General features: G+C 57.1%; 61 protein-coding genes and 4 tRNA genes (2 of these 65 only partly in view). 16 read left to right on the forward strand and 49 right to left on the reverse strand.

What is annotated here, in order from left to right; all coding sequences use genetic code 11:
- The 45 genes from LL947_RS12820 to LL947_RS13040 form a co-directional block, all read right to left on the reverse strand.
- A protein-coding gene (locus tag LL947_RS12820) for a DNA-directed RNA polymerase subunit alpha (RefSeq protein ID WP_100820751.1) crosses the window boundary here: on the reverse strand, positions 1-981 show its 5' portion. 15 nt of this gene lie to the left of the window's left edge; 981 of the gene's 996 nt are visible here — the first part of the coding sequence; the start codon lies at positions 979-981; the stop codon falls past the left edge of the window.
- Positions 982-1,098: 117 nt separating this feature from the next.
- Positions 1,099-1,719 carry a 30S ribosomal protein S4 gene (rpsD, locus tag LL947_RS12825; protein WP_290822980.1) on the reverse strand — a complete coding sequence of 207 codons (621 nt, stop codon included), beginning with the start codon at positions 1,717-1,719 and terminating at the stop codon, positions 1,099-1,101.
- A 12-nt stretch (positions 1,720-1,731) separates the two neighbouring features.
- Positions 1,732-2,118 carry a 30S ribosomal protein S11 gene (rpsK, locus tag LL947_RS12830; protein WP_290822979.1) on the reverse strand — a complete coding sequence of 129 codons (387 nt, stop codon included), beginning with the start codon at positions 2,116-2,118 and terminating at the stop codon, positions 1,732-1,734.
- Positions 2,119-2,157: 39 nt separating this feature from the next.
- Entirely contained in the window at positions 2,158-2,514 is a 357-nt protein-coding gene (rpsM, locus tag LL947_RS12835; RefSeq protein ID WP_290822978.1) for a 30S ribosomal protein S13, read from the reverse strand.
- A 141-nt stretch (positions 2,515-2,655) separates the two neighbouring features.
- Positions 2,656-2,769: a 50S ribosomal protein L36 gene (gene rpmJ / locus LL947_RS12840; protein WP_008959154.1), complete on the reverse strand. Its 114-nt coding sequence runs from the start codon at positions 2,767-2,769 to the stop codon at positions 2,656-2,658.
- A gap of 91 nt (positions 2,770-2,860) precedes the next feature.
- The gene (gene secY / locus LL947_RS12845) at positions 2,861-4,192 is read right to left on the reverse strand and encodes a preprotein translocase subunit SecY (protein ID WP_404414425.1); all 1,332 of its coding nucleotides are present in this window, start codon (positions 4,190-4,192) and stop codon (positions 2,861-2,863) included.
- Positions 4,193-4,627: a 50S ribosomal protein L15 gene (rplO, locus tag LL947_RS12850; RefSeq protein WP_499833424.1), complete on the reverse strand. Its 435-nt coding sequence runs from the start codon at positions 4,625-4,627 to the stop codon at positions 4,193-4,195.
- Positions 4,628-4,630: 3 nt separating this feature from the next.
- Entirely contained in the window at positions 4,631-4,813 is a 183-nt protein-coding gene (gene rpmD, locus LL947_RS12855) for a 50S ribosomal protein L30 (RefSeq protein ID WP_171701708.1), read from the reverse strand.
- A 5-nt stretch (positions 4,814-4,818) separates the two neighbouring features.
- Positions 4,819-5,319, reverse strand: a complete 501-nt coding sequence (gene rpsE / locus LL947_RS12860) for a 30S ribosomal protein S5 (protein ID WP_171701707.1) — start codon at positions 5,317-5,319, stop codon at positions 4,819-4,821.
- An 11-nt stretch (positions 5,320-5,330) separates the two neighbouring features.
- The gene (rplR, locus tag LL947_RS12865) at positions 5,331-5,681 is read right to left on the reverse strand and encodes a 50S ribosomal protein L18 (RefSeq protein ID WP_404414429.1); all 351 of its coding nucleotides are present in this window, start codon (positions 5,679-5,681) and stop codon (positions 5,331-5,333) included.
- A gap of 9 nt (positions 5,682-5,690) precedes the next feature.
- Positions 5,691-6,221: a 50S ribosomal protein L6 gene (gene rplF / locus LL947_RS12870; RefSeq protein ID WP_290822974.1), complete on the reverse strand. Its 531-nt coding sequence runs from the start codon at positions 6,219-6,221 to the stop codon at positions 5,691-5,693.
- Between the two features lie 9 nt (positions 6,222-6,230).
- Positions 6,231-6,623, reverse strand: a complete 393-nt coding sequence (gene rpsH / locus LL947_RS12875; RefSeq protein ID WP_404414431.1) for a 30S ribosomal protein S8 — start codon at positions 6,621-6,623, stop codon at positions 6,231-6,233.
- A gap of 33 nt (positions 6,624-6,656) precedes the next feature.
- Positions 6,657-6,962, reverse strand: a complete 306-nt coding sequence (rpsN, locus tag LL947_RS12880; protein ID WP_100820741.1) for a 30S ribosomal protein S14 — start codon at positions 6,960-6,962, stop codon at positions 6,657-6,659.
- Between the two features lie 10 nt (positions 6,963-6,972).
- Complete coding sequence (gene rplE / locus LL947_RS12885; RefSeq protein ID WP_290822972.1) at positions 6,973-7,512, reverse strand: 50S ribosomal protein L5; 540 nt, start codon at positions 7,510-7,512, stop codon at positions 6,973-6,975.
- A gap of 18 nt (positions 7,513-7,530) precedes the next feature.
- Positions 7,531-7,845: a 50S ribosomal protein L24 gene (gene rplX, locus LL947_RS12890; protein ID WP_171701705.1), complete on the reverse strand. Its 315-nt coding sequence runs from the start codon at positions 7,843-7,845 to the stop codon at positions 7,531-7,533.
- A gap of 14 nt (positions 7,846-7,859) precedes the next feature.
- On the reverse strand, positions 7,860-8,231 hold the full coding sequence (gene rplN, locus LL947_RS12895; protein WP_100820738.1) for a 50S ribosomal protein L14: 372 nt from the start codon (positions 8,229-8,231) through the stop codon (positions 7,860-7,862).
- A 51-nt stretch (positions 8,232-8,282) separates the two neighbouring features.
- A complete protein-coding gene (gene rpsQ / locus LL947_RS12900; RefSeq protein ID WP_290822971.1) occupies positions 8,283-8,543 on the reverse strand; it encodes a 30S ribosomal protein S17 in 261 nt (86 codons plus the stop codon).
- A 1-nt stretch (position 8,544) separates the two neighbouring features.
- A complete protein-coding gene (gene rpmC / locus LL947_RS12905) occupies positions 8,545-8,736 on the reverse strand; it encodes a 50S ribosomal protein L29 (protein ID WP_016915779.1) in 192 nt (63 codons plus the stop codon).
- Complete coding sequence (rplP, locus tag LL947_RS12910; RefSeq protein ID WP_290822970.1) at positions 8,736-9,149, reverse strand: 50S ribosomal protein L16; 414 nt, start codon at positions 9,147-9,149, stop codon at positions 8,736-8,738. The genes rpmC and rplP overlap by 1 nt, the downstream gene beginning before the upstream one ends.
- Before the next feature lie 15 nt (positions 9,150-9,164).
- Positions 9,165-9,866: a 30S ribosomal protein S3 gene (gene rpsC, locus LL947_RS12915; protein WP_171701702.1), complete on the reverse strand. Its 702-nt coding sequence runs from the start codon at positions 9,864-9,866 to the stop codon at positions 9,165-9,167.
- An 11-nt stretch (positions 9,867-9,877) separates the two neighbouring features.
- Positions 9,878-10,210 (reverse strand): 50S ribosomal protein L22, encoded by a 333-nt coding sequence (rplV, locus tag LL947_RS12920; RefSeq protein WP_010626471.1) that lies wholly within the window; start codon positions 10,208-10,210, stop codon positions 9,878-9,880.
- 18 nt (positions 10,211-10,228) lie between these two features.
- A complete protein-coding gene (gene rpsS, locus LL947_RS12925; RefSeq protein ID WP_100820735.1) occupies positions 10,229-10,504 on the reverse strand; it encodes a 30S ribosomal protein S19 in 276 nt (91 codons plus the stop codon).
- A 33-nt stretch (positions 10,505-10,537) separates the two neighbouring features.
- Complete coding sequence (gene rplB / locus LL947_RS12930) at positions 10,538-11,365, reverse strand: 50S ribosomal protein L2 (RefSeq protein WP_290822969.1); 828 nt, start codon at positions 11,363-11,365, stop codon at positions 10,538-10,540.
- Positions 11,366-11,382: 17 nt separating this feature from the next.
- A complete protein-coding gene (gene rplW, locus LL947_RS12935; RefSeq protein WP_290822968.1) occupies positions 11,383-11,679 on the reverse strand; it encodes a 50S ribosomal protein L23 in 297 nt (98 codons plus the stop codon).
- Positions 11,676-12,281: a 50S ribosomal protein L4 gene (gene rplD / locus LL947_RS12940; RefSeq protein WP_290822967.1), complete on the reverse strand. Its 606-nt coding sequence runs from the start codon at positions 12,279-12,281 to the stop codon at positions 11,676-11,678. The genes rplW and rplD overlap by 4 nt, the downstream gene beginning before the upstream one ends.
- A 14-nt stretch (positions 12,282-12,295) precedes the next feature.
- The gene (gene rplC, locus LL947_RS12945) at positions 12,296-12,934 is read right to left on the reverse strand and encodes a 50S ribosomal protein L3 (protein WP_404414437.1); all 639 of its coding nucleotides are present in this window, start codon (positions 12,932-12,934) and stop codon (positions 12,296-12,298) included.
- Between the two features lie 174 nt (positions 12,935-13,108).
- Positions 13,109-13,420: a 30S ribosomal protein S10 gene (gene rpsJ / locus LL947_RS12950; RefSeq protein ID WP_171701699.1), complete on the reverse strand. Its 312-nt coding sequence runs from the start codon at positions 13,418-13,420 to the stop codon at positions 13,109-13,111.
- A 158-nt stretch (positions 13,421-13,578) separates the two neighbouring features.
- Positions 13,579-14,772, reverse strand: a complete 1,194-nt coding sequence (gene tuf, locus LL947_RS12955) for an elongation factor Tu (protein ID WP_404414438.1) — start codon at positions 14,770-14,772, stop codon at positions 13,579-13,581.
- Positions 14,773-14,799: 27 nt separating this feature from the next.
- Entirely contained in the window at positions 14,800-16,923 is a 2,124-nt protein-coding gene (gene fusA, locus LL947_RS12960; RefSeq protein ID WP_290822964.1) for an elongation factor G, read from the reverse strand.
- Positions 16,924-17,052: 129 nt separating this feature from the next.
- Entirely contained in the window at positions 17,053-17,523 is a 471-nt protein-coding gene (gene rpsG, locus LL947_RS12965; protein WP_290822963.1) for a 30S ribosomal protein S7, read from the reverse strand.
- A gap of 154 nt (positions 17,524-17,677) precedes the next feature.
- Complete coding sequence (gene rpsL, locus LL947_RS12970; RefSeq protein ID WP_290822962.1) at positions 17,678-18,052, reverse strand: 30S ribosomal protein S12; 375 nt, start codon at positions 18,050-18,052, stop codon at positions 17,678-17,680.
- Between the two features lie 140 nt (positions 18,053-18,192).
- Positions 18,193-22,407 (reverse strand): DNA-directed RNA polymerase subunit beta', encoded by a 4,215-nt coding sequence (rpoC, locus tag LL947_RS12975; RefSeq protein WP_404414441.1) that lies wholly within the window; start codon positions 22,405-22,407, stop codon positions 18,193-18,195.
- Positions 22,408-22,417: 10 nt separating this feature from the next.
- The gene (gene rpoB, locus LL947_RS12980) at positions 22,418-26,494 is read right to left on the reverse strand and encodes a DNA-directed RNA polymerase subunit beta (RefSeq protein WP_499833425.1); all 4,077 of its coding nucleotides are present in this window, start codon (positions 26,492-26,494) and stop codon (positions 22,418-22,420) included.
- Positions 26,495-26,774: 280 nt separating this feature from the next.
- A complete protein-coding gene (gene rplL / locus LL947_RS12985; RefSeq protein WP_171701696.1) occupies positions 26,775-27,146 on the reverse strand; it encodes a 50S ribosomal protein L7/L12 in 372 nt (123 codons plus the stop codon).
- Between the two features lie 97 nt (positions 27,147-27,243).
- Complete coding sequence (rplJ, locus tag LL947_RS12990; protein ID WP_290821507.1) at positions 27,244-27,747, reverse strand: 50S ribosomal protein L10; 504 nt, start codon at positions 27,745-27,747, stop codon at positions 27,244-27,246.
- 324 nt (positions 27,748-28,071) lie between these two features.
- Positions 28,072-28,764 carry a 50S ribosomal protein L1 gene (rplA, locus tag LL947_RS12995; protein ID WP_404414445.1) on the reverse strand — a complete coding sequence of 231 codons (693 nt, stop codon included), beginning with the start codon at positions 28,762-28,764 and terminating at the stop codon, positions 28,072-28,074.
- Between the two features lie 2 nt (positions 28,765-28,766).
- The gene (gene rplK / locus LL947_RS13000) at positions 28,767-29,198 is read right to left on the reverse strand and encodes a 50S ribosomal protein L11 (protein WP_404414446.1); all 432 of its coding nucleotides are present in this window, start codon (positions 29,196-29,198) and stop codon (positions 28,767-28,769) included.
- A 149-nt stretch (positions 29,199-29,347) separates the two neighbouring features.
- Entirely contained in the window at positions 29,348-29,881 is a 534-nt protein-coding gene (gene nusG, locus LL947_RS13005) for a transcription termination/antitermination protein NusG (protein ID WP_171701692.1), read from the reverse strand.
- An 8-nt stretch (positions 29,882-29,889) separates the two neighbouring features.
- Positions 29,890-30,273, reverse strand: a complete 384-nt coding sequence (gene secE, locus LL947_RS13010; protein WP_290821502.1) for a preprotein translocase subunit SecE — start codon at positions 30,271-30,273, stop codon at positions 29,890-29,892.
- 70 nt (positions 30,274-30,343) lie between these two features.
- Positions 30,344-30,419 (reverse strand) — tRNA-Trp (locus LL947_RS13015).
- 167 nt (positions 30,420-30,586) lie between these two features.
- Positions 30,587-30,661 (reverse strand) — tRNA-Thr (locus LL947_RS13020).
- 64 nt (positions 30,662-30,725) lie between these two features.
- Positions 30,726-30,799 (reverse strand) — tRNA-Gly (locus tag LL947_RS13025).
- 58 nt (positions 30,800-30,857) lie between these two features.
- Positions 30,858-30,941, reverse strand: a tRNA-Tyr gene (locus LL947_RS13030).
- A gap of 133 nt (positions 30,942-31,074) precedes the next feature.
- Positions 31,075-31,914: a type III pantothenate kinase gene (locus tag LL947_RS13035; RefSeq protein ID WP_499833426.1), complete on the reverse strand. Its 840-nt coding sequence runs from the start codon at positions 31,912-31,914 to the stop codon at positions 31,075-31,077.
- Entirely contained in the window at positions 31,911-32,897 is a 987-nt protein-coding gene (locus tag LL947_RS13040; protein ID WP_499833427.1) for a biotin--[acetyl-CoA-carboxylase] ligase, read from the reverse strand. Before LL947_RS13040 ends, LL947_RS13035 begins: the two co-directional genes overlap by 4 nt.
- Before the next feature lie 223 nt (positions 32,898-33,120).
- Here LL947_RS13040 and typA point away from each other — a divergent pair, with 223 nt between their 5' ends.
- The 6 genes from typA (at position 33,121) to LL947_RS13070 (ending at position 40,642) form a co-directional block, all read left to right on the forward strand.
- Complete coding sequence (gene typA, locus LL947_RS13045; protein WP_290821499.1) at positions 33,121-34,947, forward strand: translational GTPase TypA; 1,827 nt, start codon at positions 33,121-33,123, stop codon at positions 34,945-34,947.
- Between the two features lie 290 nt (positions 34,948-35,237).
- On the forward strand, positions 35,238-36,683 hold the full coding sequence (locus tag LL947_RS13050) for a sodium-dependent transporter (protein ID WP_404414453.1): 1,446 nt from the start codon (positions 35,238-35,240) through the stop codon (positions 36,681-36,683).
- A gap of 68 nt (positions 36,684-36,751) precedes the next feature.
- Positions 36,752-37,525, forward strand: a complete 774-nt coding sequence (locus LL947_RS13055) for an ABC transporter ATP-binding protein (RefSeq protein ID WP_290821494.1) — start codon at positions 36,752-36,754, stop codon at positions 37,523-37,525.
- A gap of 60 nt (positions 37,526-37,585) precedes the next feature.
- Positions 37,586-38,290: an ABC transporter ATP-binding protein gene (locus LL947_RS13060; protein WP_404414457.1), complete on the forward strand. Its 705-nt coding sequence runs from the start codon at positions 37,586-37,588 to the stop codon at positions 38,288-38,290.
- 16 nt (positions 38,291-38,306) lie between these two features.
- Complete coding sequence (locus tag LL947_RS13065; protein WP_404414459.1) at positions 38,307-39,311, forward strand: branched-chain amino acid ABC transporter permease; 1,005 nt, start codon at positions 38,307-38,309, stop codon at positions 39,309-39,311.
- Complete coding sequence (locus LL947_RS13070; RefSeq protein WP_290821490.1) at positions 39,311-40,642, forward strand: branched-chain amino acid ABC transporter permease; 1,332 nt, start codon at positions 39,311-39,313, stop codon at positions 40,640-40,642. Before LL947_RS13065 ends, LL947_RS13070 begins: the two co-directional genes overlap by 1 nt.
- Positions 40,643-40,791: 149 nt before the next feature.
- Here LL947_RS13070 and LL947_RS13075 read toward each other — a convergent pair whose 3' ends face one another.
- The 3 genes from LL947_RS13075 to LL947_RS13085 all read right to left on the reverse strand — a co-directional run bounded on the left by LL947_RS13075 (position 40,792) and on the right by LL947_RS13085 (position 43,890).
- Positions 40,792-42,000, reverse strand: coding sequence for an ABC transporter substrate-binding protein (locus LL947_RS13075; RefSeq protein ID WP_290821489.1), 1,209 nt, complete (start codon positions 41,998-42,000; stop codon positions 40,792-40,794).
- 199 nt (positions 42,001-42,199) lie between these two features.
- Positions 42,200-43,663, reverse strand: coding sequence for an SLC13 family permease (locus tag LL947_RS13080; protein WP_499833428.1), 1,464 nt, complete (start codon positions 43,661-43,663; stop codon positions 42,200-42,202).
- Positions 43,660-43,890 (reverse strand): hypothetical protein, encoded by a 231-nt coding sequence (locus LL947_RS13085; protein ID WP_290821486.1) that lies wholly within the window; start codon positions 43,888-43,890, stop codon positions 43,660-43,662. The genes LL947_RS13080 and LL947_RS13085 overlap by 4 nt, the downstream gene beginning before the upstream one ends.
- 77 nt (positions 43,891-43,967) lie before the next feature.
- Between LL947_RS13085 and LL947_RS13090 the strand changes: the two genes are divergently transcribed.
- Positions 43,968-44,771, forward strand: coding sequence for a redoxin family protein (locus LL947_RS13090; protein WP_290821484.1), 804 nt, complete (start codon positions 43,968-43,970; stop codon positions 44,769-44,771).
- A 168-nt stretch (positions 44,772-44,939) separates the two neighbouring features.
- Positions 44,940-47,885: an RNA polymerase-associated protein RapA gene (gene rapA, locus LL947_RS13095; protein WP_499833429.1), complete on the forward strand. Its 2,946-nt coding sequence runs from the start codon at positions 44,940-44,942 to the stop codon at positions 47,883-47,885.
- 162 nt (positions 47,886-48,047) lie between these two features.
- Here rapA and LL947_RS13100 read toward each other — a convergent pair whose 3' ends face one another.
- A complete protein-coding gene (locus LL947_RS13100) occupies positions 48,048-48,956 on the reverse strand; it encodes a TIGR01777 family oxidoreductase (protein ID WP_499833430.1) in 909 nt (302 codons plus the stop codon).
- A 164-nt stretch (positions 48,957-49,120) separates the two neighbouring features.
- Here LL947_RS13100 and LL947_RS13105 point away from each other — a divergent pair, with 164 nt between their 5' ends.
- The 8 genes from LL947_RS13105 to LL947_RS13140 form a co-directional block, all read left to right on the forward strand.
- Positions 49,121-50,230: an NAD(P)/FAD-dependent oxidoreductase gene (locus LL947_RS13105; RefSeq protein WP_499833431.1), complete on the forward strand. Its 1,110-nt coding sequence runs from the start codon at positions 49,121-49,123 to the stop codon at positions 50,228-50,230.
- 174 nt (positions 50,231-50,404) lie between these two features.
- Complete coding sequence (locus tag LL947_RS13110; RefSeq protein WP_499833432.1) at positions 50,405-51,325, forward strand: MerR family transcriptional regulator; 921 nt, start codon at positions 50,405-50,407, stop codon at positions 51,323-51,325.
- Between the two features lie 33 nt (positions 51,326-51,358).
- Entirely contained in the window at positions 51,359-52,768 is a 1,410-nt protein-coding gene (gene phrB, locus LL947_RS13115; RefSeq protein ID WP_499833433.1) for a deoxyribodipyrimidine photo-lyase, read from the forward strand.
- 40 nt (positions 52,769-52,808) lie between these two features.
- A complete protein-coding gene (locus tag LL947_RS13120) occupies positions 52,809-53,240 on the forward strand; it encodes a nuclear transport factor 2 family protein (RefSeq protein WP_499833434.1) in 432 nt (143 codons plus the stop codon).
- A 23-nt stretch (positions 53,241-53,263) separates the two neighbouring features.
- Positions 53,264-54,046, forward strand: a complete 783-nt coding sequence (locus tag LL947_RS13125) for an SDR family NAD(P)-dependent oxidoreductase (RefSeq protein WP_290821470.1) — start codon at positions 53,264-53,266, stop codon at positions 54,044-54,046.
- Entirely contained in the window at positions 54,046-55,434 is a 1,389-nt protein-coding gene (locus LL947_RS13130) for an NAD(P)/FAD-dependent oxidoreductase (protein ID WP_499834430.1), read from the forward strand. Before LL947_RS13125 ends, LL947_RS13130 begins: the two co-directional genes overlap by 1 nt.
- Positions 55,431-56,216 (forward strand): DUF1365 domain-containing protein, encoded by a 786-nt coding sequence (locus LL947_RS13135; RefSeq protein WP_290821466.1) that lies wholly within the window; start codon positions 55,431-55,433, stop codon positions 56,214-56,216. Before LL947_RS13130 ends, LL947_RS13135 begins: the two co-directional genes overlap by 4 nt.
- Positions 56,217-56,389: 173 nt before the next feature.
- On the forward strand, positions 56,390-56,818 hold the 5' portion of the coding sequence (locus LL947_RS13140; protein WP_499834431.1) for a class I SAM-dependent methyltransferase. The gene runs 741 nt beyond the window's last position; 429 of the gene's 1,170 nt are visible here — the first part of the coding sequence; its start codon is at positions 56,390-56,392; its stop codon lies beyond the right edge, outside the window.

Here is a 56,818-nt window from a genome sequence, read left to right on the forward strand (position 1 = left end):
GTCGTCCTTCAGGCTTGCTGGCGGCCAATTCTCCAACCGCATGCCAAGGGACAAGCCACGTGCTGCCAGAACATCCTTGATTTCATTCAGGGACTTCTTGCCAAGATTGGGTGTCTTCAGCAACTCAACTTCAGTGCGCTGAATCAGATCACCAATGTAATAGATATTCTCGGCTTTCAGGCAGTTCGCGCTGCGAACAGTCAACTCAAGATCGTCTACGGGGCGCAGTAGAATCGGATCAACGTGATCCTCTTCTTCTTCGACTTCCTGCTCTTTATCAGCTTCAAGGTCGACGAAGGCGGCCAACTGCTCTTGCAGGATGGTCGCACTGCGGCGGATAGCCTCTTCTGGATCCAGGGTGCCATCTGTTTCCAGATCGATAATCAGCTTATCGAGGTCAGTACGCTGCTCGACACGGGCTGCTTCAACGGCATAAGAAACACGACGCACAGGGCTGAAAGTAGCATCCAGCTGCAGGCGGCCGATCGCCCGTGATTCATCATCTGAACCACGTACGTCAGCTGGCTCGTAGCCGCGCCCCAGTGCCACTTTAAGCTGGATTTTCAGCTCGGCACCTTCGTTTACGTGCGCAATGACGTGATCCGGGTTGACGATTTCAACGCTGTGATCAAGTGCAATGTCGCCAGCAGTGACGACGGCAGGGCCCTGCTTGTTCAGCGAGAGCACCGCCTCGTCGCGGCTGTGCATCTTGATCGCAACATCTTTAAGGTTCAGAAGGATTTCGATGACATCCTCCTGCACTCCTTCGATGGCACTGTATTCATGCTCGACACCTGCGATTTCAGCCTCGACCACGGCAGCGCCGGGCATTGACGAAAGCAGAATGCGACGCAGTGCATTTCCAAGAGTGTGGCCAAAGCCGCGCTCGAACGGTTCGAGTACGATCTTGGCATGATGTGCGCTAATTTCTTCGACCTTGATGTCGCGGGGACGGAGAAACTCTGTCACTGAACGCTGCATAAAAACACCTTTCAGGCTGCCAAACGGGTTCTGAGCACTCTGGAAAGCCGATGGGACAATCCAGAATAACCGGGCGGGTCAGGCACCGCGCCCGGACATGAAGAAGCCAGTCAAGACTTACTTCGAGTACAGCTCGACGATCAGATTTTCGTTGATGTCAGCAGTCAGGTCACCGCGTTCAGGCAGAGCCTTGAAAGTGCCTTCCATCTTCTTGGCATCTGTTTCGATCCAGGACACATCGCCACGGTTGGCCGCCAGGGCCATGGCGCTTTGAATGCGAGCCTGATTCTTCGCCTTTTCGCGAACGGAAACAACGTCACCTGGCTTGACCTGATAGGACGCCACGTTGACGGTTTTGCCGTTCACAGCAATTGCCTTGTGGCTGACCAGCTGACGTGCTTCTGAGCGGGTCGAGCCAAAGCCCATGCGGTAGACGACGTTATCCAGTCGGGATTCGAGCAACTGCAACAATACTTCACCGGTGGCGCCTTTCAGGCGGGCGGCTTCTTTGTAGTAGTTACGGAACTGCTTTTCGAGTACGCCATACATACGACGTACTTTCTGCTTCTCGCGAAGCTGCAAGCCGTAGTCGGAAAGACGCTGACGACGCTGGCCGTGTACACCCGGAATCTGTTCGGATTTACACTTTTTCTCGAAGGGAGTCACACCACTCTTCAAAAAGAGGTCTGTGCCTTCACGACGAGACAGTTTGCACTTCGGTCCAATATAACGAGCCATGAATCTGTCTCCTTAAACGCGGCGTTTCTTAGGCGGACGGCAGCCATTATGGGGAATGGGCGTCGCGTCAGTGATGCTTTGCACGCGGAAGCCGGCGGCGTTGAGCGCGCGCACGGCGGATTCACGACCGGGACCTGGGCCTTTGACCAGCACGTCGACGTTTTTCACACCATACTCGGCTGCAGCAGTTGCTGCACGTTCGCTTGCTACTTGAGCAGCGAACGGGGTGCTCTTGCGAGAACCACGAAAACCCGAACCACCGGCAGTTGCCCATGACAGAGCATTGCCCTGGCGGTCTGTGATCGTCACGATCGTGTTGTTAAAAGAGGCATGGATATGCGCTACGGCGTCCACTACCTGCTTTTTAACCTTTTTACGGTTATTACGCGGGTTAGCCATGTTGATGTCTATTCCTGTCTTTACGCCAGAACGTGCGTGTTATTTGCGGATCGGCTTACGCGGGCCCTTACGGGTACGCGCGTTAGTCTTGGTCCGCTGACCACGCAGCGGAAGACTACGACGATGACGCAGACCACGGTAGCAACCCAGATCCATGAGACGCTTGATATTCAGCGTGACATCACGGCGTAGGTCGCCTTCTACGGTATACTTACCAACTTCAGAACGAACGGTATCCAGTTCTTCACTGGACAGGTCCTGAATCTTGGTAGTCGGTACGATACCGGCTGCAGCACAAATGTGCTCAGCACGGGTACGACCGATCCCGAAGATGTAGGTCAGCGAGATCGCCGCATGCTTGTTGTCCGGGATATTGACGCCTGCAATACGGGCCATCAGCTTACTCCGAAGTTTGAGCGGCTTGCTCGTTTGTTCATCTTTAAAAGGCGCAACAGAATACCTCTACCTGAGCAGAATTGCAAGTAATGCATCCAGCTCGGCAGCAGGCACCCTGACGCCAGCATGTTCAGCTCAGGATTAACCCTGACGCTGCTTGTGCCGAGGCTCCGAGCAAATAACGCGGACAGCGCCATTGCGACGGATGATCTTGCAGTTACGGCACATTTTCTTTACGGAAGCTCGAACTTTCATCGATCTTTCTCCAAAAACCGTCTCGCGGTGCGCCCTCGACAACGGTTGCCGAGGGGCTTCCCTCACGGGTATTAAAGCGTTGGACATCGCCTCAGCGCATGATGCCGCCGCTGCCGTAGCCTTTCAGGTTGGACTTCTTCATTACTGAATCGTACTGATTGGACATCAAGTGCGATTGCACCTGCGCCATGAAGTCCATGATAACCACCACGACAATCAACAGGGATGTACCGCCAAAGAAGAAGGGGACATTCCAGGCCACAATCAAAAACTGGGGCATCAGAGAAACTGCGGTGATGTACAGTGCACCGAACAAGGTCAGACGTGTCATGACCTTATCTATGTAGCGAGCAGTCTGCTCACCTGGACGTATACCCGGCAAAAAGGCACCTGACTTTTTAAGATTGTCAGCTACATCTTTGGGGTTGAAGACCAGCGCTGTGTAAAAGAAGCAGAAGAATACCACTGCCGCCGCGAAAAGCAAGATATATAGCGGTTGCCCCGGGCCTAGCGCCTGCGATGCGCGCTGTAGCCATTCCATGCCATCACCCGCCCCCATCCACTGACCGATCGATGCCGGAAACAGCAGGATACTGGAAGCAAAAATAGCCGGAATGACCCCGGCCATGTTGACCTTCAAAGGCAGATAGCTGCTTTGGCCTGCATACATCTTGTTTCCCACCTGACGACGTGGGTAATTCACCTTGAGGCGGCGTTGGCCGCGCTCGATGAACACCACGAACGCCACAGTGGCGATACCTAGTGCAGACAAAGCCAACAGCGGCAGTACATTCCAGGCGCCTTCATTACGGGCAAGCTCGAAAGCCTGGCCGATACCACCAGGAAGCCCGGCGACGATACCGGCAAAGATCAGCAGCGAAATACCATTGCCGATGCCTTTTTCGGTGATCTGCTCGCCCAGCCACATCATGAACACCGCCCCGGAAACAAAGGTTACCACGGCGGTGAAATAGAAGCTGAAGTCAGCGCTGTAGGCAATTCCCTGACTAGCCAGGCCCACCGACATACCGGTGGCCTGGATAAATGCCAGTACCACCGTACCGTAGCGGGTGTACTGGCTAATCTTGCGGCGGCCGGCTTCCCCTTCTTTCTTGAGCTGTTCAAGATGAGGGGAAACCGCAGACATTAGCTGCATGATGATCGACGCGGAAATGTAGGGCATGATACCCAGCGCGAGAACACTCATGCGCTCCAGTGCACCCCCCGAGAACATGTTGAACATGCCCAGGATGGTACCCTGTTGCTCCCTGAACAAGGCAGCAAGCTGGTCAGGATTGATACCGGGCACGGGAATGTGGGCACCGATACGGTAGACCACAATGGCGAGGAGCACGAAGCGCAGACGCGCCCATAGTTCACTCAGACCGCTGCCCATCGCCGGCATATTTCCTGACTTGGCCATTTAGTCCTCTACCTTTCCGCCGGCGGCTTCGATAGCAGCCCGCGCACCCTTGGTGCACTTGATGCCGCGAACGGTAACCGCCTTGTTGAGATCGCCTGACAGGATGATCTTCGCATGCAGCGTAGAATCCTTCAGCACGTTGGCATCTTTCAGAGTGTCCAGCGTGACGTCATCACCGGCTACTTTTGCCAGCTCGGCCACACGGACTTCTTCAGAAACCAGTGACTTGGCAGAGGTAAAGCCAAATTTTGGCAGACGACGCTGCAACGGCATCTGACCGCCTTCAAAACCTGGCTTGACGCTGCCGCCACTGCGTGATTTCTGGCCTTTGTGACCACGGCCGCCGGTCTTGCCCAGACCGGAGCCGATACCACGGCCAACACGCTTTTCAGCCTGCTTTGAGCCCGGTGCCGGGCTCAGAGTATTGAGTTTCATGGATTACTCTCCCTCAACGCGCACAAGGTAGGTTACCTTGTGGATCATGCCGCGTACGGCAGGGGTGTCTTCCAGTTCAACCGTATGCCCGATGCGACGCAGACCCAAGCCCATGATAGTGGCTTTGTGCTTGGGCAGAATGCCGATGGTGCTGCGGACCTGGGTAACCTTGATCGTTGCTGCCATGGTGTTCACCCCGTGATCGCTTCGACAGACAGGCCACGCTTGGCAGCCACGTCTTCCGGTGCCTGCATTGACGCGAGACCATTGACGGTAGCACGTACAACGTTGACCGGGTTGGTAGAACCGTAGCACTTGGCCAGTACATCATGGACGCCAGCCAGCTCAAGCACTGAGCGCATGGCACCGCCTGCGATGATACCGGTACCTTCGGAAGCCGGCTGCATGTAGACCTTGGAAGCACCGTGACGGGCTTTTACCGGGTACTGCAGCGTGTGGCCTGCAAGGTTAACCTTGACCATGTTGCGACGCGCTTGTTCCATCGCCTTTTGAATGGCAACCGGCACTTCACGTGCCTTACCACGACCAAAGCCGACACGACCTTTACCATCGCCTACAACGGTCAGAGCGGTAAAGCCGAAAATACGACCCCCCTTGACCACCTTGGCGACGCGGTTGACCTGCACGAGCTTTTCCTGCAGATCACCGTTTTGCTGTTCGTTCTTCGCCATCGTAAAACCCTTTAGAATTCCAGGCCGCCTTCACGTGCGGCGTCGGCCAGAGCCTTGACGCGACCGTGATAAACAAAGCCAGCACGATCGAAGGCCACCTGGGTGATGCCTGCTTCTTTTGCGCGTTCGGCAATCAGGGCGCCGACTTTCGTCGCGGCCTCTGTATTACCGGTTGCACCCTCGCGAAGCGCCTTGTCCAGCGTAGATGCACTGGCCAGCACTTTGCCACCATCCGGCGAGATAATCTGCGCATAGATGTGACGCGGAGTACGGTTGACGCACAGGCGGAACGCGCCTAGCTCGCGGATCTTGGCGCGAGCACGGCGGGCACGACGGAGACGAGATTCTTTCTTCGCGTTCATAACCCTGCCTTACTTCTTCTTGGCTTCTTTGCGACGCACCTGCTCGTCGGCGTACCGAACACCCTTGCCTTTATACGGCTCAGGGGGACGGAAGGCGCGGATTTCCGCGGCGCACTGACCGAGCTTCTGCTTGTCCGCGCTTTTCAGCACGATCACGGTGTTTTTCGGCGTTTCCGCTGAGACACCTTCAGGCAGTTGGTAGTCGACCGGGTGCGAGAAGCCCAGTGAAAGATTGAGCGTCTGGCCCTTTACCTGGGCACGATAACCGACGCCAACAATTTCGAGGGATTTTGTAAAGCCCTCGGATACGCCCGTGACCAGGTTCTGAACCAAGGCGCGGGTAGTACCGGCCATTGCCCAGCTTTTCGCCGATTCGCTCGGCGCGAAGGTCAGCTGGCCGTCTTCCTGTGCGATCACGACATCATCGTGAACCGGCATGGAAAGCGTACCTTGACCACCTTTGACAGTCACTGTGCCTGCGTCAAGCTTGATATCAACGCCGGCGGGCAGTTTAACCGGATATTTCGCTATGCGGGACATTCCAGCCTCCTAGAATACGGTGCAGATGACTTCGCCACCGACACCCGCCTGGCGCGCAGCACGATCGGTCATCACACCATTTGAGGTGGTGACAATCGCGATACCCAGACCATCGGCGACCTTGGGCAAGTTGTCCTTGCCCTTGTACTGGCGCAGAGACGGCTTGGAAACCCGCTGGATGTGGTCGATAACCGGCTTGCCCTCAAAATACTTGAGAGTCACGGTCAATTCGGGCTTGCTGCTCTCAGCCACTGAATAATCAGTGATATAGCCCTCTTCTTTCAGCACGCGGGCCACTTCCACTTTCAGGTTGGAGGACGGCATGGTTGCCGTCTCCTTGGTGGCCATCTGCGCATTGCGGATACGGGTAAACATATCCGCCAGAGTGTCTTGCATGCTCATTTAATGTGCGCTCCTGATGATTCTACGTGGCACTTACCAGCTGGACTTTTTAAGACCAGGGACGTCGCCACGCATGGCGGCTTCACGCAGCTTGTTACGGCCAAGGCCGAACTTGTTATAGAAACCGTGCGGACGGCCGGTAACGCGGCAGCGATTACGCTGACGTACCGGGCTTGAATCGCGCGGCAGTTGCTGCAGCTTGAGCTGCGCGTCGAAGCGCTCTTCGTCGGAAGCGTTAACGTCCTGGATGATTGCTTTGAGTTCAGCGCGCTTGGCAGCGTATTTGGCTACCAGGTTCGTGCGCTTGAGCTCACGCTCTACCATGCTTTTCTTTGCCATGATCCAACCCTTATTTTTTGAAGGGGAAGTTCAGCGCACGCAATAGTGCACGACCTTCCTCATCGGTGTTGGCGGTAGTGGTGATGGTGACATCCAACCCCCGGATACGATCGATCTTATCATATTCGATCTCCGGGAAGATGATCTGCTCACGCACACCCATCGAGTAATTGCCACGACCGTCAAAAGACTTCGGGTTCAGACCACGGAAGTCACGCACGCGTGGAATCGCGATGTTGACCAGACGGTTCAGGAAGTCCCACATACGCTCATTGCGCAGTGTAACCTTGACACCGATCGGCCAGCCTTCACGCACCTTGAAGCCCGCGATGGACTTGCGTGCCTTGGTCACCAGCGGTTTTTGACCGGAAAGCTTCTCCAGGTCGCCGATGGCATTATCGATCAGTTTTTTATCGCTGACCGCTTCGCCGATACCCATATTGAGGGTCACTTTCGTGATCCGGGGTACCTGCATTACGTTGGCATAGCTGAACTCTTCTTTCAGTTTAGCTACAACCTCGTTTTGATAACGTTCTTTCAAGTTCGCCATTTTGCTACCCGACTCACGTTAGGCGTCGATCTGCGTCTGCGTCGACTTGTAGATACGTACCTTGGTACCGTCTTCCTGGACTTGGAACCCGACGCGATCCGCCTTACCGGTCTCCGAATTGAAGATGGCTACGTTGGACGCGTGAATCGGAGCCTCACGCTCAACGATACCGCCCTGATTTCCCGCCATGGGATTTGGCTTGGTGTGACGCTTGATCATATTCACACCGGACACCACAAAGCGGTTTTCTAATACCCGCTTGACGGTGCCACGCTTGCCTTTATCCTTCCCGGCGATGACGATGACTTCATCGTCACGTTTGATCTTTTGCATATCCGCCTCGCTCCTTACAGCACTTCAGGCGCCAAGGAAATGATCTTCATGAACTTTTCATTACGAAGCTCACGAGTGACCGGCCCGAAAATACGGGTCCCGACCGGCTGTTCGTTGGTGTTATTCAACAGAACCGCCGCATTCCCGTCGAAACGGATCAGCGAACCGTCAGGACGACGGACGCCGCTCTTGGTACGGACGACAACCGCTTTCATGACCTGGCCTTTCTTGACCTTGCCACGCGGAATCGCCTCTTTTACTGATACTTTGATGACGTCACCAACGCGAGCGTAGCGGCGGTGTGAACCGCCTAACACCTTGATGCATTGCACCCGGCGCGCTCCGCTGTTGTCAGCGACATCCAGCATTGTCTGAGTCTGAATCATCGGTTTTCTCCAAACCTAATCTGACTGCACTGGTTGAACAGGCGCAGGCAATTAACCTTTAGCCTGCTCGACCACCTCAACGAGGGTCCAGGCTTTCTTCTTGGACAGCGGACGGCTCTCTTGGATAGAGACCGTGTCGCCAGCCTTCGCCTGATTCGACTCATCGTGGGCGTGCAACTTGGTGGAGCGCTTTACGTATTTTCCGTAGATCGGGTGACGCTCACGACGCTCGATCATTACAACGATGGATTTTTCCATCTTGTCACTCACCACTTTACCAGTGAGTGTACGGGCTTTCTTTTCTTCGGCCATCTCAGTCACCTGCCTTCTCGTTAAGCACAGTCTTCACGCGGGCGATATCCCGACGGACCTGCTTGAGCAGATGAGTCTGGCTCAGTTGGCCGGTGGCCTTCTGCATGCGCAGGTTAAACTGCTCGCGGAGGAGTTCGAGGAGCTGTTCCTGAAGCTCTCCGACTGACTTTTCACGAATTTCTTGGGCTTTCATCACATCACCGTCCGTTTCGCAAAGGTGGTGGATATGGGCATTTTCTGGGCGGCCAGCTCAAACGCTTCACGCGCGAGCTCTTCCGGCACACCTTCAATCTCGTATAGAACCCGACCCGGCTGGATCTGGGCTACCCAGTACTCGACTGAACCTTTACCTTTACCCATACGAACTTCGAGTGGTTTCTTGGAGATCGGCTTGTCAGGGAATACGCGGATCCAGATCTTGCCGCCACGCTTGACGTGACGTGTGATCGCACGACGGCCAGCTTCGATCTGGCGCGCAGTGATGCGGCCGCGACCGGTAGCCTTGAGGCCATACTCCCCGAAGCTAATCTTGCTTCCGCGCTCAGCCAGGCCGCGATTACGACCTTTCTGCACTTTGCGGAATTTTAAACGCTTGGGCTGTAACATCGACTCACTCTCCCCTTACTTGGAACCTTTCTTCTTGGGCGCGTTGCCGGCGGGCTGTTGCTTGGCCCTGGCACGTACTTCCTCGATACCGCCGAGGATTTCACCCTTGAAGATCCACACTTTGACGCCGATAACGCCGTAGGTGGTGTGAGCTTCGTAAGTGGCGTAGTCGATATCCGCACGCAACGTGTGCAGCGGAACGCGACCTTCGCGGTACCATTCAGTACGTGCGATTTCAGCACCACCCAAGCGGCCTGACAGCTGGATCTTGATACCGCCAGCACCGAGACGCATTGCGTTCTGTACCGCACGCTTCATAGCGCGACGGAACATCACACGGCGTTCGAGCTGACCGGCAACATTCGCCGCTACCAGTTTGGCATCCAGTTCCGGCTTGCGAACTTCTTCGATGTTCACATGGACCGGCACGCCCATCATCTCGCCGAGATCACGACGTAGACGATCAACGTCTTCACCTTTCTTGCCAATCACGATGCCCGGACGGGCAGTATGAATGGTAATACGGGCGTTGTTAGCTGGACGCTCGATATTAATGCGGCTCACGGAGGCGTTTTTCAGACGCTCTTCCAGGAAGCTACGCACTGCGAGATCATTATTGAGCTTATCGGCGTAAGCGCCGCGCTCGGCATACCAGACAGAAGCATGGTCTTTGACGATGCCCAGTCGAATGCCTGTTGGATTGACTTTCTGACCCATCTGGTCGACTCCTACTTCTCGGCTACCTTGACGGTGATGTGACAGGTGCGCTTCAAGATACGATCCGCACGCCCTTTGGCACGCGGCTTGATACGCTTGAGCGTCATGCCCTCATCGACGCAGATGGTCGATACACGCAGCTCGTCGATATCCATGCCGTTATTTTCTTCCGCGTTTGCAATGGCGGACTGCAGCACTTTCTTGACCAGTTTGGCAGCCTTCTTCGGTGAGAAGGTCAGCAGGTCGAGTGCCTCGGCGACCGGTTTACCGCGCACCTGGTCAGCCACCAAACGGGCCTTCTGGGCGGATAAACGAGCGCCACGCAACTTAGCTGTGACTTCCATCTCTCAATCCTCTCTGGCTTACCGTTTGGCTTTCTTGTCCGCTACGTGCCCACGGTAAGTGCGGGTGGCAGCGAATTCGCCTAGCTTGTGACCAACCATTTCCTCGGAGACATGCACCGGGACGTGTTGGCGACCGTTATGTACTGCAATGGTCAGACCTACCATGTTCGGTAGAATCATCGAACGACGCGACCAGGTCTTGATCGGTTTACGATCGTTCTTTTCCACTGCAACCTCGACCTTCTTCAAAAGATGAAGGTCAATAAAGGGACCTTTCTTTAGTGAACGTGGCACAGCCGTTACCTCTTAATTTCTTGGCAAGTTCAATCACCGGGCCTTGCGGCGACGGATGATCAGTTTGTCGGTGCGCTTGTTCTTACGCGTCTTATGACCCTTGGTCGGGACACCCCATGGCGTGACCGGATGACGGCCACCACTGGTGCGGCCTTCACCACCACCGTGCGGGTGGTCTACCGGGTTCATCGCAACACCGCGAACGGTGGGACGTACGCCTCTCCAGCGCTTCGCACCGGCCTTGCCAAGTTGACGCAGGCTGTGCTCAGAGTTGCTTACTTCACCCAGGGTCGCGCGGCACTCGGCCAACACTTTACGCATTTCGCCGGAGCGAAGGCGCAAGGTAGCGTAGTTACCTTCACGGGCCACCAACTGAGCGCTAGTACCGGCGCTGCGAGCAATCTGCGCACCTTTACCCGGCTTGAGTTCAATACCGTGGACGGTAGAACCCAGCGGAATGTTGCGCAGCGGCAAAGCATTGCCTTTCCTGATCGGCGCGTTAACACCTGATTCCAGCACGTCACCCGCGCTGACACCTTTCGGTGCAATGATGTAACGACGCTCGCCATCGGCATACTTCAGCAGTGCAATATGTGCACTACGGTTGGGATCGTGCTCCAGACGCTCAACGGTGGCCGGAATGCCATCCTTGGTGCGCTTGAAGTCGATCAGCCGATAGTGATGACGGTGACCACCGCCCACGTGGCGGGTAGTGATGCGACCGTAGTTATTACGACCACCGGACTTGGACTGCTTTTCCAAAAGCGGTGCGTAGGCACGGCCTTTGTAAAGCGTCTCGCCAACAATCTTAACGACGTGGCGACGACCGGCGGATGTGGGTTTGGTCTTGACGATTGCCATTATCCGTACTCCTGCCCTTATTCGGCGCCAGAGAAGTCTTCGAGCGTTTCGCCCGCGGCCAGGGTGACATACGCTTTGCGATACCCTTTACGCATGCCAACGCCATTTGCGGTACGCTTCGTCTTGCCTTTGACATTCAGCGTCTGGACACTGGCGACTTTCTTGTCGAACAGTGCTTCAACCGCTTTCTTGATCTCAGGCTTGGTAGCGTCGCTCGCCACCTTGAAAACGTACTGATTACGCTCAGCTGCCATCGCGGCCTTTTCGGTCACGTGCGGCCCGAGCAGAACCTTGAATACGCGTTCCTGGTTCATGCCAGCTTCTCCTCGAATTTACGCAGGGCGGAGACGGTGACCAGCACCTTGTCAAAGGCGACCAGGCTCACCGGGTCAGCAGCTGCAACATCCACCACATCAACATGCGGCAGGTTACGTGCAGCCAGGTAGAGCTTCTCGTCAACGTCTTCAGTGACGATCAGGACCTTTTCCAGGTCCAGCTCTTTCAGCTTGGCAGCGACCTGCTTGGTCTTGGGCGCATCAACGAGAAACTCTTCCACTGCCACCAAGCGCTCTTGACGAACGAGCTCGGACAGGATGGAGCGCATCGCTGCGCGGTACATTTTGCGGTTAACTTTCTGGCTGTGGTCCTGAGGACTCGCCGCGAAAGTTACGCCACCACTGCGCCACAGCGGGGAACGGATGGTACCGGCACGTGCGCGGCCTGTACCCTTTTGACGCCATGGCTTCTTACCACCACCACGCACGTCAGAACGATTCTTCTGAGCGCGGGTACCCTGACGACCGCCGGCCAGATAAGCCGTGACCACCTGGTGAACCAGCGCTTCATTGAATTCATTGCCAAATGTGGCGTCGGCTACTTCAACGGTACCCGCACCTGCAGCAAGATTCAGATTCATTGGTAAACTCCCCTTCAGCCTGCTTTCACGGCGCTGCGAACGATGACATTACTGCCGGTTGCGCCCGGAACAGCACCCTTGATGAGCAGCAAGTTACGCTCGGCATCGACACGCACGACCTCAAGGCTCTGAACGGTGCAGCGGACATTGCCCATCTGACCGGCCATTTTCTTGCCCTTGAATACACGCCCAGGAGTCTGACACATACCGATGGAGCCCGGCGCACGGTGCGCCAGCGAGTTACCATGAGTCATGTCTTGGGTACGGAAGTTCCAGCGTTTAACAGCACCCTGGAAACCTTTACCCTTGGAGGTGCCGGTCACGTCTATCTTTTGACCAGCTTCAAAGAGGGATACGGTGAGTTCGCCGCCTACCTCAGGAGCCTGCTCGCCTTCTTCAAGACGGAACTCCATCAGAGTACGACCGGCCTCAACACCTGCCTTGGCAAACTGACCCGCTTGCGCTTTGGTGAGGTGCTTGGCCTTGCGAGAGCCTGTTGTTACCTGAACCGCTGCGTAGCCATCAGTTTCCACTGACTTCACGCGAGTAATGCGGTTAGGATCAACTTCAATAACGGTTACGGGCACAGATGCACCGTCTTCGGTAAAGACGCGGGTCATCCCGGCCTTAGTACCGACCAAACCGATAGTCATTCTCAGTTCTCCTATAGTGTACGGGGCTGTCACCCGCTATGGCTGCCCTTTCCAGAGCATTCCACTAGCACATTGTGTGGCGCCTCACGGCGCGGCGACTGCTGCTTCTGTTATCTTGATGCCTTACCCTGGGGCCAAGGCCAGAAAGCGCTGGGTCGCAAGTGACTAGTGTATTTAGTCGAGCTTGATTTGCACGTCTACGCCGGCAGCGAGATCGAGCTTCATCAGGGCATCAACTGTTTTTTCAGTAGGCTCGACAATGTCAAGCACACGCTTATGGGTACGAATCTCATACTGATCACGCGCGTCCTTGTTGACGTGCGGAGAGATCAGGATGGTATAACGCTCACGATTGGTCGGGAGCGGGATCGGACCACGCACCTGAGCACCAGTACGCTTTGCGGTATCAACAATCTCCGCAGTGGACTGGTCGATCAGGCGGTGATCGAACGCTTTCAACCGAATGCGAATCTTCTGGTTCTGCATTAGCCCTAAACTCCAATGGATGTCGACGGCGCGAGCCGTCTACCCACGCATTCAAAGGATGCGCATTATAGGCACAGCGATAGCAGAAGTCAAACACTTGCATCACTGCGCAGAAAAGGGGGCTCTAGAAGAGCCCCCTTGGGTACTTCCGGGTCTATTTACTGAACGATCTTGGCAACAACGCCAGCGCCGACAGTACGACCACCTTCACGGATAGCGAAACGCAGACCGTCATCCATCGCGATCGGTGCAATCAGAGTAACAACCATCTTGACGTTGTCACCTGGCATGACCATCTCGACACCTTCCGGCAGTTCACAGGTACCGGTGACGTCAGTGGTACGGAAATAGAACTGCGGACGGTAGCCCTTGAAGAAAGGCGTGTGACGACCACCTTCTTCCTTGGACAGCACGTATACTTCGGCTTCAAACGTGGTGTGCGGCTTGATGGTGCCGGTCTTGGCCAGAACCTGGCCACGCTCGACGTCATCACGCTTGGTGCCACGCAGCAGGGCGCCGACGTTCTCGCCTGCACGACCTTCGTCAAGCAGCTTGCGGAACATTTCAACGCCAGTAACGGTTGTCTTGGTGGTGTCGCGGATACCCACGATTTCCACTTCTTCACCGGCCTTGACAACACCACGCTCTACACGGCCGGTAACAACAGTACCACGACCAGAGATAGAGAAGACGTCTTCGATCGGCATCAGGAACGGCTGGTCAATCGCACGCTCCGGCTCCGGGATGTACTCGTCCATTGCCTTGATCAGGTTGGCAACAGCGGTCGTACCCATACCATTTTCGTCTTCACCGTTCAGTGCCATCAGCGCAGAACCGGTGATGATCGGCGTGTCGTCGCCCGGGAAGTCGTACTCGTCGAGAAGTTCACGAACTTCCATTTCAACCAGCTCAAGCAGCTCCTCATCATCGACCATGTCTGCCTTGTTCAGGAAGACAACGATGAACGGAACGCCAACCTGGCGAGACAGCAGAATGTGCTCGCGCGTCTGCGGCATCGGGCCGTCAGCAGCAGAACATACCAGGATAGCGCCATCCATCTGCGCCGCACCGGTGATCATGTTCTTGACGTAGTCAGCGTGCCCCGGGCAGTCGACGTGGGCGTAATGGCGCACTTCAGACTGGTACTCAACGTGAGATGTCGCGATGGTGATACCGCGCTCACGCTCTTCCGGCGCATTATCAATGGTGTCGAACTCACGCCAGTCGCCGCCGAAAACTTCAGCAGAAACGCGTGTCAGAGCCGCTGTCAGGGTTGTCTTACCGTGGTCGACGTGACCGATGGTGCCAACGTTGACGTGCGGTTTGGAACGTTCAAATTTTTCCTTAGCCACTGCTATAACCTCTTTATAAGCTAACGGTTAACCGTTTTGATTGATGACGGCTTCTACGACGCTGGAGGGCGCCTCGTCGTATTTCGCGAACTCCATGGAGTAGCTCGCACGGCCCTGGGTCTGTGAGCGCAGGTCGGTTGCATAACCAAACATCTCGCCCAGCGGCACCATTGCACGGATAACTTTACCTGAAGAGGAGTCATCCATGCCCTGCACCAAACCGCGACGACGGTTCAGGTCGCCCATGACGTCACCCATAAAGTCCTCGGGAGTCACGACTTCGACCTTCATCACCGGTTCCAGCAACACGGCCTTGGCCTTCCTGGCGCCTTCTTTGATTGCCATGGAAGAGGCAACCTTGAACGCGGTCTCATTGGAGTCCACGTCATGGTAGGAACCATCGAACAGCGTAACCTTGACATCAATCATCGGGCAGCCCGCGATGACACCGTTCTTGAGCTGTTCGTAGGCTCCCTTCTCCACCGCAGGGATGTATTCCTTGGGAACCACACCACCTACAATTTCCGAATTGAATTTGAAGAAGATTTCATCATCTCCTTCGCCTTTCTCTTCGGCTGTCAGAGGCTCGATGCGCATGACCACATGACCATACTGACCGCGACCACCCGACTGACGTACAAACTTGCCTTCCTGCTCGACACTGCCACGAATGGTTTCGCGATAGGCCACCTGAGGCTTACCGATGTTGGCATCAACCTTGAATTCACGGCGCATGCGATCGACAAGAATATCAAGGTGCAACTCACCCATACCAGAGATAATTGTCTGGCCGGTTTCTTCGTCGGTCTTCACCTGGAAGGACGGATCTTCCTGAGCCAGCTTGCCCAGAGCGACACCCATCTTTTCCTGGTCAGCCTTGGATTTCGGCTCAACGGCTACGGAAATAACCGGATCCGGGAATTCCATACGCTCAAGGATGATCTTGTTATTGATATCACACAGGGTATCCCCGGTTGTGACATCTTTCAGACCGATACAGGCAGCAATATCGCCCGCACGCACTTCCTTGATCTCTTCACGCGAGTTGGAGTGCATCTGCACGATACGACCGACGCGCTCTTTCTTGCTCTTGACCGAGTTGAAGACACCGTCGCCAGAATTCAGCACGCCAGAGTAGACGCGAATAAAGGTCAGGGTGCCCACAAAGGGGTCCGTCGCAATCTTGAAGGCCAGGGCAGCAAACGGCTGGTTGTCGTCTGCTTCACGGGTTTCTACCGTGCCATCCTTGTCATCGAGCTCACCTTCAATCGCCTTGACTTCTGTTGGCGACGGCATGTACTCGATCACGCCATCCAGCACGGCCTGAACGCCCTTGTTCTTGAAAGCAGAACCACAGGTCACCAGGACAATCTCATTGGCGAGGGTACGGGTGCGCAGACCGGACTTGATTTCCTCAATGGTCAGCTCACCGCCTTCGAGGTACTTGTCCATCAGCTCTTCGGACGCCTCTGCAGCACACTCGACCATTTCTTCGCGGTATTTCTCTGCCGTTTCCTGCAGCTCCGCCGGAATATCAACGAGATCGTAATTCATGCCTTTGTTGGCTTCATCCCACAGGATAGCCTTCATCTGGATGAGGTCGATCACGCCCTTGAAGTCTTCTTCCGTGCCCCAGTTAATCTGGATAGGCACAGCGTTGGCACCCAGACGCTCTTTCAGCTGGTCAACCACCATGAAGAAGTCAGCGCCGGTACGGTCCATCTTGTTGACGAAGACCATGCGCGGCACTTCATACTTATTGGCCTGACGCCAGACGGTTTCCGTCTGCGGCTGCACGCCGGATGAGCCACACAGAACGACAACCGCACCATCCAGAACACGCAAGGAACGCTCGACTTCGATCGTGAAATCAACGTGTCCCGGTGTATCGATGATGTTGATACGATGTTCGTCAAACTGCTTGCTCATCCCCTGCCAGAAACAGGTGGTTGCCGCCGAGGTGATGGTAATACCACGCTCTTGTTCCTGCTCCATCCAGTCCATGGTAGCGGCGCCATCATGAACTTCACCCACCTTGTGTGACAGGCCGGTGTAAAACAGTACACGCTCGGTTGTCGTGGTTTTACCCGCGTCAACGTGCGCGACGATACCGATATTACGGTAACGATTTAATGGGGTCTTGCGTGCCACGGTGGTAGCTCCCGTTGGTTGGCGATGCTCGAAAACTGACTGCCGCTGATTTTTATACACCAATGCCGCCATCCAGTAGATGACGGCGCCTGGTACATAGATGACTCAGCATCAGCCTAGGCAGCGAGCTTAGAAACGATAGTGAGAGAATGCCTTGTTGGCTTCAGCCATACGGTGCACGTCTTCACGCTTCTTGACCGCAGAACCCTTGCCTTCTGCGGCATCCAGCATTTCACCCGCCAGACGCTGCACCATTGTTTTCTCACCGCGACGACGCGCCGCGTCGACCAGCCAGCGCATAGCCAGCGCCTGACGACGGGACGGACGAACTTCTACCGGCACCTGATAGGTCGCACCACCGACGCGGCGCGACTTGACTTCGACCATTGGCTGGATGGTTTCCAGCGCCTTGTCGAAGATTTCCAGCGGCTCTTCTTTACTACGCTCGGCAACCTTGTCCAACGCACCATAGACGATGCGCTCAGCTACGGACTTCTTGCCGCTGAACATCAGGTGGTTCATGAATTTCGCCAGGCGCTCACTTCCGAATTTAGGATCCGGCAGGATGTCGCGCTTTGCTGCAATTCTTCTTCTAGGCATGATAAGCCCTCAATTAAGGATCCTTCAGGTAAACTCGAGACTCGTTGCTCATCAACCGCTCGACCTTACTCTTATCAGACCAACAAAAATTCAGTTATCGCTTTAATAAACTACGTCTTGTCCGCTTTACCTGTCTGACACAGCCAGCAGGACGTTACGACTTGGGACGCTTGGTACCGTACTTGGAACGGCCCTGCTTACGGTTCTGAACACCGGAGGTATCCAGAGCACCGCGCACGGTGTGATAACGCACACCGGGCAGATCCTTTACACGGCCGCCACGAATCAGGACAACTGAGTGTTCCTGAAGGTTGTGGCCTTCACCGCCGATATAGGAAGACACTTCGAAACCGTTGGTAAGGCGCACACGGCAGACCTTACGCAGAGCCGAGTTTGGCTTCTTCGGGGTTGTGGTATAAACGCGGGTGCAGACACCACGCTTTTGCGGGCATGCCTGAAGCGCCGGCACGTCACTTTTTGTGACCTGGCGCTTGCGCGGCTTGCGCACGAGCTGATTAATCGTTGCCATAGCTGTAGCTGACTCCAATGGTTGCCTTGCCTTGCAGTGGGTACGGGCGGACCCGCCCCACTATTGAAGGCTGCGCATTCTAATCGTTATGCCCGGGCAACGTCAAGAGCAACTTGACGGCCAACCCGGGCACAACAGGTTTAGAGCTCTTCGTCAGAATCCAGCGCGGTCAGCTGAGCACCCAGTTCCTGCTCGACTTCAGAAGCCGATGGATTGAACAGGCGATCAACGTCTTCACGCTTGCGACGACGCTCGGCGTGGTGGGTCAGGCCGGTACCGGCCGGGATCAAGCGGCCCACCACTACGTTCTCTTTCAGGCCGCGCAGATAATCCCGCTTGCCTGTCACCGCGGCTTCTGTCAGCACGCGCGTGGTCTCCTGGAAGGATGCCGCCGAGATAAACGACTCCGTTGCCAGACTTGCCTTGGTAATACCCAACAGCATACGACTGTACTTGGCCGGGAACTTGCCTTCTTTCTCGAGTCGCGCGTTCTGTTCAAGAACACGCACCAGTTCCGCCTGATCACCGTTGATAAAGTCGGAATCGCCCGAGTCGACAATTTCAACCTTGCGCAGCATCTGACGCACGATGACTTCGATATGCTTGTCGTTGATGCCGACACCCTGCAGGCGGTAAACCTCTTGTACTTCCGCTGTGATGTACTTGGCCAACTCGCTGACGCCGAGCAGACGCAGAATATCGTGCGGATTGCTGGGGCCATCGGAGATGACCTCGCCCTTTTCGACCTTCTCCCCTTCGAAAACAGCAATCTGACGCCACTTCGGAATCAGCATCTCAAACGGGTCGCCCTCGTCCGGGGTAATGGCCAGACGACGCTTGCCCTTGGTTTCCTTGCCAAAGCTGACGACACCGCTGATTTCGGCCAGGATGGACGACTCTTTTGGCTTACGCGCTTCAAACAGGTCAGCGACCCGCGGCAGACCACCGGTGATGTCCTTGTTACCCGACGCCTCAACCGGAATACGCGCAACCACCTCACCGACACCAATGGTGGCGCCGTCATCGACCGAGATGATCGACTTGCCAGGCAGCAGGTATTGAACCGGTGTATTCGCGCCGGAAACGGCGACGTACTCACCCGCGGCATCTTTCAGCATGATCATCGGACGCTTGTCACGCCCCACCAGGGGACGCGCCGCAGATTCAATGACCTCGATTGACGACAGACCGGTCATTTCATCGACGGTACGGTGCATGGTGACACCTTCGTCAAGGTCAACAAACTGCGCCTGACCTTCCACCTCGGCAATGATCGGGTGCGTGTGCGGATCCCATTTGGCAACAATCGCACCGGCATCCACCACATCCCCGTCACGCACTGAAAGCTCAGCGCCGTAAGGCAGCTTGTAGTACTCGCGCTCACGGCCGTGGTCATCAGCAACGGCCAATGCACTGGAACGGGAAACGACAACCAGCTTGCCGTCGTTACGTTCAACGTGCTTGATGTTGTGCAGACGCACCTTGCCACCATGCTTGACCTGTACGCTATCAATCGCTGAGGACCGCGAGGCCGCACCACCGATGTGGAAGGTACGCATGGTCAGCTGGGTGCCCGGCTCACCGATAGACTGAGCAGCAATGACGCCGACAGATTCACCGATGTTGACCTGATGGCCGCGCGCCAGGTCACGCCCGTAACAGGACGCACAGACGCCATGCGGGGTGGCACAGGTAATCGTCGAGCGAACAATGATCTCGTCAACACCCATGGTGTCCAGGGCGTCGCACCACTTCTCATCGAGCAGGGTACCACGCGGAATCAGCACGTCATCCGTGGCCGGGTCCACGACATCCTGCGCCACCACACGACCCAGCACGCGCTGGGACAGCGGTACGATGATGTCACCGCCTTCGATGACCGGATGCAGAGTCAGACCATTATCAGTACCGCAATCGGTTTCGGTAATGACCAGATCCTGGGCAACGTCCACCAGACGACGGGTCAGATAACCGGAGTTGGCGGTTTTCAGTGCCGTATCCGCCAGGCCTTTACGCGCGCCGTGGGTCGAGATGAAGTACTGGAGTACGTTCAGACCTTCACGGAAGTTGGCCACGATCGGGGTTTCGATGATCGAGCCATCCGGCTTGGCCATCAGGCCACGCATACCCGCTAACTGGCGGATCTGGGCAGCCGAACCACGCGCACCGGAGTCCGCCATGATAAAGACGCTGTTGAAGGAGTCCTGCTCCACTTCGTTGCCGTCACGATCAATGACCGTTTCTTTTTCGATACCGTTCATCATCGCCTTGGCAACTTTATCGTTGGCCTTGGACCAGATGTCGATCACCTTGTTGTACTTCTCGCCGGCGGTTACCAGGCCAGAAGAGAACTGGTCTTCGATCTCTTTAACTTCGGCTTCTGCGCCATCCACGATGGCGGCTTTCTCATCCGGGATGACAAAGTCATTGACCCCGATGGAAGCGCCTGACCAGGTGGCGAGACGGAAACCGGTATACATCAGCTGGTCAGCAAAGATGACAGTGGGCTTGAGACCGGCCCGGCGATACACCTCATTGATCAGATGCGAAATCGCTTTCTTCTTCATCGGCCGATCGATCAGATCAAAAGGCACGCCTTCAGGCAGGATGCGGAACAGCAAGGCACGGCCCACTGTGGTGTCGTAGATACGACGGTGAGACGTTCGCTCACCGGTCTCTTCGTCCACATCCACTTCGTCCAGGCGCACCTTGACCTTGGCATGCAGCGACAGAGACTGGGTACCAAAGGCACGCTCTACCTCGTTGAGGTCAGACAACACCATGCCTTCGCCTTTGGCGTTGATCTTCTCACGGGTCATGTAATAGAGACCCAGAACAACGTCCTGCGACGGCACGATAATCGGCTCACCGTTGGCCGGTGACAGCACATTATTGGTGGCCATCATCAAGGCCCGCGCTTCAAGCTGTGCTTCCAGGGTCAGCGGAACGTGCACCGCCATCTGGTCGCCGTCAAAGTCAGCGTTGTAGGCGGCACACACCAAGGGATGCAACTGGATCGCCTTGCCTTCAATCAGCAGCGGCTCAAACGCCTGAATACCCAGACGGTGAAGCGTCGGCGCACGGTTAAGCAGCACCGGGTGTTCGCGGATAACGTCGGCGAGAATATCCCAGACTTCCGGTAACTCGCGCTCCACCATTTTCTTGGCGGCCTTGATCGTTGAGGCATGGCCCAACGACTGCAGCTTGGAGTAAATGAACGGCTTGAACAGCTCAAGCGCCATTTTCTTGGGCAGGCCACACTGGTGCAGACGCAGGGTCGGGCCAACGGTAATAACCGAGCGGCCTGAGTAGTCAACACGCTTACCCAGCAGGTTCTGACGGAAGCGTCCCTGCTTGCCCTTGATCATGTCCGCCAGAGACTTCAGCGGGCGCTTGTTGGAACCGGTAATGGCACGGCCACGGCGACCGTTATCCAGCAGGGCATCCACTGCTTCCTGCAGCATACGCTTCTCGTTGCGCACAATGATATCGGGCGCATTGAGGTCCAGCAGACGCTTCAGACGGTTGTTACGGTTGATCACGCGACGATAGAGATCGTTCAGATCCGATGTCGCGAAGCGGCCGCCATCCAGGGGTACCAGCGGACGCAGGTCCGGCGGCAGCACGGGCAGCACTTCCATGACCATCCATGCCGGCGCGTTACCGGAATGGTAGAAGGCCTCCAGCAGCTTCAGCCGCTTGGAAAGCTTCTTGATCTTGGTTTCCGAGTTGGTCTGCGGAATCTCTTCGCGCAGGTGATTGATCTCTTCTTCAAGATCGATGTCCTTCAGCAGTTCCTGAACGGCTTCGGCACCCATGCGGGCATCAAAGTCATCGCCAAACTCTTCAAGCGCTTCGAAATACTGCTCATCGTTGAGCAGCTGACCACGCTCCAGAGTGGTCATGCCCGGGTCAATGACCACAAAGCTTTCGAAATACAGCACACGCTCGATATCCCGCAGGGTCATATCGAGGAACATGCCGATACGCGATGGCAGAGACTTGAGGAACCAGATGTGAGCCACCGGCGAAGCCAGCTCGATATGGCCCATGCGCTCACGGCGCACGGCGGCCTTGGTGACTTCAACACCACACTTCTCACAGATGATGCCGCGGTGCTTCATGCGCTTGTACTTGCCGCACAGGCACTCGTAATCCTTGACCGGACCAAAGATCTTGGCACAGAACAGGCCATCCCGCTCCGGCTTGAAGGTACGGTAGTTGATGGTCTCGGGCTTTTTCACCTCGCCGAACGACCAGGAGCGAATCATGTCCGGCGACGCCAGAGTAATCTTGATCGCGTCAAACTCTTCAGTCTGTGACTGCGATTTGAGGACTTTTACCAAATCTTTCATTGGACAGCTCCTAGCTCTCTAACTCGATATCGATGCCCAGCGAGCGGATTTCCTTCACCAGCACGTTGAAGGATTCCGGCATGCCTGCCTGCATGGTGTGGTCGCCATCCACGATGTTCTTGTACATCTTGGTGCGGCCTTCGACGTCGTCCGATTTGACGGTGAGCATTTCCTGCAGCGTGTACGCGGCGCCATAGGCTTCCAGAGCCCACACTTCCATCTCACCGAAACGCTGACCACCGAACTGCGCCTTACCACCCAACGGCTGCTGGGTGACCAGTGAGTAGGAGCCGGTAGAACGGGCGTGCATCTTGTCGTCTACCAAGTGGTTCAACTTCAGCATGTACATGTAACCGACGGTCACCGGGCGATCAAAGGATTCGCCGGTACGCCCATCATAAAGGGTCATCTGGCCGGAATCCGGGATATCCGCCAGGCGCAGCAGGTGTTTGATCTCGTGCTCCTGCGCCCCATCAAAGACCGGCGTTGCCATAGGCACTCCGCCCTTGAGGTTTTTCGCCAGCGCAATCACTTCTTCATCCGTCAGCGAACTGATGTCCTCTATACGGGTGCCCGGCGTGTTGTAGATCTGGCCGAGGAAGTCACGGATTTCTGCTACCTGCTGTTCACGGGCGTCACGCAGCATGGCATCAATCTTCATGCCAAGACCGCGGGCAGCCATGCCCAGGTGGGTTTCAAGAATCTGACCGACGTTCATCCGCGATGGAACACCCAAGGGGTTCAGCACAACGTCGACCGGCTCGCCGTTATCATCAAACGGCATATCCTCGATCGGCATGATTGCCGAGATAACCCCCTTGTTACCATGGCGCCCAGCCATCTTGTCACCTGGCTGGATGCGACGCTTGACGGCCATGTAGATCTTGACAATCTTGAGGACGCCCGGTGCGAGGTCATCGCCCTGGGTCAACTTGCGCTTCTTGTCTTCAAAGCGCTCGTCCATTTCCTTGCGACGGCTCTCAAGCTGCTCGTCGGCCTGAGCCAGCAGTTCATTGCAGGACTCATCCTGAATGCGCAGCTTGAACCATTCCTGACGAGGCAAGTCGTCCAGATAGGTATCGTCGAGCACATCACCTTTCTTGAGCTGCGGGCCGCCATTGACGACCTGACCGACCAGCGTCTGCTTGAGGCGCTCGAAGGTGGCGTCTTCAGCGATCCGGTAGGTTTCCTGCAGATCCTTGCGGACTTCATCCAGCTGCATCTGTTCGATGGCAATAGCGCGCGAGTCCTTTTCGACGCCATCACGGGTGAACACCTGAACGTCAATCACTGTCCCTATCATGCCGGTCGGGGCGCGCAAAGACGTGTCTTTCACATCCGAGGCTTTTTCACCAAAGATGGCACGCAGCAGCTTTTCTTCCGGGGTCAACTGGGTTTCGCCCTTGGGCGTCACCTTACCGACCAGGATATCTCCCGGGCCGACTTCGGCCCCGACGTAGACAACACCGGCTTCATCCAGTTTGGAAAGTGCCGACTCGCCTACGTTGGGAATATCCGCAGTAATATCTTCAGGTCCTAGCTTGGTATCCCGTGAGACACAGGTCAGCTCCTGAATGTGGATAGTGGTGAAACGGTCTTCCTGGGCTACCCGCTCGGAAAGCAGGATGGAATCCTCGAAGTTGTAACCGTTCCAGGGCATGAAGGCGATACGCATGTTCTGGCCAAGCGCAAGATCCCCCATATCGATAGAGGGGCCATCGGCCAGGATATCGCCACGAGCCACATCATCACCCGGGCGCACGATCGGGCGCTGGTTCATGCAGGTGTTCTGGTTAGAGCGGGTGTATTTGGTCAGGTTGTAGATATCAACACCGGCTTCACCGCCGATGATTTCATCTGCATTGACACGTACCACCACACGACGAGCATCAACGGAATCGATTACGCCACCCCGTCGTGCAACGGCACAGACACCTGAGTCACGGGCAACAAAGCGCTCCATACCGGTACCTACCAGCGGCTTGTCGGCACGCAGGGTGGGAACCGCCTGACGCTGCATGTTCGCACCCATCAAGGCGCGGTTAGCATCGTCATGCTCCAGGAAGGGGATCAGGGCCGCAGCCACGGAGACCACCTGACGTGGCGATACGTCCATCAGCGTGACCTGCTCAGGGCGCATGAAGGTCGTTTCACCGCGGTGGCGTACCTGAACCAGGTCGTCACTCAGCTTGTTGGTTTCGTCCACGCCCGCTGATGCCTGGGCGATGACGTAGTCACCCTCCTCGATCGCCGAGAGGTGAACGATATCGTCGGTCACCTGACCCGCATTCACCTTACGGTATGGCGTTTCCAGGAAGCCATAGCTGTTCGTGTGGCTGTAGGTCGCCAGTGAGTTGATCAGACCGATGTTCGGGCCTTCCGGCGTTTCGATCGGGCACAGACGACCGTAGTGCGTGGCGTGAACGTCACGTACCTCAAAGCCGGCGCGCTCACGGGTCAGACCACCCGGGCCGAGGGCAGAGACACGACGCTTGTGGGTAACCTCGGATAGCGGGTTGTTCTGATCCATGAACTGGGACAGCTGGCTGGAGCCAAAGAATTCCTTCACCGCTGCCGCCACCGGCTTGGCGTTGATCAGATCCTGTGGCATCAGGCCTTCGCTTTCCGCCATGGAAAGGCGCTCTTTAACCGCGCGCTCAACGCGTACCAGACCGACGCGGAACTGGTTTTCAGCCATTTCGCCAACACAGCGAATACGACGGTTGCCCAGGTGATCGATATCGTCAACGTCACCAAAGCCGTTACGGATATTGATCAGCTCACGCAGGACATCCAGGATGTCCTTCTTGTCCAGTACGCCGGAACCCGTATCTTCTTCACGACGCAGACGACGGTTGAACTTCATGCGTCCAACATTGGAAAGGTCGTAGCGGTCTTCAGAGAAGAACAGGTTGTTGAACAGCGTTTCTGCTGCATCCTTGGTGGGCGGTTCGCCCGGACGCATCATGCGATAGATTTCAACCAGTGCTTCCAGGGCCGAGCCAGTGGTATCCAGTTTCAGCGTATCAGAGATGAAGGAACCACAGTCCAGATCATTGGTGTACAGCGTTTCGATATCCGTAATCCCGCCCTGAGCGATCACTTCCAGCACTTCAGGCGTGATTTCGGTGTTGCAGGCAACGATCAGCTCGCCGGTCTTGCGATCAACCTGATCCTTGGCCAACGTCTTGCCGAACAGGTATTCCATCGGCACATCGAGACGCTCCAGACCGGACTTCTCCAGCTGGCGAATGTGCTTCTGGGTGATTCGGCGGCCTTCTTCGACAATCACGCTACCGTCGGCATCCTTGATGTCGAAGGTCGCGGTTTCACCACGCAGGCGTGAAGGCACAAGCTCAACAGAAAAGCCGGACTTCTCGATGTGGAACTTGCTGGTCTCGAAGAACTCGCTGAGGATTTCTTCAGTACTCATGCCCAGGGCGCGCATCAACACCGAGGCCGGCAGCTTGCGGCGACGGTCAATACGCACAAAGACATTATCTTTAGGATCAAACTCGAAATCCAGCCAGGAGCCACGGTAAGGAATGACCCGCGCTGAATACAGCAGCTTGCCAGACGAGTGGCTCTTGCCTTTGTCATGATCGAAAAACACACCGGGCGAGCGGTGGAGCTGGGAAACAATTACCCGCTCGGTACCGTTAATAACGAAGGTACCGTTTTCGGTCATCAGGGGGATTTCCCCCATGTAGACTTCCTGTTCCTTGATATCCTTGATCGCCTTGTTGGATGAGTCGCGATCGTAAATAATCAAGCGAACCTTGACACGCAGCGGCGCGGAATAGGTCACACCACGAAGCTGGCATTCCTTGACATCGAATGCCGGCGTGCCAAAGCGGTAACTGACATACTCCAGCGCCGCGTTCCCCGAGAAGCTCTCGATGGGAAACACAGACTTGAACGCCGCGTGCAAGCCCACTTCGTGCCGCTCGTCGGGCGAGCGGTCTTGCTGGAGAAAACCGTAATAGGAATCAAGCTGGATGGCCAACAAGTAAGGCACATCCATTACTTGGGGCAGTTTGCCGAAATCCTTGCGGATGCGTTTTTTCTCAGTGTATGAGTAAGCCATCTGTATTCCCCAGCTTGTTCACCATGGGTGACCGGTGCGTGGTCATCTGCCCCGCGGGCGTTTCAGACGCAGACAGCAAGCGACCATAAGGTAAGCTCGCCGTCAAAAATCTAGAATTCGTTGCGTTATGATGACGACGCCTGATATTCATGCATTGTCGTATCAGTGACGCGTCTGCTGCAACAGCGCTAATGCTGTTGTAACAGAAAAAGGCCGGCAGCGGGAATTTCCCGCCGCCAGCCGCGGAAGCTTACGCAGCGCGTAAAGCCCGAGCCATCGATTACTTGAGCTCGACGCTTGCGCCCGCTTCTTCCAGCTTAGCCTTGGCTGCTTCGGCATCGTCTTTGGACATGCCTTCCTTGATGGTTGCCGGAGCACCATCAACAGCGCCCTTGGCTTCTTTCAGGCCAAGACCGGTAAGTTCACGAACGGCCTTGATGACGTTAACTTTCTTGTCACCAGCAGCGGTCAGTACCAGGTCAAATTCTGTCTGCTCTTCAGCGGCTTCTTCGCCGCCGCCACCCGGGCCAGCAACCACTGCTGCTGCAGCAGAAACGCCGAATTTCTCTTCCATTGCTTCGATCAGTTCAGCAACTTCCATCACAGACATTTCAGCGACGGCGTTGATGATATCATCTTTGGTCAGTGCCATTGTTTCATTCCTAACTTTGCGGGAGTCTCGGTGACCCGATAACTCAGGGTTCATTGTTCGTAACAGGCAGCGCTATGCCGCCCACAGAAAGCGTGGCTTATGCGGCTTCTTCCTGTTTCTGGTCGCGCAGCGCGGCCAGGGTACGAACCAGCTTGCCAGCGGAAGCTTCTTTCATTACCGACATCAGCTTGGCGATTGCCTCATCGTAAGTCGGTAGGCTTGCCAGACGGTCGATGTCAGCAGCCGGGATCAGCTCGCCTTCGTAGGCCAGTGCCTTAACTTCGAAGTTCTGATCCTTTTTGGCGAACTCTTTGAACAAACGAGCAGCAGCGCCCGGATGATCAGTAGAGAATGCCAGCAAGGTAGGACCTACAAAGCTCTCATTCAGGCACTCCCATTGAGTACCTTCGAGGGCACGGCGTGCCAGGGTGTTGCGAACAACACGTACCTGAACGCCATTCTCACGCGCCTGCTTGCGCAGATCGGTCATCTTGCTGACCGGCACACCGCGAGAATCGGCAACTACGACGGAGAGTGCGTCCTTAGCCGCTTCACTGACCTCGGCAACAATCGCTTTCTTGCCTTCTAGTGCTAGTGGCACAGTGATCACTCCTTCGTGCCGAAACCTGAAAGCAGGTTCCGGTGGTTACCATCTCTTCCAGCGCACTGACGTGATTACCCGCCGTGATAACGCTGGAAGCCTGAGGGATGGTGCTCACCAGAGATCGGTTCAGCTAAAAAGCGTCTACCAACTGGCGGCAACACCATCTGCGCAGGTGACTCTCATCATTAAGATACGCTTGACGCGTACCGCCTGCGGTCTTTGACGGTGCCCTGCAGACAGAACGCCTGGCACAGGGACCGCAAAGTTCTTGCTCTTTCTGCCGTCTTGACAACAGAGTCACTGACAACGGGACTATCCAGCTTACAGATAAGCCGAATGATCAACCGTCAGACCGGGACCCATGGTTGAAGACAGCGTCATTTTCTTGAAGTAGATGCCCTTTGAAGCGCTCGGCTTGAGCTTCTTCAGATCGCCAATCAGGGCTTCAATGTTGCCCTTGATAGCGTCAGCATCAAAATCAACCTTACCTACAGTGGTATGAATGATACCGTTCTTGTCGGTACGGAAACGCACCTGACCAGCTTTGGCATTCTTGACCGCTGTCGCCACATCAGGTGTCACCGTACCCACCTTGGGGTTAGGCATCAGGCCACGCGGGCCCAGAATCTGACCGAGCTGACCGACAACACGCATGGCGTCCGGCGAGGCAATGACGACATCAAAATCCATCACGCCTTTCTTGACCTGGTCAGCCAGCTCATCCATACCCACAATGTCAGCACCCGCTTCTTTTGCGGCGTCTGCGTTGGCTCCCTGGGTAAAGACAGCAACCCGCACGTCCTTACCAGTGCCATTAGGCATGACGGTAGCGCCACGCACAACCTGGTCGGATTTACGCGGATCAACACCCAGGTTGACCGCAACATCCACGGACTCCTTGAAGTTGACCGTAGAAAGCTCTGACAACAGTGCGACGGCTTCTTCAACCGAGTAGACCTTGCTGGAATCAACCTTCTCACGAATCAGCGTGGCACGCTTGGACAGTTTAGCCATGATTACAGACCCTCCACGTTTAGGCCCATGCTGCGAGCACTGCCCGCGATGGTGCGCACAGCGGCGTCAAGATCGGCAGCCGTCATATCAGGCTCTTTGGTCTTGGCGATTTCTTCCAGCTGCTCACGGCTCACCGTGCCAACCTTCTTCTTGTTCGGCTCACCCGAGCCGGACTTGATACCCGCTGCTTTCTTGAGCAGCACGGCAGCAGGCGGCGTCTTGGTGACGAAAGTGAAGCTGCGGTCGGAATAGACAGTAATCACGACAGGCGTTGGCAGACCGGGCTCGATATCCTGAGTCTCGGCGTTAAACGCTTTACAGAATTCCATGATATTCACGCCGTGCTGACCCAGTGCAGGACCAACGGGCGGACTTGGGTTAGCCTTACCAGCTGCAACCTGCAGCTTGATGTAAGCCTGTACTTTCTTGGCCATAATTTACTCCAGTTGGGTATAACGCCTTGCGGCTCCCCGATGACATCTGACCGCCCTGTGACGACCAGCAAAAAACTGACAACCAACAGTCAGTAACAGACAAATCACCGCTGGCAACCAAACTCAATTGGCTCGCCAGCGGCGTAAACCTATTCTTTTTCTACCTGCGAGAACTCAAGCTCAACCGGCGTTGAACGCCCGAAGATCAGCACACTGACGTGAAGACGACTCTTTTCGTAGTTGACTTCTTCAACGACGCCATTGAAATCCGCAAAGGGACCATCGACCACGCGAACCGACTGACCTGGCTCAAACATTGTCTTGGGACGCGGCTTGTCCACACCGTCCTTGACACGATTCAGAATAGCATCCGCCTCACGGGTAGTAATGGGCGCCGGCTTTTCCTTTGTGCCACCGATAAACCCCATCACCCGTGGTGTTTCGTTCACCAGGTGCCAGGTATCGTCTGCCATTTCCATCTCGACCAGCACATAGCCCGGGTAGAATTTGCGTTCACTCTTGCGACGCTTACCATCCCGAACCTCGACAACTTCTTCTGTCGGCACCAGAATTTCGCCAAAACGATCTTCCACACCGTACATTTTTACCCGCTCAAGGAGCGAACGCATGACATGCTTTTCAAACCCGGAATAGGCGTGAACGACGTACCAACGCTTGGACATGAAAACTCCTAACCGATAACGCCGGACATCGCCCAGCTGAGAAGCGTGTCAATCAACCACAACATCAGGCCAACCACGAGGACAGCCGCCAACACGATAGCGGTTGTCTGAACTGTTTCAGGGCGCGTTGGCCATACAACGCGCTGAATCTCTTTCTTGGCTTCTTGGGCCAGAATGACAAGATTCCTGCCCTTACCCGTCATCAGCGCGACACCCCCGGCCGCAGCACAGAGCACAACAACGCCAATAACCCGGTAGAGCAAGCCCACGTCAGCAAAATAGGTATTACCCACCACGGCTGTTAACAAAAGCGCTACGACCGCTGCCCATTTGAGCCCGTCATGACGCGACTGCTGCTCCTCAGCGCCATGCTTTAAAGAATTAGGCTTCATAAAACGAGACTCCCTAGGGTACAGCGAACGATAAAGGAATTCTTGAGGGGCACGCCAACTTGAGGGAAGCTGGCAGGCCAGGAGGGAATCGAACCCCCAACCTGCGGTTTTGGAGACCGCTGCTCTGCCAATTGAGCTACTGGCCTGTATCGTGCTGAATAAACAAGCAAGATGCCTGTTCAATAGCGGGCGCCATCATAGCGAAGGACTCACCGCTTGACAACCCTTCAATGCACTTCCAGCACACTTAATGTATCCGGCACGCTGAAAATGGCGACAAAAAAAGCGAGCCAGGCTCGCTTTTTCCAATTTATGGAGCTCATGGACGGAATTGAACCGTCGACCTCACCCTTACCAAGGGTGTGCTCTACCCCTGAGCTACATGAGCATATCATACATGATTCTGTGCAAGCCTTAGTATTAGGCCACCAGCACAAAATCTACACAGACACTGGAGCGGGTGGCGGGAATCGAACCCGCACCATCAGCTTGGAAGGCTGAGGTTCTACCATTGAACTACACCCGCCTGACAGCAACACGATAGTGAAGAGGCCGATATGACCCGCGCTGCCGTGAATCAATTCTGGTGGAGAGGGAAGGATTCGAACCTTCGAAGCTTTCGCGGCAGATTTACAGTCTGCTCCCTTTGGCCACTCGGGAACCTCTCCAACATGGCGGCACATTGTGCCTCATTCCAAAAAGGTGTCAACCTTTTAGTCGACGACTTTGCCAAAGGCCACAGGCTTAACATGGCAAAGCGCTTACCAGGTGCAACTTCTCTCCGGAACGCGCAGCATTGTGTCAAAACAGCATTGAGAATGCAAGCCCCGCACGTATTTTTTCCAGGGAAGCCGGGGCTGGCACCTCGGGGGCGCCTGACATCCGCCCCCCTCGCTCTGCGGGCGTCAGTGGAAAACTGGCCTCCAGCCCGCCGTAGACCATATCTGGCCATACGGCATGAGGCACTTGAACCCCTCTGGAAACGACTCGGGCATCTCCACCGGTCAACAGCATCGGCAGCGACACGCCCTGCCGATCACAAACCTCACTATAAATGCGGTTGATGGCGCTGACAGCGGCCATATAAATACCATGATTAACCGCTTCCACCGTACGTCTGCCCGGCTCCAGCAATTCAGCCGCCTCGCTTTCCGGGTCAATGGCCACGTTGCGTGTCCCCAATTTGAGACTCTCTTTCATCAGTCGCAAGCCAGGAATGATATACCCCCCCAGGTGATACCCACCCGGTATAACGAAATCAACGGTTATGGCGCTGCCGCAGTCCACGGTGCAGCAGGCACCGGCCAATTGATACCCTGCGAGCGCTCCCATCCAGCGATCAACGCCCAGACGCAGTGGCTCTTCATAGCCATTGATGACCCCCAGGGCTTCGGGTTCCGGTGAAGCAACAAACACACGGGGAACCCTGCGGCGCAGTAACGTGACGGTGTCATCCAGCACGACTTTACGCGCCACGCTGGAAATGCGCACGGATTCCACCACGTCAAGATCCGGAATATCCGCGCCTGGCCGCCACTCTTCGCGCGTCCAGACAGCGCCACGCGAACGGATCTCGCTGCTATCAACATCTTTCAGGCGCCACTTGGACAGGGTGTTGCCAATATCAAGGTCAAGAATCATAGGCGCCTGCGTATACTGATCTCGCCGCCTGCAAGACGTCGCGATTGGCCATTGTCTTCACTGACCCAAAGGTTACCGCTGGCATCCACATCACCTGCCGTCGCTTCACAGCCCTGCTGGCCCTGCAAAACATGAACAGGTTGGCCCGCAAACGCATGGCGTCGGTTCCATTCAGCCTGCCAGGCCTGAAAGCCACATTTCTCGAACGTTGACAGCATGGCCAAAAGCCCCGCCAGCAGATCAGCCGCCAACTGATTACGCCTGAGGCTCGGACAAACGTCTTTGAGAGCCGCCACCGGCTGACCAATCACCTCGCGCTGAGCGTCATTCATGAACAGGTTCAGGCCAATACCCATAACAACTTCACACGGGCCGGCGGCATCACCGGTCACCTCGACCAGCACACCCGCCAGCTTGGCAAGCTCACCGTCACGATCCGGCAGAAGTATGTCATTGGGCCATTTCAGCCTGGGATGAATGCCATAGGTCTCCAGCACTTGAGCGATCACCACACCCACTGCAAGGCTCAGCCCCTCCAGCGCCGTCACGCCACTTTCAAAGCGCCAGCCGACCGACAATATCAGGCTCTGGCCCCAGGGCGTCACCCAGCTGCGGCCACGCCGGCCACGCCCTGCCGTCTGCGACTCCGCCAGACACACCTCGCCATGGCCGGCCCCCTGCTGAAAGCGCTCACGCAGGCAGGCATTACTGGAGGTCAGCTGATCCTCTACCAGCAGACGGGTCAGAAGATGACGGGCATCGGCCGGCAGGTGCGCCACAATGGCGGCACCGTCAAGCGGCTCTATCGGGTGAGCAAGCCTGTAGCCGCGGCCTTTTACAGCCTCTACCGCAACCCCCATGGCGTCGAGTTTCTTGAGCTGCTTCCATACGGCTGCACGGGAAACCCCCATTGCATTGCCCAGCTGCTCGCCGGAATGCACGCTTCCATCGCTTAGTAGACGCATTAAGTTACCGATGGTCATAGTCATGCCCATGCCGGGAAAAAGGCTATCTTACCGGATGCGCTGACCCAGCGAAAACACAAGCATGCTCGACCATCTGTTACAGTGGTCGGGTTATCGCGTTGATAGGGCACTCATCAAGGCCCTTTTAACATCATCCCGAGAGCAGCGCTGAATACAGTGCTGGCAGTAAACCGCTTCGTACCTCTATAATACTGCCCTATTTTTCTAGCAGGATCGTGTCGTGATCGAGAACCTCCGCAACATCGCCATAATCGCCCACGTTGACCATGGGAAAACAACCCTGGTCGACAAGCTCCTGAGTCAGTCGGGCACCCTGGACCGCAAAGCCGAAGGGCAGGAGCGGATCATGGATTCCAACGACCAGGAAAAAGAGCGTGGCATTACCATTCTTGCCAAGAACACGGCTATTCAATGGCAGGATGGCAAAGGCAATGGCTATCACATCAACATCGTGGACACGCCCGGACACGCTGATTTTGGTGGTGAGGTCGAGCGCGTCATGTCCATGGTCGACTCGGTGCTTCTTCTGGTCGACGCCGTTGACGGTCCTATGCCGCAAACCCGTTTTGTCACCCAGAAAGCCTTCGCTCAGGGCCTGAAGCCGATTGTCGTCGTCAACAAGATTGATCGTCCCGGTGCTCGTCCGGACTGGGTGATCGACCAGATCTTTGACCTGTTCGACAACCTCGGCGCATCCGATGAACAGCTGGATTTCCCGATCATCTACTGCTCGGCATTGAACGGTATTGCCGGCATGGACCCGGAAGAACTGGCTGACAGCATGGACCCCATGTTCCAGTCGATCGTGGATATCGTTGAGCCGCCAGCCGTCGAGGTTGATGGCCCCTTTCAGATGCAGATCTCGGCGCTCGACTACAACAGCTATGTAGGTGTCATAGGTCTTGGCCGTATCAAGCGTGGCGCCGTCAAGCCCAATCAGCAGATTTCAATTATCAGCGTTGATGGATCTACCCGTAAGGGCAAGATCGGCCAGGTGATGACCCATATGGGTCTTGAGCGCGTTCAGACGACCGAAGCAACCGCAGGTGATATTGTCTGTGTTACCGGCATCGAGGACCTGGCGATTTCCGATACGCTGTGTGACCCGGCGGCCGTTGAAGCACTGCCGCCGCTCTCGGTGGATGAGCCGACCGTCTCCATGACCTTCCAGGTCAACGATTCACCCTTTGCAGGCAAAGACGGCAAATTTGTCACCAGCCGCAACATCAAGGATCGCCTGGAGCAGGAACTTATCCATAACGTGGCCTTGCGTGTGGAACAGGGCGACACCCCTGAGAAATTCAAGGTGTCCGGACGCGGCGAGCTGCACCTCTCCGTACTGATTGAAACCATGCGTCGCGAAGGTTTCGAGCTGGCGGTCGGGCGCCCTGAAGTCATCATCCGGGAAATTGACGGTGAAAAGCAGGAGCCCTACGAAGAGGTCATCATCGACTGTGAAGAGCAGCACCAGGGCGCCATCATGGAAGAGCTGGGCTACCGCAAGGGTGAGATGACCAACATGAACCCGGATGGTAAGGGACGTGTGCGCCTGGACTTCATTATTCCCGCCCGTGGCCTGATCGGTTTCCGTGGCCAGTTCCTGACCCTGACGTCGGGCACCGGGATTCTGACCAGCCGCTTTGACCATTATGGCCCGCTCAAGCCGGACGCCTCGATCGAACGCCGCAACGGCGTCATGGTCTCCATGGTCTCTGGTAAGGCGCTGGCCTATGCCCTTTATGCACTTCAGGAACGCGGCAAGCTGATCATCGACCATGCGACCGAGGTTTACGAGGGCATGCTGATCGGGATCAACAACCGCGCCAACGATATGGTGGTCAATCCGACCAAGGGCAAGAAGCTGGACAACATGCGTTCGACCGGTAACGATGAAAATATCGTGCTGACGCCGCCGATTAATTTCACTCTTGAACAGGCCATCGAATTCCTGGATTCCGATGAACTGGTGGAGGTCACGCCAAGCCATATCCGCCTGCGCAAGAAACTTCTCAAAGAGAACGAGCGTAAACGCGCCAGCAAGAGCTGATCACCAGCAGTAAGGTTATCAGCCAAACCCGCACAGCCACTGTGCGGGTTTTTTTATGCCAGAACCGACATTTACCTCAGCATCAGCGCCTCTCTGCGCGATTAGCCAAACGCTGCTCTTAACGCACCCTAAACGCAGCGTGGCTAGAAAGATGCGCAAAACTGGCGCAAAGTGAGCATTTGGGCGTGACCCTCTTCATCAAGCTTGGTTTAATACGCGCGCGTTAATTCATACGTTTGTTACTTACTTCTCACTGACCACACACTCCATCGCAACGGATATATCTGCACATGAGCGGCCAAAACGTCTGGACACACAAAGGTACATTTTTATTAGCGGCGGTCGGCTCTGCCGTTGGCCTGGGTAATCTCTGGCGGTTTCCCTATCTTACCGGTGAAAACGGCGGCGGCGCTTTCATTCTGGTTTACGCCTTGACCATCTTCGCGGTGGGTATTCCGATACTTATTGCTGAAATAATGCTCGGACGCACCAGCCGACAAAGCCCGATCATGGGCATGCGCCACCTGACGCGTACCCATCAGACATCCCGCGCCTGGGAAAGTATCGGCTGGTTGGGTGCCGCCTCGGCGTTTCTGATTCTGAGCTTTTACTCTGTGGTGGCCGGATGGTCGCTGCACTACACCTGGCAGATGCTGACCGGCAGCCTGGCCGGTGCCGATGCAGAAACCATCGGCGCGGGCTTCGACAGCCTGTTAGCGTCCCCATGGCTGATGACGCTTTACCATACACTGTTCATCATCCTTTCTGCGCTGATTGTCGGCATGGGCATTCATAAAGGCATTGAAAGCGGGCTGCGGATTATCATGCCTGCGCTGTTTGTGATTCTGTTGGTAGTCCTCGGCTACAGCATCGTCAATGGCGATATCGGCGCTGCCGCCGAGTTCCTTTTCACGTTCAGCCTGGCCGACCTGAGTCTTGAAGGCTGGCTGCAAGCCATGGGCCAATCCTTCTTTACCCTGAGCCTGGGGATGGGCGCCATCATGGCCTACGGCGCCTACATGCCCAGCGATGTGTCCCTGACGCGCACTGCCTTTGCCGTGGCCTTTGTGGATACCGCCGTCGCCCTGGTGGCCGGGCTGGCCATTTTTGCACTGGTCTTCGGCGCCGGGCTGGAAACCGGTCAGGGTCCCGGGCTGATGTTTGTCACCATTCCGCTGGCGTTTTCTGAAATGCCGTTCGGCAGCCTGATTGGCGGCGTTTTCTTTATCCTGGTGCTGGGCGCAGCGATCAGCTCGTCAATATCCCTGATCGAGCCGGTCGCCGCCTTTCTGGTCGAGCGGTTCGACAGAACCCGCCCACAAGCAGTGGCTATCATGACTCTCGGCAGCTGGGCGCTGGGACTTCTGACCGTGGTCAGTTTCAATGTCTGGTCAGAGGGCACCCTTTTCCATACTCTGTTCGGGCGCAGCGCTTTTGACTTTATCGAACTGCTGACCAATATTTTCATGCCCCTTGGCGGGCTTCTGATTGCCCTGTTTGCCGGCTGGGCACTCACCCAGAGCGAAGTCGCCAAGGAACTGGGTGGCAGCCCTGGCTGGTTCAGCGTATGGCGTTTTCTGGTTCGCTTTATCGCCCCGGCAGCCGTTGCCTTTGTGTTTCTGCGCACCTTGCCGCAAGTAGACGGCTACCTGTTACCTGCCTTTGGCGCCCTGACGATTGTATTGGCGGTTGCCATTGGCCGTAGCCTCCTGGTCAAACAGCCGCCGGCGGCGTAATGACAGGCTGCACTGAACTCCGTTCAACGCCACTGGCGGCAAGCGCCGTCAGTGACTGAGGATTTGCTATGACACCGCTTATCGAAGTGGAAAACGTTAACAAGGCCTTTGGCGGCCTGAAAGTGATTAACGACTGCTCGATTCAGGTCGCCAAAGGGTCGGTGACCGGCATGATCGGCCCTAACGGCGCAGGCAAGTCAACCTTGTTCAACCTGATTGCCGGCGCCTTGACGCCCGATAGCGGCCAGATACGTCTGGCGGGCGAGGATATCAGCGCCCTGAGTGCCGATCAGCGCTTTCACAAGGGTTTGCTGCGCACCTTTCAGATTGCCCATGAGTTCAGCCATATGAGCGCTCTGGAAAATCTGATGATGGTGCCCCCCGGCCAACCCGGTGAAAACCTGTTTGCCACCTGGTTCAAGCCGGGCGTGGTGCGCGCCCATGAAGCCAGGGTCAAACGTCGCGCATTGGACGTCATCGACTTTGTCGGGCTTTACCACGTGCGCAATGAGCTGGCGGGCAACCTTTCCGGCGGCCAGAAAAAGCTCCTTGAGCTGGGCCGTACCATGATGACCGATGCCAAGGTCGTGTTACTGGATGAAATTGCTGCCGGGGTCAACCGCACCCTGCTGGGGGACCTGATCGGTAACATTGAACGGCTGAACCGCGAGATGGGCTATACCTTTCTGGTGATTGAACACGATATGGAAATGATCGCCCGCCTCTGCGACCCGGTGATAGTGCTCGCCCAGGGCAGCGTCATGATGGAAGGCAGTATCGAAGACGTCCAGAGCAACCCTGAGGTTATTGAAGCCTACTTTGGCGGCGGCAGTGCGGCCTGAATGGATGGTCCGCCTTGCCTGCTTTCACCATAACAACGCTAAGCATGAGATAATCACACCATGCCATTACTAGAAGCGCGGGACGTGCACGGTGGCTACGGCGGCATGAACATCCTCAACGGGGTCAACATGCTGCTGGAAGCCGATCAAGTCGGTGTCATTGTCGGCCCAAACGGGGCGGGCAAATCCACCATGCTGAAAGCCGTCTTCGGCCTGTTGCATGTCAATCAGGGCGATATTCTGCTCCACGGCGAGCCGATCCAGAACCTGGCCCCCAACAAGCTGGTTCAGCGCGGCATGGGCTTTGTGCCTCAGGAAAAGAATGTTTTCCCCAGCCTCTCGGTTGAAGAAAACCTGGAAATGGGCGCTTTTCTGAAGCCTGCCAACGTCAAACGCATGCTGGCCAAGGTGTATGAATTTTTCCCGCCGCTGGCTGAAAAGCGCCGCCAGCCGGCAGGTGAATTATCCGGTGGCCAGCGCCAGATGGTCGCCATGGGCCGCGCGCTGATGGCCGAGCCAACGCTGTTGCTGCTGGATGAGCCTACAGCAGGCCTCTCACCGCTTTTCATGAACGAGATTTTTGACCGGGTCAAGGAAATCAACGCCGCCGGTGTAGGCATTCTGATGGTTGAGCAGAATGCCAAGCAGGCCCTGGCCATTGCCGATAAAGGCTTTGTTCTGGCCGCCGGGCAAAACCGCTTTACGGATACCGGAGCGGCCCTACTCGCCGACCCGGATGTCGCCAAAAGCTTTTTGGGCGGCTAGCCCGGGAGAGATACGCGTGAACGAACTGGTCTTTTTTATCAACAACGTGATTATTTCCGGCAGTGTGACCGGCTCCATCTATGCCATTGGCGCCATCGGGGTCACGCTGATATTCAGTATCATGCGCTTTGCCCACTTTGCGCATGCCGACATGATGACCTTTGGCGCCTTCATGGTATTGCTGCTGACCGCCGCGTTTCCTGCAGCGGGCGCCAGCTTTGGGGTTCCCACGCCCCTGATCATGCTCCCCCTGGCCATGGTACTGACCGCTGCCCTGGCGGTGGGCATTGATAAAGCCTTCTACAAGCCGCTACGCGCTCATGGGGTCAAGCCGATTGTGCTGGTGATTGGCTCTCTGGGAGTCACTCTTATGCTGCAGGGCTTGATCCGCCTGTTTGCCGGCACCAGCGGGCAAAGCCTTTACGTGGATGACCGCAAGGAAATCTTCCGCCTGGCAGTGCCTTTTGACGGTGTCAGGGCGCCGATTGTGATCACTGAACCCCAGATCTATCTGTTTATCCTGACGCTGATAGCCGTTGTGGCCCTTCATCTGTTCCTGAGTCGCTCGCGACTGGGCAAGGCCATGCGTGCCATGTCAGACAACCCTGACCTGGCTCAGGCATCCGGGATCAATACGCAGATGATTGTCGCCGTCACCTGGGTGATTGCCGGCGGCCTGGCCGCCATTGCCGGCACCCTTCTCGCCCTGGATGTCACCTTCAAGCCCGATCTGAGCTTCTTTATCCTGCTGCCGATCTTTGCCGCCGCCATCGTCGGCGGCGTCGGGCATCCCTATGGCGCAATTGCCGGTGGCTTTGTGGTCGGCTTTGCCGAGACCCTGGCGGTATTCAACTGGAACATTCTGCTTCGCCCCTTTCAGGACAGTCTGCCCGCCTGGCTGGAACTGCCCAGCAACCTGGCGTTTGTGAGCAGTGAATACAAGATAGTCGTGCCGTTCTTCATCCTCGTGGCCATCCTGGTGTGGCGCCCAACCGGACTCTTCAAGGGCAAGGTGATCTGATGACAACCCCAAGTACGCAACCCTCTCGGGATACCGCCAATACGCCTCGCGATACGACACCCGCGCGCAGCTTCCCGGTGCGTGAGCTCGTGCTTTTCTGTGCCCTGCTGGCCGCCGTTCTGGGCGTTTACGCCATGATGGGCGCGGCCTACAGCACGCGTATGCTGGTAGAAGCCGCCTGTTACGCCATCCTTGCCCTCGGCCTGACCATACAGTGGGGCTATGCCGGCCAGTTCAATGCCGGTGTGATGGGCTTTGTCGCTCTGGGCGGTTTTTCTGCCATGTTGTTCAGCGTGCCGGTCAACGAGGAATTCTGGGGAACGGCGCTGCCCGGCGAGCTTGGTCAAGTGCTGCTGTACGGCGTAGCCGCCGTCTTTGTGGTACTGGGTGTTTCCCGGCTGGACCGGCTCGGCGTTCCCAGAAAACTGCGCACTCTGCTCACGGTGCTGCTGGCGGTGGTGCTGTATCTGCTGGTGATCAGCCAGCTGCGTGAGGTCACCGAACAGATAGAAGATACCGCTGGCTTTATCGGTGGTTTCGGCCTGCCTGCCTGGACAGGCTGGATTGTCGGCGGTGCCCTGGCAGGCGGCGTGGGCTACTTCATCGGCCATGTCTGTCTGGGGCTGCGCAGCGATTACCTGGCGATTGCCACCCTCGGCATCGCAGAGATCATCAAGGCGTTTCTGAAAAATTCCGACTGGCTGACCCGCGGCACTGCCACTGTGTCGCCACTGCCCTGGCCAACCCCGGGACCGTCAGAGATTGGCTTTACCCTGGCCCGCGCCGTGTACCTGTCGATGACCGCCGTCATCATTGCGATTATTTTCTTCCTGCTGCACCGTGCCTACCACGCCCCCTGGGGACGAATGGTACGGGCCATCCGCGACAACGAGATTTCCTCGGCGGCCATGGGCAAGGATATCAACCGTCGACGCCTGGAGATTTTCGTGCTCGGCTGCATATTGATGGGCCTGGGCGGCGGCATCCTCGGCACCTTCAATAGCCTGTTCGACCCTAACGGCTACCTGCCCCTTAACCACACCTTTCTGGTCTTGGTCATGGTGATTCTGGGGGGGCCGGGTAACAACCTGGGCACGATTTTTGGTGCCGTTGCCGTCTATATCATCTGGCTGATGTCTGAACCCCTGGCCCTGTTTGTGATGGAAATCGCTGTCAGCCTGGGTGAAGGCGCCTTCGGTTGGGAGGCACCCAGCAACATGGATAGCCGCGCCCTGCAGGCCCGGGTACTGGTGATTGGCCTGCTGATTACGCTGGTATTACGCTATGCGCCCAAAGGGCTGTTACCGGAAAAAATCACCCACCATAGCTGAACGGCAAAGGCGTCAGCCTCGGCCAATATCCAAGGTATCAAAAAAACCGCCATGGCCCATTACAGGGCATGGCGGTTTTCTGTTTGGCGCAAGGTCCATCACGCGTGTTGGATATTGCAACCATTGCCCAGGGGTTAATCCAGCCCCTCTTACAGGTCAACAAAACCCTTGTTGGTAAAGGAGCCGTCTTCTACCACCATCTCGACGACCACGCCCGGCACATCACCGTTTTCATCAAATTCCTGAGTGCCGGACGCCCCTTCGTAGTTGATCTCGGTGCCAGCGGCAATCAGCTCAACGGCTTTCTCCCACTCACCGGGCAGAATCACCTCGCCCGGCGCGCTGGAAACGCTGCGCAGCGCCTCGGAAAGCCCTTCACGCTCAGCGCTGCCATTCTGCTCAATGGCCAGGGCAATCAGGAAGGCCGCATCATAGGCTTGAGCAGCAAACACCGCGCTGGGGTCATAGCCGGCTTCTTCGGCGGCAGCTTCAAAGATGTCGACGCCTGGAAGGTCAGGGCTGCCTGGCCGCGTGGCAATCATGCCATCCAGCACGTCTGCGCCAATCGCCTCCACCAGGCTGTCGCCCACCATGCCGTCTGCACCGACATACTGGGTGAACATGCCGCCTTCATAGGCCTGGCGCAGAATTGTCTGGCCGGATGTGTCCGCATAGGCAAGCACAACCAGCGTCTCGGCTCCGCTGACCGACAGTGAGCCCAGCTCGGAGCGATAGTCGGAGCGGTTATCCTCGTGCCCCAGGCTTTCAGCAATGGTGCCTCCGCCGCCTTCAAATGCCGTGGTAAAGGCCTCGGCAAGGCCGCTGCCGTAATCGTTGTTGACGAAGGTCACCGCGACATAGTCGATGCCTTTATCCAGCAGCAGCTTGGCCAGCATCTCTCCCTGGAAAGCGTCCGAGGGCACGGTGCGGAACACCAGGTCGTTATCGTCAATGTCGGTCACTGCCGGGGCCGTCGAGGCTGGCGAAACCATCAGTACCCCCCCGGGCACGGCAGCGTTATTGGCTGCGGCGATGGTGGCACCGGTACACAGGGCACCCACAATGGCAGTGACTTCCTCGGAATTGACCATACGATCAGCCGCGTTGGAGGCCGCCGAGGCATCAGAGCAGGTGGTATCGCCGGTTGGCATCACCAGTTCTTCGCCACCCAATAGCCCACCCTGGGCATTCACCTGTTCAACGGCCAGGCGGGCACCATCGCGAATCGGGGGTGTCAGGCTCTCGATGCCGCCTGTAAAACCACCCAGAAAGCCAACCTTGACTTCTGCATTGGCCACGCCTGTTAGCGCCAGCGTAGAGGCGGCAACAGCACTTGCAAGTAAGCGTTTGTTTATCATCTTGTTTCGCGCTCCTGTTGTTACGTCCAGATAATCGCAAGCTCAGGTAGTCAGCTCAAGTCGCAAGCCCACCTGCCCAGCATACGTTAGGGTTGGTGGATCAAGAAAAACTGCCCCTATCAAATTTGAAACTAAATCCAACAAAACACAACTGCCTTTTTTAACGTTAGGGCCTCAAACGCAGGTGCTTCTTCAACCGCTAGGCTGCCCAGCCAAAGCCCAGGATCGGCATGGCCAAGGCAAACATCGCCAGGCAGATGATCACGACCGCAATCAGGCTCATCACCGCACCGGCACGCAGCATGTCCAGCACGCGCACCTTGCCACTGGCAAAGACTACCGCATTCGGTGGGGTGGCCACCGGCAACATGAAGGCGCAGGACGCGGCCATCGCCACCGGCACCGCCAGCAATAGCGGGCTGGCATCCAGGCTGACCGTCAGCGCCGCCGTCAACGGCAGAATGGCCGCCGCGGTGGCACTGTTGCTGGTCACATGGCTCATTGACATGACAATCACCACCACCATCAGGATCATCGCCCAGGTGGGCCAACTGCCAAAGACCGCCAGCCCATTGGCGACGATGCCGGCAAGCCCGGAGCTTTCAATTGCCGTCCCCAGGCTCAGCCCACCGCCCACCAGCAGCAATACACCCCAGGGCAGATTCCTGGCGCTGTCCCAGTCAAGCAGAAACTGGCGCTGACCCCAGCGCGCCGGCACCACAAACAGCAGGAGGGCGCCCATCACTGCAATACCGCCATCGCTCAGCGTCAGCCCGCTCCATTGCTCCAGCAGAGGGCGGGTAATCCAGGCCAGGGCGACCAGGACAAACACCATGGCCACGCGTACTTCCGGGCCACTCATACGTCCCAGGTCCTGTGCCTGCTGACTGAGCATGGCATTGATGCCACTGAGCCTGGAATGAGGCACCGGGTAGAGGCGATAAGTCAGCAGCCACCAGGCTATCGCCAGCATCAGCAGCGCCGGGGGAATGGCCACCAGCATCCATTGGGCAAAGCCGATGTTGATATCGTAGTTATCACCCATGAAGCCTGCCAGCAGCGCATTGGGTGGCGTACCAATCAGGGTGCCCATCCCGCCAATATTGGCCGCCAGGGCAATACCCAGCATCAGGCACAGCCCGACCGCCCGCTGCTGCTGTGTGTCCAGTTCGTCATCACGTTCCAGCAGTGACAGCACAGAAATCCCGATGGGCACCATCAGGGCGGCCGTCGCCGTATTACTCACCCACATACTGAGAAAGGCCGTAGCAGCCATAAAACCGGCCACCAGGGTATCCGGCCGCTTGCCAGCCAGTGACAGCACGCCCAGAGCTATACGCCGATGCAGGTTCCAGCGCTGAATGGCTTCTGCCAGCATGAAGCCGCCGAGAAACAAAAATATCAACGGGTTCGCATAAGGCACGGCCGCCGCATTGATATCGCCAACGCCCAACAGGGGCAACAGGGCCACTGGCAATAATGCCGTGACGGCCATCGGCACGGGCTCCAGAATCCACCATACGGCCATCCATACCGTAAGCGCCACCACGCTCCAGGCAGGCGTTGGTATGTGTGCCGGCGGCCCGACACCCAAGAACAGCAGAGCCATCAAGGGCCCAAGCAGCAAACCGACAGTCACTTTTGCTCGTTCAGCCCTGCTCACTCATCCTCCTGCTGACGAGCCAACTGGCGTTTACGCAGTTTATTGCGCCGATAGAGACGTATCAGAGCAATCCACAGGGCGGCAGCAATCATCAGGGCCAGCGTGACTCCTTGCCACAGGCGCGCATTATCGCCAAGCACTGTTTCAAGGGTGATAATCAACATCAAGCCAATTGCTTGTGACGCAATGGCCAGTGCTCTCAAGGTATCGAAGGGTTTCTGAGCCATATTTTCTCCGCATCTTAAGGGATGGCATGGTAGGGTTTCGCTGCGTTGACTAGTGTAACGATTATTGGGAACAAATTATGAACGCCATTGCCCTTGGCCCTTTTTTACTTTCTTTACCGCGTTTATATGCTTTTGCCTGCGCGCTCTTGCTGTTGGTAGCGGTACGCTTTCTGCTCAGGCTGCCCGCTAACGTACAACAACGCTGGTTTACCGGCCTGATACTGGTGTGGCTGATCAGCGCACGGCTGGGGCATGTGGTGCTTAATCTGGACAGTTACACGGACACGCCACTGGACGCCTTGATGCTCTGGAAGCCCGGCTATGAGGGATTATGGGGCCTGTTGGGCGGCATCCTGTGGACAGGCTGGATGCTGCGTCATCGCTTGAAGGCCATGATCTCCACCATGGTGATGTTGATGGCGACGTCCGCCCTGTGGATGGCACTGGTGCTTTTCTCTCCTCTCGGTGGCAGTTCCGCTTCCATGCCGGTACCTGATCTTACCTTGCAGGACATTGAAGGCAATGACATTCACCTGCCTTCATTGGCTGACGGCGAACATAAGGTGATTTTCAATCTATGGGCCACCTGGTGCCCGCCCTGCCTGCGGGAAATGCCCTTGCTGGCAGAGGTGGCCACTCGTGAGGATGTCCATGTAGCCATCGTTAACCAGGGTGAAGACCTCTTACCCATAGTGCGCTACCTGGATGAACAGGCGCTCAGTTTCCGCTATGCGCTCCTCGACCCCGAACAGCGCCTGATGACCGCGTTTGAAACCCCGGGCCTACCCACAACACTGATGTTTGATCGTCACGGGCAGGTCATTGAACAGCACGTTGGAGAGCTGACCCGCGCCCAGCTGGATCAATGGCTGGATAACTGATCAAGCCGGAGTGCCAACTGCCCAAAAGCCCGTGGCACGCTCACGACACTGCAAGGCCAATTAACATTGTTGGGCCGTCACCGCCTTTGCGTTAGAATCCCCCGCCCTGACCCCTCCGTCGGTACCCCGCCGACGGCTTTGACCCGTATCCACATCCGTTGAGGCAACATGAGCGATTTTTCTCCAGGCCAGCGCTGGATTAGCGACGGCGAGGCCGAACTTGGCCTTGGCACCGTGCTTAACTGTGACACCCGTAGCGTCACGATTCTGTTCAGTGCCTGCCAGGAAACCCGCACCTACAATACGCGGCAGGCTCCGCTGACCCGGGTTCAATTTGGCAGTGGCGACCGCGTCACTGCTGCAGAAGGCTGGCAGATGCTGGTGGACGAAAGCCAGCAGCATGACGGCCTGATCTTTTATATCGGCAGGGACGATAACGGCGAGCGGCGCGAGCTTTCCGAAGCCAAACTGGCGGACACCATGCGCTTTGACCAGGCGCGCGATCGTCTGTTGACCGGCCAGGTCGACCGCAACGACTGGTTTGACCTGCGTTTTCGTACCCTGCACCACTTCCAACGCATCGAGCAGCACAGCGCGCTGGGCTTTTCCGGCCCGCGCATTGATCTCGTTCCTCATCAGCTGTATATCGCCGATGAAGTGGCCAATCGTCACGCGCCGCGTGTCCTGCTGGCCGATGAAGTCGGGCTGGGTAAAACGATCGAAGCAGGCTTGATACTCCACCGCCTGCTGCTGGCGGGTCGCGCCGAACGGGCGCTGATCCTGGTACCCGACAGCCTGACGCATCAGTGGCTGGTGGAACTGCTGAGACGCTTTTCATTGCAGGTCACCCTGCTGGATGAACAGCAAAGCCAGGCGCGTGGCAGCGAGAACCCCTTTGATAGTGGCCAGCTGATTCTGGCCAGCCAGGGCTGGCTGTTTGCCAACCCTGCCCGCCAGCAGCAGGCCCATCAGAGCCACTTCGACATGCTGATTGTCGATGAAGCCCATCATCTGGACTGGAGCGCGGAGGGCAGCGGGCCAGGCTATCAGTGCGTGGAACAGCTGGCTGACGATATTGACGGCTTGCTGCTGTTGACCGCCACCCCGGAGCAGATGGGACTGGAGAGCCATTTTGCCCGCCTGCGCCTGCTTGACCCCGAGCGCTACCACGACCTGGCACGCTTTCGTGAGGAGGAGCGCCACTATACTGAGGTGGCCGCTGCCATTGATGCCCTGGATGCCCTGCCCGGCGATGCTGATGCCCGCGCCAGCGTGGATGCAGTGGCCGACGACCGTGACAGCCAGGCACTTCTCGCCACGCTGACACATCCGGAATCCGACGCCGCACAGCAGGACGCGGCCCGTTCCCAACTGCGCGATGCCCTGCTTGACCGCCATGGCACCGGTCGGGTGATGTTCCGCAACAGCCGTCGCCACGTCGGCGGCTTCCCTGAACGCCGGCTGCACCGGGTGCCGCTGGCCCTGCCATCTGCCTACCGCAGGGTCATCCGCCGCCTGGAACGCGACGAGGACTACCTTGACGAGTTGCTGATCGAAACCGGCATGGATCACCCGGATGTGTTGATCTATCCGGACGCCATGTACCGCGCGCTCCCCAACGACCCGCTTAATGGCGAAGACTGGTGGCACATCGACCCAAGGGTCAACTGGCTACTGGAAAAACTCAGCGATGACAGTGAACAAGGTTTTGCCAACGACAAGGTGCTGGTGATTGCCCACCAGCGTGAAACCGCTGAAGGCATCGCCGAAGGCTTGCGCGTGCTGGGCGGCTACCACGCGCCCGTGTTTCATGAAGACCTGACGCTGATTGAGCGCGACCGCGCCGCGGCGGCCTTTGCCGACGATGAAGAGGGTTGTCAGGTACTGGTATGCTCGGAAATCGGCTCGGAAGGGCGTAATTTCCAGTTCTGCCGTCACCTGGTCATGTTCGACCTGCCCCAGCACCCTGACCAGCTTGAACAGCGCATCGGGCGACTCGACCGCATCGGCCAGCAGCACGCGATTGAAATCCATGTGCCTACCTTTGAAGGCAGCCCGGGCGAGCGCCTGCTGCGCTGGTACAACGAAGGCATGAACGCTTTCAGTGCGCCTACCGGTATCGGCAGCGACCTGTTTGCAGCCTTTGGCGATGCCCTCGCTGACGCCCTGCTGGACGATGAGATGCTGGATGAAATCGTCGACGAAACCCGCACCCTGTTCACCGCCCAGCTGGCCGAACGGGATGCCGGACGCAACCGCCTGCTGGAACTTAACGCCTGTCGCCCGGCCCGGGCCGACAGCGTGATCGAGGCCGTGCGCGAACTGGATGAAGATAGCGCACTGCCCCGTTATGTCGAGCGCGCCCTGGACATCTTTGGCGTTGACAGCCGCGAGCTGGGCAAGGATCTGCTGGTGCTCGAACCCGGTCAGCATATGCTGGAAGGCCTGCCCGGGCTGGTCAAAGGCGAGGAGGGGTTCACCGCCACTTACCGTCGAGATCTCGCCCTGGCCCGCGACGACATTCAACGCCTTTCCTGGGAGCACCCACTGCTGCGTGAAATGATGGGCCGGATCATCGATGGCGCCATGGGCAATACGGCCCTGGCACTACTGCCCCATCCCGCGCTGCCGAGTGGCCGCCTGCTGGTTGAGCTGATTTTTCGTACGCATTGCCCCGCGCCCAAGCGCCTGCATCTGAACCGCTTCCTGCCGCCGACGGCCGTTCGCGTGCTGCTGGACGAATCCGGTGCCAACCTGACCGGCAGGATCTCTTTCACCGGGCTGAGCAAAAACGTTCAGAAGGTCAATAAATCCATGGCCCGCGAACTGATCAAAAGCCGCCATGATCAGCTGCGAGGATTACTGTTACAGGGGGAAGAAGAAGCAGACCGCGAACTGCCAAGTATCGTTGAAGCCGCCGAAACCCGTATGCGCGGACAGCTTGACGCAGAACTGGCGCGCCTGACTGCGCTGGCTGAACACAACCCGACGGTACGCGAGGCTGAAATTGACGCCATCCGTCAGGAAAGAAAAGCGCTCAGCGATGCCATCGAGGCCACCCGCCTGCGCCTGGACGCTGTGCGCGTGGTGATTACCGCCGACCCGAAAAAATAACCTGCCTGCCACGCCCCATGGATGGGGCAGTTCGATATATTCTGGCCACGGACATTCACGGAAAACACGGACGAAAACCTTAAAACATTTTTGGGTTTGACCTTATCCCTGTCCGTGTCGTCCGTGAGTGTCCGTGGCTACTATTACTGTCTCACTCACTCCTCACTTGTGCAGGATCGCCTCCAAAGCCTTGTCCAGGGTCGGGTACTGGAAAGTGAACCCCGCTGCCTCCAGACGTGCCGGGCGCATATCCGCGCCGGTCAGTAACAGCTGTGACATCTCGCCAAAGCCAAGCTTTAATACCGGTGCGGGCACCGGAAAGATCGCCGGGCGTTTCAGCGTCTTGGCCAGGGTGCGAGTGAATCCCGCATTAGTCACGGGGTGTGGTGCACTGGCATTGAAAGGCCCCGTCAGCGACTTATCCTCCAACAAGAACAGCATGGCCTCGACCAGATCATCGCGGTGAATCCACGGCATGAAGTGCTTGCCATCCCCAAAACGCCCGCCCAGACCCAGCTTGAATGGCGGCAGCATCTTCTCAAGGGTACCCCCACCAACCTCCAGCACCAGGCCGATGCGCAGTATCGCCAGGCGCACACCCAAGGCTTCAACCTCTCGGGCAGCCTCTTCCCATTTGACACACAGTCGATGGGCAAACTCATCGTTAGGTGATGTATCTTCCGTTACCTTGTTGGCTCCCTGATCACCGTAATATCCCACCGCTGACGCGGATAACAAGGTGTGCGGTAACGCCTGGCCGTTTTCCTTGATCTGTTCGCACAGGGTCACCAGCTGATGGGTCGCCTTGAGGCGTGACTGGACCAATTCCTCTTTCTGGGCGTCACTCCAACGTTTGGCGGCAATCGACTCTCCTGCCAGATTAATCAGCGCCTCCGGTGGCGAATCGGCAAATGCCTGGGCATTTTCACGAATATCGCAGCCCTCAGGCAAGCGCGAGCGGACTTTGTCGGGTGTCCGTGAGACAACCTGAAGGCTATGCCCCTGTTCGGCCAGACGCTTGCAAAGGCGTTGGCCAACAAAGCCGCTTCCGCCCGTAATCAATATTCGCATGATGTGCTCTCCTTTCACTGCCGCCAGTGCTGATGCAATGGGGATAGAATGTTATTTTATTGTACGATACCTATACCAGTCTGCTACAATAAAAGTGCTTAAAAACTATTTCAGTATTGTCATTGTCAACGGTGTTGACACCGCTGTGATCAAGGATACGTTACATGGCCGCTTCTAACATGTCCGGTGCAGCTATTTCCTCTCACTCACCTGACAGTGCATCGTCACACACTGCCATTATCGGTGCAGGGCTTGCCGGACTTGCCTGTGCCCAAGTGATGGTTGACGCGGGCGAGCAGGTCACCCTGTTTGACAAGGCGCGCGGGCCGGGTGGGCGGATGTCGAGCAAGCATCGCCCGGAAGCCATTCTGGATCTGGGCGCACAGGCCTTTACCGTGCGTGATGAGGCCTTCAATGAGGAAGTTGCCCGCTGGCAGGCAGCTGGCTGTGTTGGCCAATGGCCTGAACGTATTCACCGCGCCAGCCCCACGGGATGGCAGCCACACCATGATGGCCAGAAACGTTTTACTGGCCTACCCAGCATGAGCGCTATTACGCGCCACCTGACCGATTCGCTGGTTGCCAGGGACGTTGCACTGCATTCCACCACTCCCATCACGGCCTTGATCAGGAAAAGCGAGGGCTGGTGGCTGGAAGGCAACAACACGGAATTGTATGGCCCTTATACGCAGGTGGTAATCAGTGCGCCGCCTCCCCAGGCATCCATTCTGGTACAACCCTGGGATACGCAACTTTCTGAACTCTGTCAAAGCCTGGTTCAGCGCGGCTGCTGGGCCGGTTGGGCGGTTTTTGCAGCGCCCCTACCCACCCCGGTGGGTATCAAAAAAGACTGGCAGATGGCCCGGGTGGATCACCCCGCCCTTCGCCTGGTTTGTCGCAACCAGACCAAGCCAGGCCGAGAAAACCAGCCGGAAAGCCTTAGCCTGCTGGCCAATCTTGAATGGAGTGAAACCCACCTGGAGGCTGCGCCGGAGGCCATTACCCAGTCGCTGCTTGAGGCCCTGAAAAGCCTTTACCCTGCCCCCCTCAAACTGCCCGAACTGTTGGATAGCGGCGCCCATCGCTGGCGTTATTCCCAGCCAGACAAGGACAATCCGTTCCCCGAACACGGATATGCTCGCAGCGCCATCGGCCTGGCCCTGTGTGGCGACAGTCTGCGCGGCGGACGGGTAGAAAATGCCTGGCTGTCTGGCCACCGTTTAGGCTTGTCGTTGCTTGATGCTGACAACACCACGACCAGGCCACCAGGCTAGACGGTTGCACATGGAAAGAGAGGTTGTACCTTGCAGCGACAAGTTGTACAAATAGAGCATGTATAATACGCGTCAATTTTTTGCTTTATGAATCAATTGCGTTGAGAATTGAACGCAAGTCACACCAAACACACTGTGTATTTTGCATAAAATAACCAAGAGGCAATGGCGCCCATGAGCAACAAGGCGACCCACCCACCCGACACACCGCTTTATCCAATCCGGGAAGTTTCCCGATTGACAGGTGTGAACTCGGTCACTCTGCGCGCTTGGGAGCGCCGCTATGGGTTGATCCGTCCCCAGCGTACGCCAAAAGGCCATCGCCTCTATGCGCAGGATGACATCGCCCGCATTGAGCGTATCCTGCAATGGCTTAACCGCGGTGTGCCGGTCAGCCAGGTCGGTGACCTTCTTGACCAGCCTGAAGCCGTTGAACCCCCGGCACCCACCAGCGGTGACTGGGAGAGTCAGCGTCAACAACTGCAAGGCACTATCGAATCACTGGACATGGCGCGGCTTGACCCGCTCTACCACCAGAGCCTGGCACTCTATCCACTCAGCGTGGCCATCAATGAGCTTTGGCAGCCGGTCATCATGGCGCTGGAAGCCCAATGGGAACGCACGCCGGATGCCCTGGTGCGTCGTACGCTGGAAGCCTTCCTGCGCAATCAGGTCGGCATTCGCCTGCACTATGCCAATCAGGCGACTCGTGGGCCGCTGATCCTGCTGAACAGCATGCCTGATGATCCTGGCCCACTATGGATTCTGATGGTTGCGCTGATTGCCAGTGAACAAGGCTACCGGGTACAGATACTTGATCGTAACCTGCCTCTGGATGACCTGCCTCAGGCAGTGTCACGTCTACATGCGTCCATGGTGTTACTGACCAGCGGCCAGCCAGAAAGTGACCACTACATTCATGATCTGCTGCCCCAGGCGGCCAGAGGGTTGAATGTTCCTGTCGGCATATGCGGTAACGTGGCTCGCCTGCGTGAAAACGATTTTTCCAGTGGCGATCTTCACTTGCTGGGCAATGATCTACCCCAGGCCATTTCGCGTCTGCGCCCGCTGTTGCGCGAATCCGGCATCCTTTAACAGACATTCTGATATTCCGCGACAGGAGACACCATGGCGCTGCAGTTGGTTTGGTTTCGTACCGATCTACGTATCCACGACAACAGCGCATTAGCCGCTGCGGCAAAAAAAGGCCCTGTGGTGGCGGTTTTCCTGCACAGCGTTGCACAATGGCAGGCCCACGGCCACGGCGCCAACAAGATTGATTTCTGGGCGCGTGGCGTTGATGCCTTGAAAAGCGCCCTGGCAGGGCTGAATATTCCGCTGCTTCAACGCGATATCAGCACGTTCGATCAGGCCCCGCCGGTGTTGACCGAGCTTGCTCACCAGTTGGGCGCTGAAGGTGTGCACTTCAATCATGAGTATCCGCTTAACGAACAGCATCGCGATCAAGCGGTCATGGCGCATTGCCGATCAGCCGGGTTAGGCGCGCACGGCTACCACGATGCGGTCGCCTTTGCCCCCGGCACCCTACTTACCGGTAAGGGCGACTACTACGGGGTATTCACGCCCTTTTCCAAAGCCTGGCATAAAAATATCCAGGCTGAACAGCTGGCGCTGCGCGACACGCCTGAGCCTCAGGCACCGCTGGATATTCAGAGCGAGGCCAGGCCTGACTTGCCTGCCATGGCGACCCGGCCGGTAGAAAGGCAACAGTGGCCCGCCGGTGAGCAGGAAGCGGCCGACAGACTTGAGCGATTTCTGCGCTTTAGAGGCCGCTATTACCAGTCCCAGCGAGATTTTCCTCACGTTCGCGGCACCAGCGAGCTTTCTGCCTACCTGGCGTTGGGGATGATTTCCTGGCGCCAGTGCATGCAGGCCGTGCTGAGTGAAAACGGCAGCCTGGCCGACGGCGATACCGGCCTTGTTGCCTGGGTAAGCGAGCTGATCTGGCGGGAGTTTTACCAGCATGTCGCTGTCGGCTTTCCTCAGGTTTGCCAACATCAGCCGTTTCAGGCCCATACTCGGCATCTGGCCTGGCGTGACGATGACGACGCCTTTGCGGCCTGGTGTGAAGGGCGTACCGGCTATCCGATTGTCGATGCAGCCATGCGCCAGTTGGTCAACACCGGCTGGATGCATAATCGCCTACGCATGATTACCGCCATGTTTCTGAGTAAACACCTGCTGATCGACTGGCGCCGCGGCGAAGCGTTCTTTTTACAGCACCTGGTTGACGGCGAGTTCTGTGCCAATAATGGTGGCTGGCAGTGGGCAGCCTCTACCGGTACGGATGCCGCCCCTTACTTCCGAATCTTCAACCCGACAACCCAGTCCAGCCGCTTTGATCCGGAAGGCAACTTTATTGCCCATTGGTTGCCTGAACTGGCATCTTTACCCGCCAAGGCGCGCCACTCCCCGCCCAGGGATCTATTGACCCAGCTTGATTACCCGGCGCCGATTGTGGAGCACAAGATGGCCCGCCGGCGGGCGCTGGATGCGTTCAAGGCCCTGAAAGACTGAGGGCCGGTTTATGTCACCGCTATGCTTACCGGAGTTCGTCATGTCACAGGACACGGCGCTTGATGCGTTCTGCGCCTTCTTCAACAAACTAGACAACACCTGTACAGAAAAGCTATACGAGGTATATACTGACAATATTATGTTCAGCGATCCCTTGCATAGCATAGAAGGACGTGAGGCGCTTGAAGCATATTTTGCCAACATGTACGCCAATGTCAGTGAGTGCCGGTTCCAGTATCATCATCGTCAGCGTCAGGGCGAAACGGCATTCGTCACCTGGACAATGCATTTTGCTCACCCAAGGTTAGCCGCGGGGAAGGTCATCAGCGTTGACGGCTGTTCATACCTGACCTTCGAAGATGATGGCCGGGTATCACGTCATCGCGATTACTTCGATGCCGGCGCCATGCTGTATGAAAATGTCCCCGTACTGGGTGGACTGATACGTCTATTGAAACGCCGCGCCGGCTGAGCCGCGCAACCAAGGAGAGAGTCATGAGCCGATGGTCAACCCCTCAGCGTATCTGGCTGACCGGTGCGACATCCGGAATAGGTGAGGCTGTTGCCGTCAAGCTGCTTGATGAGGGCCATCAGGTAGTACTCAGTGCGCGTAACGCCGACAAGCTTGCCGCACTCTGCGGCGAGCGGCCTAACGCCATTGCTCTTCCACTGGACATCAGCGACCGGTCAGCCGTTCTTGACGCTGCCCAGCAGATTGAAACCCGTTTAGGCGCGTTGGATATCGCCCTGCTCAACGCCGGCACCTGTGAATATCTGGATGCCCGGAACTTTGACATGGACCTGGTCAAGCGCGTCTTTGATGCCAACCTCTATGGCACCCTGTATTGTGTGGAAGCCGCCTTGCCGCTGCTGCGCACAGCCCGCCAGGAAGGCGGCAAGCCACTTCTGGCGGCCACTTCAAGTGCGTCTGCCTATGTGCCCTTGCCCCGCGCCGAGGCTTACGGTGGCTCCAAGGCGGCCATCAGCTATTTTCTGGAATCCTTGCGCCTGGGGCTTGATCAGGAAGGTATCCGGGTCAGCCTGATCCATCCTGGCTTTGTCAAAACGCCCTTGACCGACCTCAATGATTTTCCCATGCCAATGCGCATTTCTGCCGAACAGGCTGCCGAGGCACTGCTCAATGGCCTGGCCAAAGGTCATCTTGATATCCATTTTCCACGCCGATTCACCTATATCGTCAAACTGCTGGGGGTTCTGCCCCCGCGTTTACGCCATGCCGTTGGATTGCGCATGACCCGCTCGCAAGGAGAGCCATGATGAATCAGCCTTTCTCTTCACAGGTTAGCCCGCTTCAGGCCTCCCAGCGTATTGCCGTGGTGGGCAGCGGCGTCAGCGGCATGGCCGCGGCGTGGTACCTTTCTGCTCAGCATGAGGTCACCCTGTTCGAATCCGCCGAACGCCTGGGTGGCCACACCGCCACCATTGATGTGGAAGTACCCGGTCAAGACGGCCCGGAATACCACGCCATCGATACCGGCTTTATTGTCTTCAACGACTGGACCTATCCGCACTTCCAGCGCCTGCTGGAAACGCTGGGGGTCCCGGCCCAGCCTACCGAGATGAGCTTTTCGGTGCATGAAACCGATCAGGATTTTGAGTATAACGGCCATACGCTGACGTCGTTGTTCGCCCAGCGGCGTAATCTGTTACGCCCCTCTTTTTATCGCCTGCTTGGCGACATCATGCGCTTCAACCGTGAGGCTACCAAGGATCTTGACAGCGAGCGCCTGCCAGATGGCATGACGCTGGGGGAATACCTTGACCACAAAGGCTATGGCGAGGCCTTCCAGCGCCGCTACCTGCTACCCATGGGGGCCGCTATCTGGTCCGCCAGTATCAGTGACCTGCGCGCCTTCCCGCTGACATTTTTTGTGCGGTTTTTCCGTAACCACGGCCTGCTATCAGTGAATCACCGTCCTCAGTGGTATACCCTCATCGGTGGCTCACGGCAGTATATTCCTGCCCTGACCGCCCCTTATGCGTCGCGTATCCGGCTGAACACCCCGGTCAAGGCGATCACTCGCGATAACGCCGGCGTTACGCTGACCACCGCAGACGGTAATGAACGCTTTGACCAGGTAGTATTGGCCTGCCATAGCGACCAGGCACTGGCCATGCTAAGTGACCCGACCGAAGCCGAACGTGATGTGCTTGGCGCCATGCCTTATCAGGATAACGAGGTGGTACTGCATACCGATACCCGCTTGCTGCCGCGCCGCCGTCGCGCCTGGGCCAGCTGGAATTACCGTCTGGATCAGCGCGATGCCGGTGAGCGCGTGTCGGTGACCTATGACATGAACATCCTCCAGCGCCTGGAGTCCGACACCACCTTTTGTGTCACCCTGAATGACAGCGACAGTATTGACCCGGACAAGGTGCTGGGCCGTTTCACCTACGCCCATCCCCAGTTCACGCTGGACGGTTATGCCGCCCAGCAGCGCCATGCCGAGATCTCCGGCGTTGGCCGCACCCACTTCTGCGGTGCCTATTGGCGTAATGGCTTTCATGAAGATGGCGTCTGGAGTGCCTTGCGGGTGGCCCGGGCCCTGGGCTGTGACGAGGCCGCCCAGCCTCCGCAGACGCCAGATGCCCTGCCCGCCCATGAGCTGATGCCCCAGCAAGGTATTGGCGAGGGGGTAGGATGACAGCCGGCAGCCCGCCACGTTCACGCATCTATCGCGGCCCCCTGCGCCATCGACGCTTTACCCCGCGTGAGCATCATTTCAGCTATCAGGTATGGATGGCCTGGCTGGATCTGGACGAGCTGCCCGGCCTGTTCGACGGCGTGCCCGGTTTCAGTGCCCGACGTCGGGCATTGGCGCGCTTTCGCCGTGAGGATTACCTCGCCCCGGTCGAGCTGCCCCTCAAAGAGGCCGTTCGTCAGGAGCTGACCCGTCAGCTGGGCGAAGCCCCCCAAGGGCGAATCTGTATCCTCACACAGCTGCGCACACTGGGTACTGTCTTTAATCCAATCTCCATGTACTACGCCTTTGATGAACAGGATCGCCTGGCCGCCGTGCTGGGGGAAGTCACCAATATGCCGTGGCGGGAACGCACCTGCTACGCCTGCCGGGTTGATCCCGAACGTCACAGCCATGGCGCCATCTTTGCCAAGGACATGCACGTTTCGCCGTTCAACCCCATGGATATGACCTACCGCTGGCGCTTCAATACACCTGGCGACAAGCTATTGATACATATGGAAAACTGGCATAACCAGCCGGCCGACCACGCGCCTGCCCGCCAGTTTGATGCCACCCTGATGCTCGAAGCGGCCCCGGCGACTCGCCGGGTACTGCTCTCAACCCTGGCCCGCCAGCCGTGGATAAGTCTGAAAACCGTGGCCGGCATTCATTTTGAAGCGTTGCGCCTCTGGCTGAAACGCGTACCCCTTTTTGACCATCCGCAACGCAAGGAGACGCCGTAATGACCCGTTTGCGCTCGTCACGCTCTGCAAACCCCAATATTGTTTCATCTGCGTCTCTGGCGGCGTCATCCGCATCCACCGGCGCGCCCGCCCAGAGCGATTCTTCCCAGACACTCCGAGAAGGCAGGCTGACTCGCTGGCTCAAGCCACGCCTGATCAAGCAGCTGGATGCCATGCAGGGCGGCCAGATTACCCTGATTGATGGCAGCCAATCCTATCATCTGGGCCAGGGCGGCCCCTTGCACGTAACCGTGGTGATACGCCACTCCCGTGCCTGGAAACGCCTGGCGTTTGGCGGCACCGTAGGGGCTGCTGAATCCTATATGGACCATGACTGGGATGCCGACGACCTGGTGGCACTGATTCGCCTGTTCGCCATCAACCTGGATCAGGTCAACGGTGAAATGGAAAACGGCAGCGCGCGCATTACTCGCGGGTTATTGAACCTGGCCTACCGTTTTCAGCGCAACAGCGTTACCGGCTCCAAGCGTAATATTGCCGCGCATTATGATATCGGTAATGACCTGTTTGCAACCTTTCTCGACCAGTCTCACTGGATGTACTCCAGCGCGGTCTTCCCCTACCCGGAAGCCAGCCTGGAG

It is taken from the genome of Halomonas sp. BLK-85, assembly GCF_044792155.1.
In the GTDB taxonomy this organism is placed as follows: domain Bacteria; phylum Pseudomonadota; class Gammaproteobacteria; order Pseudomonadales; family Halomonadaceae; genus Vreelandella.

Excerpts from the sequence above, each read along its gene's own strand:
- LL947_RS13040 (WP_499833427.1), bottom strand. The coding sequence starts at position 32,897 with ATGACCATCGGTAACTTAATGCGTCTACTAAGCGATGGAAGCGTGCAT.
- rplD (WP_290822967.1), bottom strand. The coding sequence starts at position 12,281 with ATGAATCTGAATCTTGCTGCAGGTGCGGGTACCGTTGAAGTAGCCGAC.
- phrB (WP_499833433.1), top strand. The coding sequence starts at position 51,359 with ATGGCGCTGCAGTTGGTTTGGTTTCGTACCGATCTACGTATCCACGAC.
- rplW (WP_290822968.1), bottom strand. The coding sequence starts at position 11,679 with ATGAACCAGGAACGCGTATTCAAGGTTCTGCTCGGGCCGCACGTGACC.
- LL947_RS13120 (WP_499833434.1), top strand. The coding sequence starts at position 52,809 with ATGTCACAGGACACGGCGCTTGATGCGTTCTGCGCCTTCTTCAACAAA.
- rplE (WP_290822972.1), bottom strand. The coding sequence starts at position 7,512 with ATGGCGAACTTGAAAGAACGTTATCAAAACGAGGTTGTAGCTAAACTG.
- LL947_RS13085 (WP_290821486.1), bottom strand. The coding sequence starts at position 43,890 with ATGGCTCAGAAACCCTTCGATACCTTGAGAGCACTGGCCATTGCGTCA.
- LL947_RS13060 (WP_404414457.1), top strand. The coding sequence starts at position 37,586 with ATGCCATTACTAGAAGCGCGGGACGTGCACGGTGGCTACGGCGGCATG.
- rpsM (WP_290822978.1), bottom strand. The coding sequence starts at position 2,514 with ATGGCCCGTATTGCAGGCGTCAATATCCCGGACAACAAGCATGCGGCG.
- rplO (WP_499833424.1), bottom strand. The coding sequence starts at position 4,627 with ATGAAACTCAATACTCTGAGCCCGGCACCGGGCTCAAAGCAGGCTGAA.
- LL947_RS13110 (WP_499833432.1), top strand. The coding sequence starts at position 50,405 with ATGAGCAACAAGGCGACCCACCCACCCGACACACCGCTTTATCCAATC.
- rpsC (WP_171701702.1), bottom strand. The coding sequence starts at position 9,866 with ATGGGTCAGAAAGTCAATCCAACAGGCATTCGACTGGGCATCGTCAAA.
- nusG (WP_171701692.1), bottom strand. The coding sequence starts at position 29,881 with ATGTCCAAGCGTTGGTACGTCGTTCACGCCTATTCCGGGTTTGAAAAG.
- rpsL (WP_290822962.1), bottom strand. The coding sequence starts at position 18,052 with ATGGCAACGATTAATCAGCTCGTGCGCAAGCCGCGCAAGCGCCAGGTC.
- LL947_RS13055 (WP_290821494.1), top strand. The coding sequence starts at position 36,752 with ATGACACCGCTTATCGAAGTGGAAAACGTTAACAAGGCCTTTGGCGGC.
- LL947_RS13035 (WP_499833426.1), bottom strand. The coding sequence starts at position 31,914 with ATGATTCTTGACCTTGATATTGGCAACACCCTGTCCAAGTGGCGCCTG.
- rpsG (WP_290822963.1), bottom strand. The coding sequence starts at position 17,523 with ATGCCTAGAAGAAGAATTGCAGCAAAGCGCGACATCCTGCCGGATCCT.
- secE (WP_290821502.1), bottom strand. The coding sequence starts at position 30,273 with ATGAAGCCTAATTCTTTAAAGCATGGCGCTGAGGAGCAGCAGTCGCGT.
- rpmC (WP_016915779.1), bottom strand. The coding sequence starts at position 8,736 with ATGAAAGCCCAAGAAATTCGTGAAAAGTCAGTCGGAGAGCTTCAGGAA.
- rpoC (WP_404414441.1), bottom strand. The coding sequence starts at position 22,407 with ATGAAAGATTTGGTAAAAGTCCTCAAATCGCAGTCACAGACTGAAGAG.
- rpsN (WP_100820741.1), bottom strand. The coding sequence starts at position 6,962 with ATGGCAAAGAAAAGCATGGTAGAGCGTGAGCTCAAGCGCACGAACCTG.
- rpsH (WP_404414431.1), bottom strand. The coding sequence starts at position 6,623 with ATGAGCATGCAAGACACTCTGGCGGATATGTTTACCCGTATCCGCAAT.
- LL947_RS13075 (WP_290821489.1), bottom strand. The coding sequence starts at position 42,000 with ATGATAAACAAACGCTTACTTGCAAGTGCTGTTGCCGCCTCTACGCTG.
- LL947_RS13050 (WP_404414453.1), top strand. The coding sequence starts at position 35,238 with ATGAGCGGCCAAAACGTCTGGACACACAAAGGTACATTTTTATTAGCG.
- LL947_RS13100 (WP_499833430.1), bottom strand. The coding sequence starts at position 48,956 with ATGCGAATATTGATTACGGGCGGAAGCGGCTTTGTTGGCCAACGCCTT.
- rpsE (WP_171701707.1), bottom strand. The coding sequence starts at position 5,319 with ATGGCGAAGAACGAACAGCAAAACGGTGATCTGCAGGAAAAGCTCGTG.
- LL947_RS13090 (WP_290821484.1), top strand. The coding sequence starts at position 43,968 with ATGAACGCCATTGCCCTTGGCCCTTTTTTACTTTCTTTACCGCGTTTA.
- rapA (WP_499833429.1), top strand. The coding sequence starts at position 44,940 with ATGAGCGATTTTTCTCCAGGCCAGCGCTGGATTAGCGACGGCGAGGCC.
- rpmD (WP_171701708.1), bottom strand. The coding sequence starts at position 4,813 with ATGGCAGCAACGATCAAGGTTACCCAGGTCCGCAGCACCATCGGCATT.
- rpsQ (WP_290822971.1), bottom strand. The coding sequence starts at position 8,543 with ATGGCCGAAGAAAAGAAAGCCCGTACACTCACTGGTAAAGTGGTGAGT.
- LL947_RS13070 (WP_290821490.1), top strand. The coding sequence starts at position 39,311 with ATGACAACCCCAAGTACGCAACCCTCTCGGGATACCGCCAATACGCCT.
- rplX (WP_171701705.1), bottom strand. The coding sequence starts at position 7,845 with ATGCAAAAGATCAAACGTGACGATGAAGTCATCGTCATCGCCGGGAAG.
- LL947_RS13135 (WP_290821466.1), top strand. The coding sequence starts at position 55,431 with ATGACAGCCGGCAGCCCGCCACGTTCACGCATCTATCGCGGCCCCCTG.
- rplF (WP_290822974.1), bottom strand. The coding sequence starts at position 6,221 with ATGTCCCGCATAGCGAAATATCCGGTTAAACTGCCCGCCGGCGTTGAT.
- LL947_RS13130 (WP_499834430.1), top strand. The coding sequence starts at position 54,046 with ATGAATCAGCCTTTCTCTTCACAGGTTAGCCCGCTTCAGGCCTCCCAG.
- rplN (WP_100820738.1), bottom strand. The coding sequence starts at position 8,231 with ATGATTCAGACTCAGACAATGCTGGATGTCGCTGACAACAGCGGAGCG.
- secY (WP_404414425.1), bottom strand. The coding sequence starts at position 4,192 with ATGGCCAAGTCAGGAAATATGCCGGCGATGGGCAGCGGTCTGAGTGAA.
- rpsJ (WP_171701699.1), bottom strand. The coding sequence starts at position 13,420 with ATGCAGAACCAGAAGATTCGCATTCGGTTGAAAGCGTTCGATCACCGC.
- rplV (WP_010626471.1), bottom strand. The coding sequence starts at position 10,210 with ATGGAAGTCACAGCTAAGTTGCGTGGCGCTCGTTTATCCGCCCAGAAG.
- rpmJ (WP_008959154.1), bottom strand. The coding sequence starts at position 2,769 with ATGAAAGTTCGAGCTTCCGTAAAGAAAATGTGCCGTAACTGCAAGATC.
- rplB (WP_290822969.1), bottom strand. The coding sequence starts at position 11,365 with ATGGCAATCGTCAAGACCAAACCCACATCCGCCGGTCGTCGCCACGTC.
- LL947_RS13105 (WP_499833431.1), top strand. The coding sequence starts at position 49,121 with ATGGCCGCTTCTAACATGTCCGGTGCAGCTATTTCCTCTCACTCACCT.
- rplC (WP_404414437.1), bottom strand. The coding sequence starts at position 12,934 with ATGACTATCGGTTTGGTCGGTACTAAGGCCGGGATGACCCGCGTCTTT.
- rplL (WP_171701696.1), bottom strand. The coding sequence starts at position 27,146 with ATGGCACTGACCAAAGATGATATCATCAACGCCGTCGCTGAAATGTCT.
- rplA (WP_404414445.1), bottom strand. The coding sequence starts at position 28,764 with ATGGCTAAACTGTCCAAGCGTGCCACGCTGATTCGTGAGAAGGTTGAT.
- rplP (WP_290822970.1), bottom strand. The coding sequence starts at position 9,149 with ATGTTACAGCCCAAGCGTTTAAAATTCCGCAAAGTGCAGAAAGGTCGT.
- rpsD (WP_290822980.1), bottom strand. The coding sequence starts at position 1,719 with ATGGCTCGTTATATTGGACCGAAGTGCAAACTGTCTCGTCGTGAAGGC.
- rplR (WP_404414429.1), bottom strand. The coding sequence starts at position 5,681 with ATGAACGCGAAGAAAGAATCTCGTCTCCGTCGTGCCCGCCGTGCTCGC.
- rplK (WP_404414446.1), bottom strand. The coding sequence starts at position 29,198 with ATGGCCAAGAAAGTACAGGCTTACATCAAGCTGCAGGTTGCAGCTGGT.
- LL947_RS13125 (WP_290821470.1), top strand. The coding sequence starts at position 53,264 with ATGAGCCGATGGTCAACCCCTCAGCGTATCTGGCTGACCGGTGCGACA.
- rpsK (WP_290822979.1), bottom strand. The coding sequence starts at position 2,118 with ATGGCTAACCCGCGTAATAACCGTAAAAAGGTTAAAAAGCAGGTAGTG.
- rpoB (WP_499833425.1), bottom strand. The coding sequence starts at position 26,494 with ATGGCTTACTCATACACTGAGAAAAAACGCATCCGCAAGGATTTCGGC.